The sequence below is a fragment of the Pseudomonas sp. SDO524_S393 genome, assembly GCF_054071875.1.
On sequence record NZ_JBSVVZ010000051.1, the window covers coordinates 1 to 48,823 of the forward strand.

Annotated in this window: 42 protein-coding genes; 31 read left to right on the forward strand and 11 right to left on the reverse strand. The window is 62.9% G+C overall.

Annotated elements, in window-relative coordinates:
* Positions 1-192: 192 nt before the first annotated feature.
* On the forward strand, positions 193-1,119 hold the full coding sequence (locus ACW9IB_RS20635) for an SdiA-regulated domain-containing protein (RefSeq protein ID WP_457415258.1): 927 nt from the start codon (positions 193-195) through the stop codon (positions 1,117-1,119).
* A gap of 121 nt (positions 1,120-1,240) precedes the next feature.
* The gene (locus ACW9IB_RS20640) at positions 1,241-2,167 is read left to right on the forward strand and encodes an SdiA-regulated domain-containing protein (protein WP_457415260.1); all 927 of its coding nucleotides are present in this window, start codon (positions 1,241-1,243) and stop codon (positions 2,165-2,167) included.
* 4 nt (positions 2,168-2,171) lie between these two features.
* Here ACW9IB_RS20640 and rpiA (ACW9IB_RS20645) read toward each other — a convergent pair whose 3' ends face one another.
* On the reverse strand, positions 2,172-2,843 hold the full coding sequence (gene rpiA / locus ACW9IB_RS20645; protein WP_457415263.1) for a ribose-5-phosphate isomerase RpiA: 672 nt from the start codon (positions 2,841-2,843) through the stop codon (positions 2,172-2,174).
* Positions 2,844-2,951: 108 nt separating this feature from the next.
* On the opposite strand from rpiA (ACW9IB_RS20645), the gene ilvA reads away from it, so the two are divergent.
* Positions 2,952-4,496, forward strand: coding sequence for a threonine ammonia-lyase, biosynthetic (gene ilvA, locus ACW9IB_RS20650; RefSeq protein ID WP_457368463.1), 1,545 nt, complete (start codon positions 2,952-2,954; stop codon positions 4,494-4,496).
* Positions 4,497-4,537: 41 nt separating this feature from the next.
* The gene (locus ACW9IB_RS20655) at positions 4,538-4,951 is read left to right on the forward strand and encodes a DUF2269 family protein (protein ID WP_457368459.1); all 414 of its coding nucleotides are present in this window, start codon (positions 4,538-4,540) and stop codon (positions 4,949-4,951) included.
* Positions 4,952-5,044: 93 nt separating this feature from the next.
* Here ACW9IB_RS20655 and ACW9IB_RS20660 read toward each other — a convergent pair whose 3' ends face one another.
* On the reverse strand, positions 5,045-5,701 hold the full coding sequence (locus ACW9IB_RS20660; protein ID WP_457415265.1) for a histidinol-phosphatase: 657 nt from the start codon (positions 5,699-5,701) through the stop codon (positions 5,045-5,047).
* Between the two features lie 143 nt (positions 5,702-5,844).
* Here ACW9IB_RS20660 and ACW9IB_RS20665 point away from each other — a divergent pair, with 143 nt between their 5' ends.
* Both ACW9IB_RS20665 and ptsP read left to right on the forward strand, forming a co-directional pair.
* Positions 5,845-6,324: an RNA pyrophosphohydrolase gene (locus ACW9IB_RS20665; RefSeq protein WP_003176750.1), complete on the forward strand. Its 480-nt coding sequence runs from the start codon at positions 5,845-5,847 to the stop codon at positions 6,322-6,324.
* A gap of 22 nt (positions 6,325-6,346) precedes the next feature.
* Positions 6,347-8,626, forward strand: a complete 2,280-nt coding sequence (ptsP, locus tag ACW9IB_RS20670) for a phosphoenolpyruvate--protein phosphotransferase (protein ID WP_457368457.1) — start codon at positions 6,347-6,349, stop codon at positions 8,624-8,626.
* A 156-nt stretch (positions 8,627-8,782) separates the two neighbouring features.
* Here ptsP and ACW9IB_RS20675 read toward each other — a convergent pair whose 3' ends face one another.
* Entirely contained in the window at positions 8,783-9,529 is a 747-nt protein-coding gene (locus ACW9IB_RS20675; RefSeq protein ID WP_457415267.1) for an NRDE family protein, read from the reverse strand.
* Positions 9,530-9,650: 121 nt separating this feature from the next.
* On the opposite strand from ACW9IB_RS20675, the gene ACW9IB_RS20680 reads away from it, so the two are divergent.
* The 3 genes from ACW9IB_RS20680 to ACW9IB_RS20690 all read left to right on the forward strand — a co-directional run bounded on the left by ACW9IB_RS20680 (position 9,651) and on the right by ACW9IB_RS20690 (position 12,210).
* Positions 9,651-10,433, forward strand: a complete 783-nt coding sequence (locus ACW9IB_RS20680; RefSeq protein ID WP_457368455.1) for a sulfite exporter TauE/SafE family protein — start codon at positions 9,651-9,653, stop codon at positions 10,431-10,433.
* Between the two features lie 64 nt (positions 10,434-10,497).
* A complete protein-coding gene (gene lgt / locus ACW9IB_RS20685) occupies positions 10,498-11,310 on the forward strand; it encodes a prolipoprotein diacylglyceryl transferase (RefSeq protein ID WP_457368454.1) in 813 nt (270 codons plus the stop codon).
* A gap of 66 nt (positions 11,311-11,376) precedes the next feature.
* Entirely contained in the window at positions 11,377-12,210 is an 834-nt protein-coding gene (locus tag ACW9IB_RS20690; protein ID WP_457368453.1) for a thymidylate synthase, read from the forward strand.
* A gap of 3 nt (positions 12,211-12,213) precedes the next feature.
* Here ACW9IB_RS20690 and ACW9IB_RS20695 read toward each other — a convergent pair whose 3' ends face one another.
* The 3 genes from ACW9IB_RS20695 to ACW9IB_RS20705 all read right to left on the reverse strand — a co-directional run bounded on the left by ACW9IB_RS20695 (position 12,214) and on the right by ACW9IB_RS20705 (position 15,490).
* Positions 12,214-12,975 carry an SDR family NAD(P)-dependent oxidoreductase gene (locus tag ACW9IB_RS20695; protein WP_457415270.1) on the reverse strand — a complete coding sequence of 254 codons (762 nt, stop codon included), beginning with the start codon at positions 12,973-12,975 and terminating at the stop codon, positions 12,214-12,216.
* 419 nt (positions 12,976-13,394) lie between these two features.
* Positions 13,395-14,351 carry a C-terminal binding protein gene (locus ACW9IB_RS20700; protein ID WP_457415272.1) on the reverse strand — a complete coding sequence of 319 codons (957 nt, stop codon included), beginning with the start codon at positions 14,349-14,351 and terminating at the stop codon, positions 13,395-13,397.
* The gene (locus ACW9IB_RS20705) at positions 14,348-15,490 is read right to left on the reverse strand and encodes a fumarylacetoacetate hydrolase family protein (protein WP_457368450.1); all 1,143 of its coding nucleotides are present in this window, start codon (positions 15,488-15,490) and stop codon (positions 14,348-14,350) included. Before ACW9IB_RS20705 ends, ACW9IB_RS20700 begins: the two co-directional genes overlap by 4 nt.
* 288 nt (positions 15,491-15,778) lie before the next feature.
* Here ACW9IB_RS20705 and ACW9IB_RS20710 point away from each other — a divergent pair, with 288 nt between their 5' ends.
* The 9 genes from ACW9IB_RS20710 (at position 15,779) to ACW9IB_RS20750 (ending at position 26,342) form a co-directional block, all read left to right on the forward strand.
* Complete coding sequence (locus ACW9IB_RS20710) at positions 15,779-17,263, forward strand: aldehyde dehydrogenase family protein (RefSeq protein ID WP_457415275.1); 1,485 nt, start codon at positions 15,779-15,781, stop codon at positions 17,261-17,263.
* Positions 17,264-17,266: 3 nt separating this feature from the next.
* A complete protein-coding gene (gene xylB, locus ACW9IB_RS20715; RefSeq protein ID WP_457415277.1) occupies positions 17,267-18,766 on the forward strand; it encodes a xylulokinase in 1,500 nt (499 codons plus the stop codon).
* 10 nt (positions 18,767-18,776) lie between these two features.
* Entirely contained in the window at positions 18,777-19,451 is a 675-nt protein-coding gene (locus ACW9IB_RS20720) for an HAD family hydrolase (protein ID WP_457415280.1), read from the forward strand.
* The gene (locus tag ACW9IB_RS20725; RefSeq protein ID WP_457415283.1) at positions 19,448-20,287 is read left to right on the forward strand and encodes a MurR/RpiR family transcriptional regulator; all 840 of its coding nucleotides are present in this window, start codon (positions 19,448-19,450) and stop codon (positions 20,285-20,287) included. The genes ACW9IB_RS20720 and ACW9IB_RS20725 overlap by 4 nt, the downstream gene beginning before the upstream one ends.
* 21 nt (positions 20,288-20,308) lie before the next feature.
* Positions 20,309-21,019: a ribose 5-phosphate isomerase A gene (gene rpiA, locus ACW9IB_RS20730; RefSeq protein WP_457415285.1), complete on the forward strand. Its 711-nt coding sequence runs from the start codon at positions 20,309-20,311 to the stop codon at positions 21,017-21,019.
* Positions 21,020-21,105: 86 nt separating this feature from the next.
* On the forward strand, positions 21,106-22,194 hold the full coding sequence (locus tag ACW9IB_RS20735; RefSeq protein ID WP_457368444.1) for a sugar ABC transporter substrate-binding protein: 1,089 nt from the start codon (positions 21,106-21,108) through the stop codon (positions 22,192-22,194).
* Positions 22,195-22,262: 68 nt separating this feature from the next.
* Positions 22,263-23,771 carry a sugar ABC transporter ATP-binding protein gene (locus ACW9IB_RS20740; RefSeq protein WP_457368443.1) on the forward strand — a complete coding sequence of 503 codons (1,509 nt, stop codon included), beginning with the start codon at positions 22,263-22,265 and terminating at the stop codon, positions 23,769-23,771.
* A 26-nt stretch (positions 23,772-23,797) separates the two neighbouring features.
* Complete coding sequence (locus tag ACW9IB_RS20745; protein WP_457368442.1) at positions 23,798-24,796, forward strand: ABC transporter permease; 999 nt, start codon at positions 23,798-23,800, stop codon at positions 24,794-24,796.
* A gap of 25 nt (positions 24,797-24,821) precedes the next feature.
* On the forward strand, positions 24,822-26,342 hold the full coding sequence (locus ACW9IB_RS20750) for an aldehyde dehydrogenase (NADP(+)) (protein ID WP_457415288.1): 1,521 nt from the start codon (positions 24,822-24,824) through the stop codon (positions 26,340-26,342).
* A gap of 183 nt (positions 26,343-26,525) precedes the next feature.
* Here the strand turns inward: ACW9IB_RS20750 and cadR are convergent, their stop codons facing one another.
* Positions 26,526-26,966 carry a Cd(II)/Pb(II)-responsive transcriptional regulator gene (cadR, locus tag ACW9IB_RS20755; protein WP_457368440.1) on the reverse strand — a complete coding sequence of 147 codons (441 nt, stop codon included), beginning with the start codon at positions 26,964-26,966 and terminating at the stop codon, positions 26,526-26,528.
* Between the two features lie 85 nt (positions 26,967-27,051).
* On the opposite strand from cadR, the gene ACW9IB_RS20760 reads away from it, so the two are divergent.
* Both ACW9IB_RS20760 and ACW9IB_RS20765 read left to right on the forward strand, forming a co-directional pair.
* Complete coding sequence (locus tag ACW9IB_RS20760) at positions 27,052-29,304, forward strand: heavy metal translocating P-type ATPase (RefSeq protein ID WP_457415291.1); 2,253 nt, start codon at positions 27,052-27,054, stop codon at positions 29,302-29,304.
* Positions 29,305-29,320: 16 nt separating this feature from the next.
* Entirely contained in the window at positions 29,321-30,184 is an 864-nt protein-coding gene (locus ACW9IB_RS20765) for a LysR family transcriptional regulator (RefSeq protein WP_457368438.1), read from the forward strand.
* 6 nt (positions 30,185-30,190) lie between these two features.
* Here the strand turns inward: ACW9IB_RS20765 and ACW9IB_RS20770 are convergent, their stop codons facing one another.
* Complete coding sequence (locus tag ACW9IB_RS20770; protein ID WP_457415294.1) at positions 30,191-31,609, reverse strand: MFS transporter; 1,419 nt, start codon at positions 31,607-31,609, stop codon at positions 30,191-30,193.
* Positions 31,610-31,727: 118 nt separating this feature from the next.
* Between ACW9IB_RS20770 and ACW9IB_RS20775 the strand changes: the two genes are divergently transcribed.
* From ACW9IB_RS20775 to ACW9IB_RS20800, 6 genes are all read left to right on the forward strand, one after another.
* Positions 31,728-32,603: a LysR family transcriptional regulator gene (locus tag ACW9IB_RS20775; protein WP_457415295.1), complete on the forward strand. Its 876-nt coding sequence runs from the start codon at positions 31,728-31,730 to the stop codon at positions 32,601-32,603.
* 110 nt (positions 32,604-32,713) lie between these two features.
* A complete protein-coding gene (locus ACW9IB_RS20780) occupies positions 32,714-33,778 on the forward strand; it encodes a putative 2-aminoethylphosphonate ABC transporter ATP-binding protein (protein ID WP_457368435.1) in 1,065 nt (354 codons plus the stop codon).
* 1 nt (position 33,779) lies between these two features.
* Entirely contained in the window at positions 33,780-35,486 is a 1,707-nt protein-coding gene (locus ACW9IB_RS20785) for a putative 2-aminoethylphosphonate ABC transporter permease subunit (RefSeq protein WP_457415296.1), read from the forward strand.
* 22 nt (positions 35,487-35,508) lie between these two features.
* A complete protein-coding gene (locus ACW9IB_RS20790) occupies positions 35,509-36,531 on the forward strand; it encodes a putative 2-aminoethylphosphonate ABC transporter substrate-binding protein (RefSeq protein WP_457368433.1) in 1,023 nt (340 codons plus the stop codon).
* 124 nt (positions 36,532-36,655) lie between these two features.
* Entirely contained in the window at positions 36,656-37,792 is a 1,137-nt protein-coding gene (locus ACW9IB_RS20795) for a TIGR03364 family FAD-dependent oxidoreductase (RefSeq protein WP_457415299.1), read from the forward strand.
* On the forward strand, positions 37,789-38,343 hold the full coding sequence (locus ACW9IB_RS20800; RefSeq protein WP_457368431.1) for a phosphonate degradation HD-domain oxygenase: 555 nt from the start codon (positions 37,789-37,791) through the stop codon (positions 38,341-38,343). The genes ACW9IB_RS20795 and ACW9IB_RS20800 overlap by 4 nt, the downstream gene beginning before the upstream one ends.
* Here the strand turns inward: ACW9IB_RS20800 and ACW9IB_RS20805 are convergent.
* The gene (locus tag ACW9IB_RS20805; RefSeq protein ID WP_457415301.1) at positions 38,340-39,707 is read right to left on the reverse strand and encodes a DUF3482 domain-containing protein; all 1,368 of its coding nucleotides are present in this window, start codon (positions 39,705-39,707) and stop codon (positions 38,340-38,342) included. The two genes, ACW9IB_RS20800 and ACW9IB_RS20805, sit on opposite strands and share 4 nt — an antisense overlap.
* Positions 39,700-41,079, reverse strand: a complete 1,380-nt coding sequence (locus ACW9IB_RS20810; RefSeq protein WP_457415303.1) for a DUF2868 domain-containing protein — start codon at positions 41,077-41,079, stop codon at positions 39,700-39,702. Before ACW9IB_RS20810 ends, ACW9IB_RS20805 begins: the two co-directional genes overlap by 8 nt.
* A gap of 69 nt (positions 41,080-41,148) precedes the next feature.
* Between ACW9IB_RS20810 and ACW9IB_RS20815 the strand changes: the two genes are divergently transcribed.
* Positions 41,149-41,661, forward strand: coding sequence for a dihydrofolate reductase (locus ACW9IB_RS20815; RefSeq protein WP_457415305.1), 513 nt, complete (start codon positions 41,149-41,151; stop codon positions 41,659-41,661).
* A gap of 41 nt (positions 41,662-41,702) precedes the next feature.
* Here the strand turns inward: ACW9IB_RS20815 and ACW9IB_RS20820 are convergent, their stop codons facing one another.
* A complete protein-coding gene (locus ACW9IB_RS20820; RefSeq protein WP_457415307.1) occupies positions 41,703-43,094 on the reverse strand; it encodes an L-cystine transporter in 1,392 nt (463 codons plus the stop codon).
* A 242-nt stretch (positions 43,095-43,336) separates the two neighbouring features.
* On the opposite strand from ACW9IB_RS20820, the gene ACW9IB_RS20825 reads away from it, so the two are divergent.
* The 4 genes from ACW9IB_RS20825 (at position 43,337) to ACW9IB_RS20840 (ending at position 48,657) form a co-directional block, all read left to right on the forward strand.
* Positions 43,337-44,395: a haloacid dehalogenase-like hydrolase gene (locus tag ACW9IB_RS20825; protein ID WP_457415310.1), complete on the forward strand. Its 1,059-nt coding sequence runs from the start codon at positions 43,337-43,339 to the stop codon at positions 44,393-44,395.
* Between the two features lie 205 nt (positions 44,396-44,600).
* The gene (locus tag ACW9IB_RS20830) at positions 44,601-45,134 is read left to right on the forward strand and encodes an RNA polymerase sigma factor (protein WP_457415312.1); all 534 of its coding nucleotides are present in this window, start codon (positions 44,601-44,603) and stop codon (positions 45,132-45,134) included.
* Complete coding sequence (locus tag ACW9IB_RS20835; RefSeq protein WP_457415315.1) at positions 45,131-46,078, forward strand: FecR family protein; 948 nt, start codon at positions 45,131-45,133, stop codon at positions 46,076-46,078. Before ACW9IB_RS20830 ends, ACW9IB_RS20835 begins: the two co-directional genes overlap by 4 nt.
* 131 nt (positions 46,079-46,209) lie before the next feature.
* Complete coding sequence (locus tag ACW9IB_RS20840; RefSeq protein ID WP_457415317.1) at positions 46,210-48,657, forward strand: TonB-dependent siderophore receptor; 2,448 nt, start codon at positions 46,210-46,212, stop codon at positions 48,655-48,657.
* The last annotated feature ends 166 nt before the right edge of the window (positions 48,658-48,823 follow it).

Genomic DNA, 48,823 nt, shown 5'->3' on the forward strand with positions numbered 1-48,823 from the left:
GCGTCGCCTCGGTGTGACTGATACACCGAGTCGTCCGCATCGCAGGCAAGCCAGCTCCCACATGGATTTGGGTACGCCTGAACATCGTCTTTGCATTTTTTTCACACGCCATCCGGATAATCGTCAGCCTTTAGCGCGCGGGCCCTGTGTTCCTGTGCTTTACCTAACGTGAACCCCCGGAAAAAGCGCCCAATGGCCGTGCCCCTGCCTACTATCACTCCCAAACCGCGATCCCGCTTTGCCCTGCGCTGGTACTCCTGGCTCCTGCTGGTCGGGGCGATTGTGTATGGCGTCGCCTGGGCCATGCACTGGGATGATCGTGGCGCGCTTTGGGTGCTGGAGCGTTTCGAGTCGCCGACCGAGCGCCAGGCCAGTGTCTGGCTGCCGGACTACCATGCCGTGATCGACGCCAAGTTGCTGCCGGGCATGGAGAAGGACGAAGCCTCGGACGTTGCCTACAACCCCCAAACCAAGACCCTGTTTTCCGTCATGGGCAAAAACCCGTTCCTGGTCGAGCTGAGCCTGCAAGGCGATGTGCTGCGCAAGATGCCGCTCAATGGCTGGAACAACCCGGAAGGCCTGACGGTACTGGAAAACGGCTTGATGGCCGTGGTCGATGAGCGCCAACACAGCCTGACCATCGTCAAGGTCGATGCCGCCACCACCCAGTTGAGCAAGGCTGACTTCCCCAGTTATGACCTGGGTCCATCCAAGGACCAGAACAAAGCGTTCGAAGCCATCACCTGGGACCCGCGCAACCAGCAGATCATCTTGGGTGAGGAGCGCCCTCCAGCGCTGTTCACCTGGAAAAGCGATGGCAGCCAGACCCTGAATGGCGACAAACAGAAGCTGGCCAGCACCGAGCTGGACATGCGCAACCTGTCGGCGCTGGCCATCGACCCACGTACCGGCCACTTGCTTGCATTGTCCGCCGATTCCCACCTGTTGCTGGAGCTGGATGAAAAGGGTGAACAGGTCAGCTTCATGACGCTGCTGGGCGGTTTCAACGGGCTGAAGAACACCATTCCCCGGGCCGAAGGGGTGACCATGGACGAAAACGGAACGCTGTACGTGCTTAGCGAGCCGAATCTGTTCTATCGTTTCGAGAAGCAGCGATAACACCCCGATTACGTCGGATAAGTCTCTATAAACGGCAGTCGCCAGACATCAAGGTGCGTTTAAGTTTAAATTCAGAGAAGCGTGATATTTATTCGCCACTTTTGACTTTGAGCCCGCCCCGATGCGCCGATTCGCCCGCCCCAAACCGATATTCCTGATGCTCGCGCTGATCGCCCTGATCGGCGCCGGGGCTGTTGCGCAGCACTTTCGCCTGTTCGAGCGCGTCTGGTTCAACTGGCAAGTGTGGCGCAAACCAGCGGATGAGCGCTCGATCGGTCTGGCGGATTACCGGGTGGCGCTGGAAGCCCAGGTGATCGACGGGCTCGACGACGATGTCTCGGCGCTGACCTTCGACCCGGTGCGCAAAAGCCTGTTTACCGTCACCAATAAAAACGCCGAACTGATCGAGCTGTCCCTTGAAGGCAAGATCCTGCGGCGCATTCCGCTGGTGGGTTTCGGCGATGCCGAGGCGGTGGAGTTCATCAGTGAGAACATTTATGTGATCAGCGATGAGCGTCAGCAGCGGCTGATCAAGGTGCACGTGGATGACGACACCCAGTTTCTCGATGCCGCCGACGCGGAACAGATGACCCTGGGCGTGCACGTCGGCGGCAACAAGGGGTTTGAAGGGCTGGCCTACGATTCGGTGGGCAAGCGCCTGTTTGTGGCGAAAGAGCGCGACCCGATGCTGATCTATGAAGTGCATGGTTTTCCCCACTTCAAGGCGGAAAAAACCTACTCGGTACACGTGATCAATAATCCCAGGCGCGACGCCGGGCTGTTCGTGCGGGACCTCTCGAGCCTGCAATACGACGAGCGCAGCGGCCATTTACTGGCACTGTCCGATGAGTCGTTTCTGGTGCTGGAGCTCGATATCGACGGTCGCCCCTTGAGCAGTCTGTCTCTGCTCAAGGGGCGCCATGGCCTGACAAAGCGGGTGCCGCAGGCCGAGGGGATCGCCATGGATGACGACGGTACGCTGTACCTCGTCAGCGAGCCGAACCTGTTCTATGTCTTCAAGAAAACCATCCCTGAAGTACCGAAGTAACGCATCAGGCCTTGAGGGTTTTGACGCCTTCGGAAGTGCCCAGCAGCAGAACGTCGGCAGGGCGCGCCGCGAACAGGCCATTGGTGACCACGCCAACGATCGCATTGATCTGGGTCTCAAGGGCGACCGGATCGGTGATCTGCAGGTTGAACACATCGAGGATGATGTTGCCGTTGTCGGTCAGCACGCCTTCGCGATACACCGGGTCGCCGCCCAGTTTCACCAGTTCGCGGGCCACGTGGCTGCGAGCCATCGGGATCACTTCCACCGGCAGTGGGAAGGCGCCGAGCACCGGCACCAGCTTGCTGGCGTCGGCGATGCAGATGAAGGTCTTGGCCACGGCGGCGACGATCTTCTCGCGGGTCAGCGCTGCGCCGCCGCCCTTGATCAGGTTCAGGCGGGCGTCGCTTTCATCGGCGCCGTCGACGTAGAACTCCAGGTCGCTCACGGTATTGAGCTCGTACACCGGAATGCCATGGCCCTTGAGACGGGCAGCGGTGGCTTCGGAACTGGCCACTGCGCCATCGAGCGCGCCTTTGTGCAGGGCCAGTGCATCGATAAAGCAGTTGGCGGTGGAGCCGGTGCCGACGCCGACGATGCTCTTGTCGTCGAGTTTGGGAAGGATTAAATCGACGGCGGCCTGGGCCACTGCCTGTTTGAGTTGATCCTGGGTCATGCGGGCTCCGGAACGGGCGGGGAGTTATCGAGGGCGGCGAGTATAACCCAACAAAACCTCGGGATTCGTGTGGTCGCCCGGCCAAAAGCCGGGTTAGACTCCTTGGCCCTGCCAAACCGTGAAAGTAGAAGCCCGCCGATGCTTGAACACTACGTCAAAAAGATCCTCACCTCGCGCGTCTATGACGTCGCCGTAGAAACCCCGCTGCAGAGCGCCCGTCAGCTCTCCGAGCGGCTGGGCAACCAGATCTGGCTCAAGCGTGAAGACTTGCAGCCGGTGTTCTCGTTCAAGATTCGCGGCGCCTACAACAAGCTCACCCAGTTGAGCGACGCCGAGCGTGCACGTGGCGTGGTGACGGCCTCGGCGGGCAACCATGCCCAGGGCCTGGCCCTGGCGGCCAAGGTGCTGGGGGTCAAGGCCACGATCGTGATGCCCAAGACCACCCCGGAGATCAAGGTCGAAGGCGTGCGCTCCCGTGGCGGCAAAGTAGTGCTGCACGGTGATTCGTTCCCGGAAGCCCTGGCCTATTCGTTGAAGCTGGTCGACGAAAAAGGCTACGTCTATATCCACCCCTACGATGATCCGCACACCATTGCCGGGCAGGGCACCGTGGCCATGGAAATCCTGCGCCAGCACCCGGGGCCGCTGGATGCGATCTTCGTACCGGTGGGCGGCGGCGGGCTGATCGCCGGTATTGCGGCGTACGTGAAATACCTGCGCCCGGAAATCAAGATCATCGGCGTCGAGCCGGACGACTCCAACTGCCTGCAAGCTGCGCTGGCCGCTGGCGAGCGCGTGGTGTTGCCGACCGTCGGGATCTTTGCCGATGGCGTGGCAGTGGCACAGATCGGCCAGCACACCTTCGATATCTGCAAGGAATATGTCGACGAAGTGATCACCGTGAGCACCGATGAAATCTGTGCCGCGATCAAGGATATCTACGACGACACCCGGTCCATCACCGAGCCGGCAGGCGCGCTGGGTGTGGCCGGGATCAAGAAGTACGTGGAAACCCGTGGCGTCAGCGGGCAGACCCTGGTGGCCATCGATTCCGGCGCCAACGTCAACTTCGACCGTCTGCGCCATGTGGCCGAGCGCGCCGAGCTGGGTGAGGGTCGCGAAGCCATCATCGCCGTGACCATCCCCGAAAAGCCCGGCAGCTTCAAGGCGTTTTGCGAGGCCGTGGGCAAGCGCCAGATCACCGAATTCAACTACCGCTACCACTCCGGCAGCGAAGCGCACATCTTCGTTGGCGTGCAGACTCACCCGGAAAACGATCCGCGCAGCGCGCTGATCGCCAGTCTGACTGACCAGGGGTTCCCGGTGCTGGACTTGACCGAGAACGAGTTGGCCAAGTTGCACATCCGCCATATGGTCGGCGGGCATGCGGCCCAGGTCAGCGATGAAGTGGTATTCCGTTTCGAATTCCCCGAGCGTCCGGGCGCCTTGTTCAACTTTCTTAACAAATTGGGCGGGCGCTGGAACATCTCGATGTTCCACTATCGCAACCACGGCGCAGCCGATGGCCGTGTGGTCGCGGGTCTGCAAGTACCGGCGAGCGAACGTCACCTGGTGCCGGCGGCCCTCGAAGCCATTGGCTACCCGTATTGGGATGAAAGCGATAACCCGGCCTACAAACTGTTCCTCGGTTGAGCGACTACGCTGATTGGGGCGACCTTTAAGGAATAGGACACATGGAAACCCTGACCACCCTGAAAGTGATCCACATCGCGGCCACCGCGTTGCTGTTGCTCAGCGGCCTGGGCCTGGCGCTGCTGGCCTGGCGCAAGCGCAGCGCCGGCCCGGCGGTGACCGTGCAGCGCCCGTGGGCGTTCGTATGGTTGTTGATGGGCATTTGCGTGGTGAGCATGCCGTTCACCGGTTGGTGGCTGGTGCACCTGATCGGCTGGCCGCTGGGGCAGACCTGGATCCTGGGCTCCAGCATCCTTTACACCGTGGCGGCGCTGGCCTGGTTCTGGCTGGTGGCTCGCCTCAATCGCCTGCGCAAGGGCGAGGGTGGCAGTCTGAATTTCACCTTGGTGCTGGCGGTGGTCAGCCTGGTGGGCTTCGTGGCGATTGCCGGGTTGATGGGCGCCAAGCCGGTTTAAGGCTTAAGGCCGAGTCGCCTTCATCGCAGGCAAGCCAGCTCCCACCTTGGGATGCGTTCCCCTGTGGGAGCTGGCTTGCCTGCGATAGCGCACTCAACTGCGCAGCGAAATCACCGGCCAGCCACGTTTCTCGGCTTCAGCCCGCAGATTCGGGTCCGGATCCACCGCCACCGCATGGGTCACTTGCTCCAACAGCGGCAGGTCATTCATCGAATCGCTATAGAAATAGCTGTCTTCCAGGCTATGCCCGGTCTCTTCCAGCCAACGGTTCAGGCGTGTCACCTTGCCTTCGCGAAAGCACGGCACGTCGGTGCTGCGCCCGGTATAACGGCCATTTTCCATCTCGCACTCGGTGGCGATCAGGGTTTCCACGCCCAGGCGCGTGGCAATCGGTGCAGTGACGAAACGGTTGGTGGCGGTGATGATCACCAGCTTGTCACCGGCGGCGCGGTGTTTGGCGAGCAATTCGGCGGCCTTGGGCAGCATCAGGGCGTCGATGCAGTCGCGCATGAAGTCGTTGTGCCACTCATCCAACTGGGCCATCTCGGTGCGGCCGAGGATTTCCAGGCTGAAGTTCAGGTAGGCGGCGTTGTCCAGCTTGCCGGCCAGGTAGTCCTGGTAGAACTCGTCGTTGCGAGCCTTGTAGGCCACCGGGTCGAGAATCCCCCGTTCACACAGGTAATCGCCCCACGCGTGATCGCTGTCACCGCCGAGAAGGGTGTTGTCCAAGTCGAATAAAGCCAGGCGCATTGCAGTTACTCGCTGAAAAGTCTGTAAAAAGGCGTCCAGAATACGGTCTTTTCACAAGAGTGCACATAAGGTAAGAAGCCTCGTTGCCGCTTGATCAACCTTTGTGGAACAATGCGGCGACATGCGTTTGCGAGGTTGTTGCCGTGATCGACCCCGATGGTTTCCGTCCTAATGTCGGGATTATTCTTACGAATGATGCCGGACAGGTGCTATGGGCTCGCCGAATCAACCAAGATGCCTGGCAGTTTCCCCAGGGTGGAATCAACCCCGACGAAACCCCTGAAGACGCCTTGTACCGTGAGTTGAACGAAGAAGTCGGCCTTGAGCGTGAAGATGTACAAATTCTGGCCTGTACCCGAGGTTGGTTGCGCTATCGTTTGCCGCAACGGCTGGTGCGTACCCACAGCCAACCGCTGTGCATCGGCCAAAAGCAGAAATGGTTTCTCCTGCGGCTGATCTCCAACGAGCAGCGGGTGCGGATGGACCTGACCGGTAAACCGGAATTCGATGGCTGGCGCTGGGTCAGCTATTGGTACCCGCTGGGCCAGGTGGTGACATTCAAGCGCGAGGTTTATCGTCGCGCTCTCAAAGAGCTTGCCCCGCGCCTTTTAGCGCGCGACTGACGACGGAGTTCGACCCCGAGCCATGCTCAATACGCTGCGCAAGATCGTCCAGGAAGTTAACTCCGCCAAGGATCTCAAGGCGGCGTTGGGGATTATTGTGTTGCGCGTCAAGGAAGCCATGGGCAGCCAGGTCTGCTCGGTTTACCTGCTGGACCCCGAGACCAACCGTTTTGTGCTGATGGCCACCGAGGGCTTGAACAAGCGCTCCATCGGCAAGGTCAGCATGGCGCCCAATGAAGGTCTGGTGGGCCTGGTGGGGACGCGTGAAGAACCCCTGAACCTTGAACACGCCGCCGATCACCCGCGTTATCGCTACTTTGCCGAAACCGGCGAAGAGCGTTACGCCTCGTTCCTCGGCGCGCCGATCATCCATCACCGTCGTGTCGTCGGTGTATTGGTCATCCAGCAAAAAGAACGCCGCCAGTTCGACGAAGGTGAAGAAGCCTTCCTCGTGACCATGAGCGCACAGCTCGCCGGCGTTATCGCCCACGCCGAAGCCACCGGCTCGATTCGCGGCCTGAATCGCCAGGGCAAGGGTATCCAGGAAGCCAAGTTCGTCGGTGTGCCGGGTTCGCCGGGTGCAGCGGTGGGTACCGCCGTGGTCATGCTGCCGCCGGCTGATCTGGACGTGGTGCCGGACAAGACCGTCGATGACATCGACGCTGAAATCAAACTGTTCAAGACCGCCCTGGAAGGGGTGCGCGCCGACATGCGCAACCTGTCGACCAAGCTGGCCACCCAGCTGCGCCCCGAAGAGCGTGCGTTGTTCGACGTGTACCAGATGATGCTCGACGACGCATCCCTGGGGAACGAAGTCAAAACCGTGATCAAGACCGGCCAGTGGGCTCAGGGCGCGCTGCGCCAAGTGGTCACCGATCACGTCAATCGCTTTGAAATGATGGATGACGATTACCTGCGCGAGCGGGCCTCGGACGTGCGCGACCTCGGTCGCCGGCTGTTGGCCTACCTGCAGGAAGATCGCACCACCAACATGGTTTTCCCCGACAACACCATTCTGGTCAGTGAAGAACTGACCGCCACCCAGCTCGGTGAAGTGCCGGAAGGCAAGCTGGTGGGCCTGGTGTCGGTACTCGGTTCGGGTAACTCCCACGTCGCGATCCTGGCCCGGGCCATGGGCATTCCGACGGTGATGGGTCTGGTGGACCTGCCGTATGCCAAGGTCGACGGCATCGACATGATCGTCGACGGCCATCGCGGTGAAGTCTTCACCAACCCCAGCGATGTACTGCGCAAGCAATACGGCGAGGTGGTGGAAGAAGAGAAACAACTGGCGCAGGGCCTCGATTCGTTGCGCGAACTGCCGTGTGTGACCACCGATGGCCATCGTGTGCCGCTGCTGGTCAACACCGGTCTTCTGGCCGACGTGGCCCGTGCGCAACAGCGCGGCGCCGAGGGCGTGGGGCTGTACCGTACCGAAGTGCCGTTCATGATCAACCAGCGCTTTCCGAGCGAGAAGGAGCAGTTGGCGATCTATCGCGAGCAACTGCAAGCCTTCCACCCGTTGCCGGTGACCATGCGCAGCCTGGACATCGGCGGTGACAAGTCGCTGTCGTATTTCCCGATCAAGGAAGACAACCCGTTCCTGGGCTGGCGCGGCATTCGCGTGACCCTCGACCACCCGGAAATCTTCCTGGTGCAGACTCGCGCCATGCTCAAGGCCAGCGAAGGGCTGAACAACCTGCGCATCCTGCTGCCGATGATCTCCGGCACCCACGAGCTGGAAGAAGCCTTGCACCTGATCCACCGCGCCTGGGGCGAAGTGCGTGACGAAGGCGCCGACGTGCCGATGCCGCCGATTGGCGTGATGATCGAAATTCCGGCGGCGGTGTACCAGGCCAAGGAACTGGCGCGGCAGGTGGACTTCCTGTCGGTGGGTTCCAACGACCTGACCCAGTACCTGCTGGCCGTGGATCGCAACAACCCACGGGTCGCCGACCTCTACGACTATCTGCACCCGGCGGTGCTGCAAGCCCTGCAACATGTGGTGCGCGAGGCCCATGCCGAAGGCAAGCCGGTGAGCATCTGCGGTGAAATGGCCGGCGATCCGGCAGCCGCGGTGCTGTTGATGGCGATGGGCTTTGACAGCCTGTCGATGAACGCCACCAACTTGCCTAAAGTGAAATGGATGCTGCGCCAGGTCGGACTGGGCATGGCCAAGGAGTTGCTGGAAGAGTTGATGACTATCGACAATCCGCAAGTTATCCACAGCTCGCTGCAACTGGCGCTGAAAAACCTGGGGCTGACGCGGATGATCAACCCGGCCTCTGCCAAAACCCTCTGACTTCAGAGGTGGGTGTAGTGAGCGGGCTTGCCCCGCGCTGGGCTGCGGAGCGGCCCTAATACAAGCGCCGCATGCTTTCAGACAGAGCCGGTTGGCGGGTTTTGGGGCGGCTTCGCCACCCAGCGCGGGGCAAGCCCGCTCACCACAAAATCGCTCCTATAGGGTGAGTTCTACTTCGCCGAGTCGTCCACCCTGCGGTCCGAAACTGCGCTCCACCATGCGCCGCGTCCCATCCGCATTCACAATCAGCACCGTGCTCGCCCTTGTCCCGTAACTCTGGCTGGCGATAAACACGCTCGACAGCAGGCTCTCCGTCGCCAACCCCACTCCGGTATCCGGCAGCTCTGCAAAGGGCGCCGTCTGCGGGTCACTCAATATCGCCAGCAACACTTCCGGCTGCGGGTCATTCAACACATCGCTCAATGCTGCGCGAGCCTTGAGCAGCTTCGGCCAGGGCGTGTCCAGCCCGGCATTGGACAACCCATAAATGCCCGCCGCCAACCGCGTCGGTTCTGTGTGATGCGCGTTGTAGTGCCACAGCTCATCCTGCGTGCCCACCAGCAGGTTAAACCCGGCATATTCGATCGAACGACCGTTAACGTCCGCCAAATATTGCTCAACAGGCTGCGAACCGCTGAGAAAGCGCGCGACCAGTTCACCCCGCGACTTGCGCGCCGGCGGCTGGTGCGGGTCGCGAATATTGGTCAGCGCTGCAAAGCGCCCCTCGGTATTGACCCCCAGCCAGGTGCCGCCGGCTTCCTGATCGCGCCCGGCGTATACCCCGGGCGCATCCTGCCACTGGGCCAGCGGCAGGCTGGGGCGAGCGTAGAATTCATCGCGGTTGGCCGCGACGATCAGCGGTTGGGCGTGGCCCGGCCGCCAGGCAAAGACAATCAGGCACATCAGGTGATTCCCGTTTGTGTTTTCGGCCACTCTACCCACACCGGTGCGCACGTTCCATCGTCTCCAGTTGGGTTGCATGCCTTCCATCCGTTAACATGCCGGTCTGTGTCTGGGGGCTCCCATGGAATTTGTGCTGTATTTGCTGCTGGGCGCCTGCGCGGGCGTGCTCGCCGGGCTGTTCGGCGTGGGCGGCGGGATCATCATCGTGCCGGTGCTGGTGTTCAGTTTCACCTTGCAAGGTTTCGACCCACAGGTCCTGACCCACCTGGCGGTCGGCACGTCCCTGGCGACGATCATTTTTACCTCGGTCAATGCCGTGCGTGAGCACCACCGACGCGGCGCGGTGCGTTGGCCGATCTTCGTGTGGATGACCGTGGGCATCCTGATCGGCGCCGGTTTTGGTGCGCTGACCGCCGAGGCGATTTCCGGCCCGCACCTGCAGAAGATCATTGGTGTGTTTGCGCTGCTGGTGGCCGTGCAACTGGCGCTGGAGGTCAAGCCCAAGGCCAGCCGGACCGTGCCGGGCAAGGCCGGGTTGACCCTGGCCGGCACGCTGATCGGCTGGGCCTCGGCGATTTTCGGGATTGGCGGCGGTTCGTTGACCGTGCCTTTCCTGACCTGGCGCAGCGTGCCGATGCAGCAGGCCGTGGCCACCTCATCGGCCTGTGGCCTGCCGATTGCGGTGGCCAGTGCATTAAGTTTCATGATTCTGGGCTGGCATGACCCGCTGTTGCCCGCTCATAGTCTAGGGTTCGTGTATTTGCCGGCCCTGGTGGGCATTGCCCTGACCAGCATGGTGTTCGCCCGTTTCGGCGCACGGCTGGCGCACCGGTTGTCACCGCGTTTGCTCAAGCGGCTGTTCGCCGGCCTGCTGTTCTGTGTCGGTTTGAATTTTCTGTTGTAACGAAGGCTTAATCGCGCCCGGGCATGGTCCGCTCGCCTAACGAATGATTTAACGAGGAGTCGCAATGCTGCCTTACCCGCAGATCGACCCGGTGGCCCTGGCCATCGGTCCGCTGAAAATCCACTGGTACGGGTTGATGTACCTGATCGGCATCGGCGGTGCCTGGCTGCTGGCTTCCCGGCGCCTGAACCGCTTCGATCCGACCTGGACCAAGGAGAAGCTCTCCGACATGGTGTTCTGGTTGTCGATGGGGGTGATTGTCGGCGGGCGCCTGGGGTATGTGCTGTTCTACGATCTGTCCGCGTATATCGCCAACCCGACGCTGATCTTCGAAGTGTGGAAAGGCGGCATGGCGTTCCACGGTGGTTTCATCGGCGTGATGATCGCCGCATGGTGGTTCGGGCGGCGCAATGGCAAGTCGTTCTTTCAACTGATGGACTTCGTCGCGCCGATGGTGCCGATCGGCCTGGGCGCCGGGCGCATCGGCAACTTCATCAACGCCGAGCTGTGGGGCAAACCGACCGACGTGCCGTGGGCCATGGTGTTCCCGCCGTTCAGCGACCCGGCGCAATTGCCGCGCCACCCGTCGCAGCTTTACCAATTCGCATTGGAAGGCGTTGCGCTGTTCCTTATCCTCTACATCTTCTCGCGCAAGCCACGCCCGACCATGGCCGTGTCCGGCATGTTCGCGCTGTTCTATGGCATCTTCCGTTTCATCGTCGAGTTCGTCCGCGTGCCGGATGCACAGCTGGGCTACCTGGCGTTCGGTTGGGTGACCATGGGTCAGATCCTCAGCCTGCCGATGATCCTGGGCGGCCTGGGCCTGCTGTGGTGGGCGTACAATCGCCCGCAGCCCTTGAAGAACGCCGCGCTTTAAATTCGAATGCCGGGGCTCTTCCTTGCAGGGATGAGCCTCCTTGGCTTCAACGATACGGGTACCCAAATGAAGCAATATCTCGAACTGCTGAACGACGTCGTGACCAATGGATTGACCAAGGGCGATCGCACCGGCACCGGCACCAAGGCCGTGTTCGCCCGTCAGTTTCGGCATAACCTGGCCGACGGCTTCCCGCTGCTGACCACCAAGAAGCTTCACTTCAAAAGTATCGCCAATGAACTGATCTGGATGTTGAGTGGCAACACCAATATCCAGTGGCTCAATGAGAACGGCGTGCGCATCTGGGATGAATGGGCCACCGAAGAAGGTGACCTGGGTCCGGTGTACGGCGAGCAGTGGACCGCCTGGCCGACCAAGGACGGCGGCAAGATCAACCAGATTGACTACATGGTCGAGACGTTGAAGACCAACCCCAACAGCCGGCGGATCCTGTTCCACGGTTGGAACGTCGAATACCTGCCGGACGAGACCAAGAGCCCCCAGCAGAACGCGCTCGACGGCAAGCAAGCGCTGCCGCCATGCCATTTGCTGTACCAGGCATTCGTGCATGACCGGCACCTGTCGATGCAGCTGTATATCCGCAGCTCCGACGTCTTCCTCGGCCTGCCGTACAACACCGCGGCGCTGGCCCTGTTGACCCACATGCTGGCGCAGCAGTGCGACCTGATCCCCCACGAGATCATCGTCACCACTGGCGACACCCACGCGTACAGCAACCACATGGAACAGATCCAGACCCAGCTGGCACGCACGCCGAAGAAACTGCCGGAACTGGTGATCAAGCGCAAACCCGCGTCGATCTACGACTACAGGTTCGAAGACTTCGAAATCGTCGGTTACGACGCCGACCCCAGCATCAAGGCCGACGTCGCCATCTGATCGCTAGACGCAGGTGTAGCCCGCATCCGCATTGATGATCGAGCCTGTCAGCAGGCTCGAGGCATCGGAGGCGAGGAACTGCACCAGCGACGCCACTTCATGGGGTTGCCCCATGCGCCCGGCGGGGGTCATGTCCAGCCAGCGCTGAATCAACCCCGGCTGGCTTTCCAGCCCATGCAGCAACGGCGTTTCGATATACGTCGGCGCCACCGCATTCACCCGCACCCCACGGGTGGCCCACTCCACCGCCAAAGACTTGGTCAGTTGATGCACCCCGGCTTTGGACGCGTTGTAGTGACATTGCGGCTGCGGCACATTCACCACCTGCCCGGACATCGACCCGATATTGATCACCGACCCGCGCCCGGCTTCCAGCATGCGCCGACCAAAACCCCGGCAAGTACGAAACACACCGGTCAGGTTGACGGTGACCACCTTGTCCCCTTCCTCGTCAGTCATCTCCTCGGCAGGCGTGTTGGTGACGATGCCGGCGTTGCATACCAGAATGTCCAGCGGCGGCAGCGACGTGGCCAATGCATTGATCGCGGTGCTGTTCGTTACATCCAACGCTTCTGCGCGCGCGACATAACCTTTCTCGACCAACTTCTGTGCAGTCGCCAAGGCTCGGGCATGCAAGATATCGGTGCAAATCACCTCAGCCCCGGTCGCCGCCAAAGCCTCGGCAATCGCCGCCCCAATACCCTGACCAGCCCCCGTCACCAGCGCCAGCTTGCCGTTCAGCGCCTGTTTTTCCGAATAATTCATCCCGCATCCCTCACACAAATGAAAGCCAGCCACGCACACGCTTTTGATCTGCTTTTGCTTTGCTTTTGATCTTGATTCTGGGCGCCCCGTCAACCACGCTGGCCGAAATTCGATATTGATTTGGGGGGTAAACCGGCAGGGATGCCGGTTTAGCCGCCCCGCGCCATGGATGGCGCGTGGCGGCGGCCCCCCAAATCAATGTCGGGTTACGGGCACACCGAGCCTAAGCGAGGTGCCGAGTGGTGGGGCAAGAGCGTTTTGGTTACTTTTGCGCTGTTCAAAAGTGACCCGCTGTAAGAGCGGAACCAATAGAGGCCGTTACCCCAATAACGGATATGTACCTAGACAAATCGCCATCGCAGGCAAGCCAGCTCCCACATTTCGAATGCGGTGAGCCAGGCAAATCCCGAACGCCCTCATCAAGTCAGTGCACAACGCAACGCTTCACCACGCAAGCCGCGCAACGCTTCCTCACTGGCCAACCGCTGCAACGCATCCACCGACGCATCGGAAAAAAACGCCGCATGGGGCGACACCCACAAATGCGGCGCACTGCGCAACGGCGAATCCCCCGGCAATGGCTCCTTCTCAAACACATCCAGTCCCGCGCCCGACAACTGCCCGTTGACCAACGCCTGGGCCAGCGCCGTTTCATCGATCAATCCGCCACGGGAACAGTTGATGAGGATCGCGCCCCTGGGCATCTTCGCGATGGCGTCCGCGTTGATCACGTGGCGCGTCTCGGGCGTCAGCGGTACATGCAGCGACAGCACATTGGCACAGGCAATCACCTCGGCCTGCGACATCGGCTCGATCCCCGACTCCCGCGCCTGCTGGTTGGTGACATACGGGTCATAACCCACCAGCGTGCAGCCGAACGCCGACATGCGCGCAGCAAACGCGCGGGCAATGCGCCCCAGGCCGATCAGGCCCACGGTGGTGTCACGCAGGGAGCGCACGCCGTCGACCATCTGCGCGATCTTCCACTCGCCGTTGCGAATGCCGCTACCGTAGTGATCGAGCTTGCGCGCCAGGGCCAGGGTCATCGCGGCGGCGTGATCGGCCACCTCTTCGACGCCATAGTCCGGCACGTTGCACACCCGAATTCCCAGCACTTTGGCGGCGGCCAGGTCGACGTTGTCCACACCGACGCCGTAACGCACCACCACCGCTCCCGGCGCCATGGCGGCCATCACGCGGTGGGTCATGGGCGCGAAATTATTGAGCACCGCATGGGCGCCGCGCACGGCGTCCAGGGTTTCGTCTTCGCTGCGGCACTGATGTTCAGAGAATTGCGCGCCGACCAATGCGGCGGCGGCCTGTTCATGGCGTGTGTTGCCGAACGCCTGGTCGGTCACGACGAACTTCTGGCTCATAGCAGCCCCCGTTTTGCCAGGTTGCGCATCAGCGCGCGGGTACCGTAGGTCCAAGGCGCGGCTTCGTCGGAGTACACGACGGTGTTGCGCAGGGTGCCCAGCAGCGGCGTGGAGATTTCCACCAGGTCGCCGGCCTTGTGGGTAAAGCCCGAGCCCTTTTTCTCGCGGTCCTGGGTCGGCGCGAACATGGTGCCGAGGAACAGCATGAACCCGTCCGGGTATTGGTGCGAAGCGTTGCGCGTCTGCTTGACCAGCTCAGCCGGTTTGCGGCTGATCTCGGCCATGTTCGAACCGCCGGACATCTCAAAACCGTCGAGGCCGCTGACGGACAGGGTCAGGGTCGCGTTCTCAATGTCGGCAAGGGTGAAGTGTTCATCGAACAGGCGAATGAACGGGCCGATGGAGCACGACGCATTGTTGTCCTTGGCCTTGCCCAGCAGCAGCGCGGAGCGGCCTTCCACATCGCGCAGGTTCACGTCGTTGCCGAGGGTGGCGCCGCGAATATTGCCGTGGCCGTCCACCGCCAGCACCACTTCGGGTTCCGGGTTGTTCCATTCGGAGATGCGATTGATGCCCACCTGCGCGCCGTAACCGACCGCCGCCATGGGCTGGGATTTGGTGAATACCTCGGCATCCGGGCCGATGCCCACTTCCAGGTATTGCGACCACAGGCCCTCGGCAATCAGCGCGGCCTTGATCTCGGCAGCCTTGGCCGAACCGGCCTGCACATTGGACAGGCTGTCGCCGATCAGAGAACCGATCAACGCGCGCAGTTCATTGGCGCGGCCAGGATCGCCGGCGGTGCGTTCGTCGATCACGCGCTCGACCATGCTTCTGGCAAAGGTCACGCCGCAGGCTTTCAGCGCCTGGAAGTCGCACGGCGCCAGCAGGCAAGGGCGGTCCGAGTGATAGCCCATCTCGGAGGGTTCAAGGATCAGGTCGGCCAGGTCGCCCACCCGTTCACCGGTCAGGGTGTCGAAGCGCTCGGCAGGGTTGTTGTCGAGAAAGTCGGCCATGGAGACCACGGACGGGGTCACGTCGATCAGCACGTTTTCCCGCAGGATCACCACGCTGGGACCCTTGCCGGGAAGCCAGACCCGGCCGACCAATTTGGCGTGCTTGAGTGAGATGGGCAGCATGAGGGTGGTCCTTTATTGTTTGATATCTAGTAATGCTACGTTTCGATTTTGAGCACGGTCAAGCGATCTCGCATGAAAGAAATCGTACTTTTCGCGATAAAAAGTGCTTTTTTAGACTATTTTGCTGAAAAATAAGGCGAAAAATAAGTGTTTCAACCGTCTGTGGACGTTTTTGGTGCAAAGCGTCTCAGCATGAAATTTCGCCAGGCTATTGCAAAAAGCTAGCAATACTATATTTTCGAATTAAGCGAGTGGTTCAACCGCCAAGACAGGTGACGGAGCAGTTCAATGCATAACAATAATTTGCCCTCCGATTCGATTGCCGCGCTGGAAGGCGCCTTGTTTATCAACGGTCAGTTCCGTCAGGGTGCCGGTGCACGGTTGCCGGTGGAGAACCCGGCGACGGGTGAAGTCCTGGGGCATATCGCCGCCGCCACCCCCGCAGAAATCAACGAAGCGGTGGCTGCCGCGCGCCGTGCGTTTCTGGTCTGGTCCCGTGAATTGCCCAAGACCCGCGCCACCGCCTTGCACCGCCTGGGCGATTTGATCGCCGCCGATGCGCAGAACATGGCGCACGTGATGACCGCCGAGCAGGGCAAGCCGGTCAATGAAGCGCGCGGCGAAGTACTCAAGCTCGCCGAGGCGTGCCACTTCTATGCCGAAGAAGCCACCCGCGTGCACGGCGAAATCGTGCCCAACGACCAGCCGGGTTTCCAGAGCCTGGTGGTGCGCGAACCGGTTGGCGTAGTGGCCGCGATCACGCCCTGGAACTACCCGGCGGAACTGGTGGGCTGGAAGCTCTGCGCGAGCCTGGCGTCCGGTTGCACCATCGTGATCAAACCCGCTGAACTGACCCCTTACACCGCCCTGGCCATCGCGCAGAAATGCCTGGAAGCCGGGATTCCTGCCGGGGTGGTCAACGTACTGACCGGCAAGGGGTCCCAGGTTGGCCAGGCGTTGGTGGAGCACCCCGATGTCAGCAAGGTTGCCTTCACCGGCTCCAGCGCCGTGGGCTTGCATATCCAGCGCAGTTGCCCGCAGGTCAAGCGCCTGTCCCTGGAACTGGGCGGCAACTGCCCGATGGTGGTGACCGCCAGCGCCGACGTGGCGGCAGCCGTCAAAGGCGCCACACGGCGCAGCTTTCGCAATTGCGGGCAGATCTGCATCGCGATCAACCGCATCTATGTGCACCGCTCGATCTACGACGAGTTCGTTACTCAACTGGGCGCCGCCGCCGACGCACTGACCGTGCGCAATGGCCTGGAAAACCCTGGCGCCGACCTGGGCGCGATGGCTTCCGCCGAGCCGCTGAATAAAACCCGTGATCACCTGGAAGATGCACTGGCCAAAGGCGCACGCCTGGTGGCCGGCGGCAAGGCACCGCAAGGTGAGGAATTTGCCCGTGGGCATTTCTTCCGGCCCACGGTGGTCGCCGATTGCACCCACCAGATGCTCGTGATGAGCGAAGAAACCTTCGGCCCGCTGGTCGGGGTCGCGCCTTTCGATACCCTGGCCGAAGCCGTGCAATTGGCCAACGACACGCCCTACGGCCTGGCCTCGTACGTGTATGCCCGCGACCTAGTGGATATCCACACCCTGTCGGCGCAGCTCGACTACGGCAACGTCGCCATCAACAACGTCGACGCCGGCATCATGAATGCGCCCTACGGTGGCCGCAAACAGAGTGGCGTGGGTTACGAACACGGGCGTGAAGGGTTGCTGGAGTACTTCAACTTCAAGCATGTGCGCTTGCACCATGGCGTCGGGAATTGAGCCATGCAGGCCCTTATTGGTATCGACATCGGCACCTCCGGGTGCAAGGCGTTGCTGCTCGACGTGCAAGGCGCGGTGATTGCCGCCGACACGGCGACCTATCCGCTGTCCCAACCCCGGCCCGGCTGGACCGAGCAAGACCCTGAACTGTGGATCGAAGGCGCGCGCCGTGCGATCGCCGGCGTACTGGCCAAGGCGCCGGGCGTGGAGTTGCTCGCCGTGGGCCTGTCCGGGCAGATGCACGGGCTGGTGCCGCTGGACGCCGCGCATAACGTGCTGCGCCCGGCGATCCTGTGGAACGACCAGCGCAACGCCGCCGAGTGCGAGTGGGCCACCCAGGCCGCCGGTGGCCTCGACGGTCTGCTGGCCGCCACCGACAACCGCCTGCTGGTGGGCTACACCGGCGGCAAGATCCTGTGGATGCAACGCCATGAACCGGCGCTGTTCGCCCGCCTGGCCACGGTACTCAACCCCAAGGATTACTTGCGCCTGCGCCTGACCGGCGAAGTCGCCAGCGAAGTCTCCGACGCGTCGGGCACCGGCCTGTTCAATGTGCGTTCGCGGCAATGGGCGACCGGGCTGATCGAGACCCTGGGCATTGACCCGGCGGTGTTGCCGCCGGTGTTCGAATCCCAGGTGATTTCCGGTCGCGTCAGCGCAAGCGGTGCCCATCTGTTCGGCTTGCCCCAAGGCACGCCGGTGGCGGGCGGCGGTGGAGATTCGGTGATCCAGACCATCGGCTCCGGCGTGATCGCGCCGGGCGAATTGCAGACCACCATCGGCACCGCCGGCATCCTCGCCGCCGCGCTGGACACGCCCCGGGACAACCCCGACGGTCGCCTGCAAGTGTTCTGCAACGTGGCGGCGGACAAATGGCATTGCATGGGCGTGTCGCTGAATGCCGGCGGTTCGATGAACTGGTTCCGCGACGCCCTGTGCGCGGGCGTGTCCTTCGACCAGATCGTCGCCGAAGCCGCCGACAGCCCGCCCGGTGCCCATGGGCTGTTGTTTCTGCCGTACCTCAACGGCGAGCGCTGCCCCTACCCGGACCCGGTCCTGCGTGCGGCCTTTATCGGCCTGAGCGGTCGCCATCAACGTGGCGACATGGCCCGCGCGGTCATGGAGGGCTCGGTGTATGCCCTGGCCGACATGTACGCTTTGATGCGCCCGCTGGGCATCACCGGCCAGGTGATCAAGGCGTCCGGTGGCGGTGCCCGTTCAGTGCTGTGGCGGCAATTGCAGGCGGATATTTTTGGCTGTGACGTGGTGACCACCGAAGGCGCGGCCGAGGGGGCCGCGTTCGGTGCGGCGCTGGTGGCCGGGTTGGCGGTGAATGTCTGGACTGACGCGGCCAGCGCGGCGGCCAGTTGCCGAGCCATCACCCGCCAGGCGCCCGATGGCGCCACCGCCGAGGTGCACACCCAGGCCCATCGCATTTATCGCTCTTTGTATCCGACGCTCCGGGACACCTTTGTCGAGCTCGGTGCCCCTCTTTTCGATTAGGAGTCTTTTCATGGCCGTCTACAACGCGCTGATTTTCGATCTCGACGGGACGCTCATCGACAGCGCTTCCGATATCGCGAAGGCCCTGAATGTCGGCTTCATGCTGAACGGCTGGCCCGAACTCGACCCGGATCATGTGGAGACCTTCCTTGGCAACGGGCCTCGGCGCCTGATCGTCGACATCCTCGAAGACCTCGGCATCGCCTATGACGAAGCCCAGGTGCAGCAGGCGTTCGAAGGTTATTTGCGCGCCTACATGGATGACCCGGCCGGGCGCACGCGGTTTTATCCCCATGTGCGCGAAGACCTGATGGCGCTGCGCGAGGCCGGGATTCGCCTGGGCATCTGCACCAACAAAAACCACGCGGTCACCGGCAAGGTGCTGGCGCAATTGGGGTTGGCGGACTTGTTCGATGCGGCCATCGGCGCCGACGCGGTGCCGGCCTGCAAGCCCGATCCCGGTCACTTGCTCGCGGTCGCCGAGGCCATGGCGCTGGCGGATGACACCTGGGCTTATGTGGGCGACACCCGCGTCGACCAGCAAACCGCACGCGCCGCCGGCGTGGCGTTTTTTGTGGTGCCGTGGGGCGGTGGCCCGCTGGTGGAGATTTCCCCGGAGCAGCGCTTGAACCGTTTGGCTGATCTGTTACAACGCAGCCCACCAATCGCCAAGGAGCGGATATGAGCGACAGTTTGCTGCAACGCATTATTGATGAAAGCAAGAACATGCACCGCGCCGAGCGCCGGGTGGCGAATTTCGTCTCCACCTCGCCTTCGAAAGTGCTGCAAATGAGCATGGCGAAACTCTCGGAAACCTGTTCGGTGAGCGATCCGACGGTGATGCGTTTTTGCCGGCGCTTCGGCTTCGAGAGTTACCAGGAATTGAAACTGCACCTGGTGCAGAGCCTGGTGCCGTCGGCGCCGTTTGCCTACGAGCAGATCATCCCCGATGACAGTATCGACAACATTGTGCGCAAGACCTGCCGCAATTCGTTGAATGCGATCCAGCGTTTGGAAGAAGACCTCAAGCCCGAAACCGTCGCCGAAGCCGCGCGGCTGTTGCAGGCCGCCAGCTGGGTGGGCATCTACGCCACCGGCATTTCGGTGGTCAACGCGCTGGACGCCGAGCACAAGTTCCAGCGCCTGGGCATGCGTTGCCAGGCCCTGCTCGGTGGCAAGCGCCAGGAGATGCACGCCGAAGGCGCGCGCAGCGATGAAGTGGCGCTGATCTTCTCGCAGTCGGGCCACACCCGGCAGATGGTCGACATGGCGATTGCCGCGCGCAAGGCCGGGGCCAAAGTGGTGTCCATCGCCGCCGATGACAGCCCGCTGGCCAAGGTCTCCGACGTGCTGATCGCGGTAAAGCCCTACGAACACACCGAGTTGATGACGCCATTGGCGTCACGGCTCAACCACCACCTGGTCACCAACATGCTGGTGGCGGCGATCGCCATCGCCAGCGGCAGTCAGTTCCCCGATCAACTGACCGCCCTCGATTCCTGGCGTACCGACAAAATTTAACCCCGATCCGTGGAGCAGGTAATGAGTAATCAACAGAACGAAGCCAAGAAGGTCGCCGCCCGCCGGGTGATCGAGGAGTTCGTGCGCGATGGCATGAAGCTGGGCCTGGGCTCCGGCACCACCTCGCATTTCTTCGTACGTGAGCTGGGCAAGCACGTGGCCAACGGCTTGAAACTGACCTGCACCACCACCTCGCGTTCCACCAACGATGTGGCGCGGGAAGTCGGCATCGAGATCACCGACCCCAACGAGATCGGGGAAATCGACCTGACCGTCGACGGCCCGGACGAGATCGACCACCACTTCAACATGATCAAGGGCGGTGGCGCTTGCCTGTTGTGGGAAAAGATCGTCGCCCACGCCTCCAAACGCATGATCTGCGTGACCGACGAAACCAAGATCGTCGACAGCCTTGGCGCCTTCCCGCTGCCGGTGGAAGTGGTGCAGTTCGGCTGGAAGCAGACCGAGCGCCAGGTGCGCCGCGTGCTGGGCGAACACGGCATCAACGACGCGCGGATCATCCGCCGCGAACGCAACGGCGAGACCGTGGTGACCGACAGCGGCAACTTCATTCTCGATTGCCATTGCGGCCCGGTGATCACCCACCCGGCGCCGCTGGAAATCGAACTCAACCGGATCCCCGGCGTGGTGGAAAACGGCCTGTTCACCCGCGAAGCGGCGGGCATGGTGGTGGGCTGTTTCGATGGGAGTTCCTACGTACGGATGCGCTGACGGCATCCGGGTTTCAAGCAAGGCTGGGTGCGTGAAAGAAGGCGAAAGGCGTATTAAACCTACAATAATAAGTCGGAGATACTTCCATGAAAAAAGTCGATCTATCCAACGTAAGCCGCCGTAGTGTGCTGGCGGGCGGTGTTGTCCTGGGACTGGGCGCGATGCTCGGGCGCAGCGCGTTTGCCGCGACACCCTTGTCCATTGCCTACTCCAACAAGAGTCTGGACTACTACTTCTTCGTGATTCAGGAAGAGTCGGTCAAGCGCGCCGTGCAGGCCCTGGCCGGCAAGTTCCAGGCGACCAACGCCAGCTTCGACACCACCACCCAGCTGGGCCAATGGCAAAGCCTGATGCTGTCCCAGCCGTCGGCGATCATCTCCGACCCCATCGACAGCCAGGCCATCGTTTCGGCCATCAAGCGCTATAACCAGCGCAAGATCCCGGTAGGCATCATCGACACCCCGGCGGACGGCGGCGACGTGGCGATCACCGTGAGCTTCGACAACTTCAAGGGCGGCGTGATGGCCGCTGAAGAAATCGTCAAACGCCTGGTGGCCAAATACGGCAGCCCCAAAGGCACCGTGCTCAACTGCTTCGGTGCCTTGGCCTCGGTGGCCTGGCGCCTGCGCAAAGAGGGCATGGACTCGGTGTTCGCCAAATACCCCGAGATCAAATACCTCGCGCGCCCCACCGAAGGCCAGTTGGACAAAATGCAGTCGGTCACCCTGTCGACCCTCTCGGAATTCCCTGACCTGGACGCCGTGCACGCGCCGTCGGACTCGCCTTCACGGGGCATCGCCGCCGCGCTGAAGCAGAAAGACCGCTGGAAGAAAGTCGGCGAGAAAGGCCACGTGATCTTTATCAACATCGACGGCGAGCCGGTGGCGCTGGACTGGATCAAGGAAGGCTACATGGACGGCTGCGTGTCCCAGGACCCGGTCGCCTACGGCCAGATCGCCGTGGAAATGATCACCAAACACGCCCTCAAGGGCGAAGCCGTGCCGCTGGGCACCTACCAGAACAAGGATTACTTCTGGGAAACCGGCGAGATCGTGCAGGGCAAGACCGGCCCGGCGCTGATCATTCCGGCGTTCATGATCACCCCCGAAAACGCCGACGACAAACGCCACTGGGGCTACGTCGCGGAGAAGGTGTGGGGTGTGCCCTCGAAGTGATGGTCCGTCGCGCAGCGTGACAGGCTGGCGCGATGTTTATCCGACTAGGTGATGGTGAGAACAATAAAATGACCTTACACCCAACGCCCGACGACACGATCCTGAGCATCGAGAACGTCGCCAAAAGCTACGGCCCGGTCCGCGCCCTGCGCGGTGTGTCCACGCAGATCCGCCGCGGCTCCATTCACGGGCTGCTGGGGGAAAACGGCGCGGGCAAATCCACGCTGGTGGGGATCATCTCCGGCCAGGTCATCCCGACCTCCGGGCAGATCCTGATGAACGGGCAACCGCTCAAGCAGGTGGACGTCAAGGCGATGGAGCAGGCCGGGGTGTTCCTGGTAACCCAGGAGCCGATGATCATCGGCAACCTGACCGCCGCCGAGAACCTGATGCTGGGTATCTGGCCGACCCGCAACGGCTTCGTCGACTGGAAGCAGTTGAACGCCGACGCGGCACGCATGCTCGACGGTTCCGGCATCGACCCCACGGCCCTGGCCGGGCAGTTGGACGCCGTGGCGCGGCGCAAGCTGAACATCCTGCGGGCGATGTTTTCCGGGGGCAAGGTCATCATTCTGGACGAGCCGACGGCTTCGCTGACCGTGGTGGATCGCCGGCAGTTGTTCGACTTCATGCTGCGCCTGAAAGGCGAGGGCGTGACCTTCATTTTCATCTCCCACTACAACGACGAGATCCTCGAAATCTGCGACGCCGTCACGGTGCTGCGCGACGGCAGCCTGGCAGGCACGCGCTCGGATATCACCGGGCTGACTTCCGAACAACTCACCGAACTGGTGATCGGCCATGGCGTGGAGCTGTTCCAGCGCGAGCGCCGCGATCACAGCGGCAAGGCGCCGGCGATTTCCCTGCGCGGTGTGCGCGGCAAGTGGCTGGCGCTGGACAGCCTGGATATCGCGCCGGGTGAGGTGGTGGGTTTTACCGGCCTGCCGGGCGCCGGGGCGAAAGAGATGGCGCGGGCGATCTTCGGCCTGCACCCGGCGTTGGGCACCCTGTCCATCGGCGGCGAAGGCATGCGGCCTTTGCCGCGCTCGCCCAATGCGGCGTTCGAGGCCGGTATTGCGTACCTCTCCGACGACCGGCGCAAGGACGGCGCGGTGGGGCAAATGTCGATCGGCAGCAATATCGCCATGTCATCCCTGGGCGTGCGTACCCGGTTGGGTTTTATCGACAGCGAGGCCGAAGCCTCGGTGATCGACCACTATTTTGCGGCCATGGGCGTCAAGTCGCCCAACCCGGATTACGCGGTGAACACCCTCAGCGGCGGCAATCAGCAAAAAGTCTGCCTGGGCCGGGTGCTGGCCACCCAGCCGCGCCTGTTGATGGTGGACGAGCCGACCCGGGGCATCGACATGGGCGTCAAGCAGGACGTCTTGCGCATCATCGACGAACTCAGCGATGCCGGCGTGGCCGTGATCATCGTGTCCAGCGACACCGATGAACTGGTGCGCGCGGTGGACCGGGTGTGCATTTTCGACCAGGGCGCGATCAAGGAAACATTGACGGGGGCGGACATCTCCGTCGAGCGCATCCGCGCATCGGTACAAGGATCCAGCAGTTGAATAAGAAAAAGAGTGGAGACACGGGTATGAGTACGTTAGTGAAGCCCGGTAACGGGGCGTCGCCTGCCGCGAGCAGAATCAACGGCCCGGCAGTGCTGGGTTGGGTGCTGCACAACGTGGTGTGGATCTGGTTGATCGCACTGGTGGCGCTGTTCGGCACCTTCAACGAGTTTTTCTTCACCCTGTTCAACCTGCAGAACGTGATGGTGCAGGCCACGGTGCTGGGCACCCTGGGGTTGGCGGTGGCGTTGCCGCTGCTGGTGGCGGAGATCGACCTGTCGATTCCAGCCAATGCCGGGTTCTCGTCGGCGGTCGGCGTGCTGGCCTATTCCGACTGGGGCCTGCCTTGGTACCTGGCGGTGATCATCGGCTTGCTGGTGGGCACTTTGATCGGCTTCTTCAACGGGCTGTGCATCACGCGTCTGAAGATGGTGTCGCTGATCGAAACCCTGGCGATGATGATCATCCTGCAAGGCGCGCTGCTGGCGCTGACCCAGGGCACCACGCTGACCAACATGTCTGACGGCTACATCTGGATCGGCCAGGTGACGCTGGGCGGTTGGCCACTGATGCCGGTGGTGTTCCTGATCGCCCTGGTGGTGATGGGCGTGGTGCTGCGGCGCACGGTGCTGGGGCGTTCGATCTACGCGGTGGGCGGCAACCCGATTGCGTCGAACTCGGCGGGTATCCGCGTGGACCGGGTGAAGATCATCACCTACACCATTTCCGGTTTTCTCGCGGCGCTGGCCGGTTTTCTGCTGGCCTCCTGGCAGATGGCGATCACCTCGAGCCAGGGTTCCAGTTACCTGCTGTACGCGATTGCCGCGCCGATCATCGGTGGCGTCAGCGTGTTTGGCGGACGCGGCAACGTGAAAGGCGTGCTGGGCGGTGTCCTGTTGCTGACCGTGATTCAGGTCGGCCTGGCAATCGTGAATGTGCCGTCGTTTTATGTCGGCATGATCGGCGGCGTGATGATCTTCATCGCGGTGGCCATCGACGCCATCCGCGTGCGTTATTTCGGTTAATCCACTTCAACTTCGGGAACTGCCCATGTCTTTCACTCCCCACGGCAAACACCTTATTGCAGGCGAATGGGTCGCTGGCGACAGCAGCTTTTCCAATGCGCCGACCCAGGGCCCGGCCCAATGGTTTTCGGCGGGCAGCGTCGAACTGGTCAACCGCGCCTGCGAGGCCGCCGAAGCGGCGTTCTGGAGTTTCGGTTATTCGAACCGGGAAGCGCGGGCTGCGTTATTGAACGCTATCGCCGATGAAATCGAAGCGCGGGCGGCGATCATCACCACCGTCGGCGCGCTGGAAACCGGCCTGCCGGAGGGGCGCTTGCAAGGTGAGCGTGGGCGCACGGTGGGGCAGTTGCGCTTGTTCGCCTCGCATATCCTGGCGGGCGATTACCTGGACCGTCGCCACGACGTGCCGCTGCCGGACCGCCAGCCGTTGCCGCGTCCGGACATTCGCCTGATCCAGCGCCCCATCGGGCCGGTGGCGGTGTTTGGCGCGTCGAACTTTCCGCTGGCGTTTTCCACGGCGGGCGGCGACGTGGCCTCGGCCCTGGCCGCCGGTTGCCCGGTGGTGGTGAAGGGGCACGAAGCGCATCCGGGCACCAGCGAGATTGTGGCCGAAGCGATTCATGCGGCCATCCAGACGTGCGACGTGCACCCTGGCGTCTTCAGTCTGGTGCATGGCGGCTCGCGGGCAGTGGGGCAGCGGTTGGTGCAACACCCGTTGATCAAGGCGGTGGGCTTTACCGGTTCGCTCGGCGCGGGCAGGGCGCTGTTCGATCTGTGCGCCAAGCGCTTCGAGCCGATTCCGTTTTTTGGCGAGCTGGGCTCGGTGAACCCGATGTTCCTGATGCCCCACGCCGTGGCGGCGCGGGGTCAGGAGATCGCCAAGGGCTGGGCCGGTTCGCTGACCCTGGGCGCGGGACAGTTCTGCACCAACCCTGGGGTGGCCGTGCTGGTTGAGGGTGAGGCCGCCAATGGGTTTATCGAGGCATCGGTGAGCGCGCTGGAACCGGTCGGCGCCCAGGTGATGCTGACCGATGGCATTGCCGCTGCCTACCGTGACGGGCGTGACCGCGTGGCGAATGCCGTGGGCGTGCGCGAAGTGCTGTCCAACACCTGTGAGCTGCGCCAGGCGAAGCCGTATCTGTTTGCCACCACGGGCCGTGAATGGCTGGCCAATGCATCGCTGGGTCACGAAGTCTTTGGCCCGCTGGGCCTGGTGGTGACGGTGAAGGATGGCGACGAGCTGCTGGAAGTCGCGCGTTCGCTGGAAGGTCAACTGACCTGCACGATTCATCTGGATGCCGCTGACAGCGCCGAGGTCAGCCGCTTGTTGCCGATCCTGGAGCGCAAGGCCGGGCGCATCCTCGCCAATGGTTTCCCGACCGGTGTGGAAGTGAGCGAAGCCATGGTGCACGGCGGACCCTACCCGGCGTCGACCAACTTCGGCGCCACCTCGGTGGGCACCCTGGCGATCCGCCGGTTCCTGCGGCCAGTGAGTTACCAGAACATCCCCGAGGCCCTGTTACCCGAGGACCTGCAACAACAGTAAATGACTGTGGGAGCTGGCTTGCCTGCGATAGCAGTGGGCCAGGCAATTTTTTATCGACTCTGCCGCCGTCTTCGCAGGCAAGCCAGCTCCCACAGGGGATCTTCGTCGCTGCCAATCCCCTGTGGGAGCTGTCGAGCTTCAGCGAGGCTGCGAAGGCGGCCTGTAAGGCGCCATCCATCTGGCCTAGTGCCCGTGGCTGCGGCCCACATGGGAGTGCTCGGCCTCGCTGGCGACCACGCTGCCACTGACTTCCAGTCGCTGCAGAATCCCGCACTCCGGCCCGCCACCACAGCGCTGGCGCAGGTCCAGCAATTGGTCTTGCAGGGCCAATAGCCCATCGATCCGCGCCTTTACATGGTGGATATGTTCGTCGATCAGCGCATTCACGCTTTCACACTGATCCTGGGGGCTGTCGCGCAGGCTGAGCAGGCTGCGGATTTCTTCCAGGGTCATGTCCAGGCTGCGGCAGTTGCGGATGAAGATCAGTCGTTCGGTGTGCGCCTGGGTGTACACGCGGTAGTTGGCGTCCGTGCGCGCGGGGGGCGGCAACAGGCCTTCCTTTTCGTAGTAACGGATGGTTTCCACCTGACAGTCGGTCAGTTTCGCCAATTCGCCGATCTTCATTGCAGCAATCTCCAAATGGATGCTTGACCCTATAGTGGCTACAGGGTCTTTACTTGGCAACAGGCACCTTTACGGACGCGACAGAATGAGCGATTCCCTGCACACCCCGCACAAGCATGATCATGACCACGATCATGGCCCCAAAAAACTCACCCCCGTGCACGCCCATGCCCACGGCGGTTCCTGCTGCTCCGGCACGCCAGCGCCTGCATGGGTACAACTGAGCGAAGCCCCGACCGCCGGATCCCGGCTGAGCACCTTTCGCATCGAAGCCATGGACTGCCCCACCGAGCAGACGCTGATCCAGAACAAACTCGGCAAGCTCGCCGGTGTGCAGCAGCTGGAATTCAATCTGATCAACCGCATCCTCGGTGTCACCCATGACTTGCCGAGCACCGCGCCGATCATCGACGCGATCAAATCCTTGGGGATGCAGGCCGACCCTATCGAAGAAGGCGCGCCCGCCGCCGCACCGACGCCAAAGAAACACTGGTGGCCGCTGGCGGTGTCCGGCGTTGGCGCCCTGGGTGCCGAAGTACTGCACTTCACCAACGCCGCACCCACTTGGGTGATTGCGCTGGTGGCATTGGTATCGATCCTCAGCGGCGGCCTCGCCACCTATAAAAAGGGCTGGATCGCCCTGAAAAACCTCAACCTGAACATCAACGCGCTGATGAGCATCGCCGTGACCGGCGCGGTGTTGATCGGCCAATGGCCAGAAGCGGCGATGGTGATGTTTCTGTTCACCGTGGCCGAACTGATCGAAGCCAAGTCCCTGGACCGTGCGCGCAATGCCATCAGCGGTTTGATGCAGATGACGCCGGAGCAGGCCACCGTGCAGCAGGCCGACGGATCCTGGATTGAACAGGGCGTCAAAAACATCGAAATGGGTGCCATCGTGCGGGTAAAGCCCGGTGAGCGTATCGGCCTGGACGGTGAGGTCACTGCCGGCCAATCCACGATCGATCAGGCGCCGATCACCGGTGAGAGCCTGCCGGTCGAAAAGACCGTGGGCGATAAAGTCTTCGCGGGCACCATCAATCAGGCCGGCTCCCTGGAATTCAAGGTCACGGCGGCGGCCAACAATTCGACCCTGGCGCGGATCATTCACGCGGTGGAGCAGGCCCAGGGCGCGCGGGCGCCGACCCAGCGCTTCGTCGACAGTTTCTCGAAGGTCTACACCCCGGCGGTATTCCTGTTCGCCCTGGGCGTGGCGTTGGTTCCACCACTGTTCATGGCTGGCGCCTGGTTCGACTGGATCTACCGCGCGCTGGTGCTGCTGGTGGTGGCATGCCCCTGCGCGCTGGTGATTTCCACCCCGGTGACCATTGTCAGCGGGCTGGCGGCGGCGGCGCGCAAAGGCATCCTGATCAAGGGCGGTGTGTACCTGGAAGGCGGGTACAAACTCGACTATCTGGCGCTCGACAAGACCGGCACCATCACCCATGGCAAGCCGGTGCAAACCGACTACCTGGCGCTGTTTCCGAATCTCGAAGACAGTGCGCCGGCCCTGGCCGCCAGCCTGGCCGGGCGCTCCGATCACCCGGTGTCGCTGGCCATCGCCGCTGCTGCTGTGGATAAAAACCTGCCGACCCACATTGTGGATAACTTCGCGGCCCTGGCCGGGCGTGGCGTGCGCGGCGATATCAACGGCGAAACCTACCACTTGGGCAACCATCGCCTGGTGGAAGACCTGGGCCTGTGCTCGCCAGCCCTGGAAGAAAAACTTTTCGCCCTGGAAAAACAAGGCAAGTCCGTGGTGTTGCTGCTCGACAAGTCCGGCCCGCTGGCGCTGTTCGCCGTGGCCGACACGGTCAAGGACAGCAGCCGTGAAGCCATCCAGCAGTTGCACGCGCTGGGCATCAAGACCTTGATGCTGACCGGTGACAATACCCACACCGCCCAGGCCATTGCGGCCCAGGTCGGTATCGACCAGGCCCAAGGCGACCTGTTGCCCACCGACAAGCTGCAAGCCATCGAAACCCTCTACGGGCAAGGGCGCCGCGTGGGCATGGTCGGCGACGGCATCAACGACGCCCCGGCCCTGGCCCGCGCCGAGATCGGTTTTGCCATGGCGGCAGCCGGCACCGACACCGCCATCGAGACCGCCGATGTGGCGCTGATGGACGACGATTTGCGCAAGATTCCGGCTTTCATTCGGTTGTCGCGGCAAACGTCGAGTATCCTCAAGCAGAACATCACCTTGGCGCTGGTGATCAAGGCGATCTTCCTGGTGGTGACGTTCCTGGGCATGGCCACCATGTGGATGGCGGTGTTCGCCGACATGGGCGTGGCCCTGCTGGTGGTATTCAATGGCCTGCGCCTGTTGCGCAAATAGTCGATGAGAGGGTGATGTGCTGAGTGCCGAACTGAAGGCGTTTTACAGGGTCGCCCGCCTGGGCAGCATTACCCAGGCGGCGAAAAAACTCGGCCTCAGCCAGCCCACGGTCACCACTCAGATTCGCAACCTGGAAAGCCAGTACGGCGTCGAATTGTTCTACCGGGGCGGCCGCCGCCTCACCGTCAGCGACGACGGCGCGCGCCTGCTGCCGATGGTCAAGGCGCTGTTGCAGCAAGAAGCGGACATCGAGTTTTTCCTGCGCAACACCGGCCAGGTCCAGGGCGCATTGAGGATTGCCGCGACGGCGCCGTACTACATCCTCGATCTGGTCAAAGCCTTTCGCGAGCGTCTGCCGCAGGTGGAGGTGTCGGTGGAAATCGGCAACTCCCAGCAGGTGCTGGAGGCGTTGGACGACTACCGTGTCGACGTCGCTGCATCGTCCCAGTTGCTCGAAGATCCGCGCCTGATCCGCCGCGTGCTGGGCACCGACCCGCTGGTGCTGGCGGTACACCGCAACCATCCCCTGGCCACACTCGAGCATGTGCCGTTGACCGCGCTCGCCGGCCACACGCTGTTGATGCGCGAGGCCGGCTCCACCACGCGACGGCTGACCGAAGCATTGCTGCAAGGCGCCGGCGTGAGCCACGGCCCGCTGCTGGAAATCGGCAGCCGGGAGTCGATTCGCGAGGCGGTGCTGCGCAACATCGGCATCAGCATCATTGCCCGCCAGGAAGTGCCCCATGACCCGCAATTGCGCGTGCTGACCATCGAAAATGCGCCGCAGATTCCGGAATACCTCTACTGCCTCAAGGAGCGCAAAGGCGCGCGCTTGCCGGCGGCGTTCCTGGGGTTGGCCCAGGAAATGTCGCCGCTCTGAACCCGATCAGGTGCGCCGGGCCAGGCTGAAACTCAACAGCGCGCCCACCGTCAGAAAGCCCGCGATGCACAAGCACGAGACGATGAACGCGTGGCTGATGGCCGCCGGCTCCGTACTCCCGCCCACCAGCGTGTAGAACACGCCGCCGATCACCGCGACGCTGAGCGAGGTGCTGATTTGCAGCGCGGAGCTGGCGATGCCTGCGATCATGCCGGAAAACGCCGGGGCGACGCGGCCCGTGATCATGCGCATCACGGTCGGCAGCGCCAGGCCCTGGCCGAAACCGACGGTGAACAGCACCGCGCCCAGTGCCACCGGGTGCAGGTGCGCGCCGGTCGGTGTGCCTGCGATCAACCAGGCCAGGATGACCAGCCCGAGGACTTCCAGGCACATGCCGATGCCATTCACGTATTCGCCCAGCAGGCGCAAAGCCACGGGTGTCGACAGCGGCCCGAGCAAGAAACCCGCACCAAACGGCAGGAACACCAGCCCGGCATCCAGGGCGCTGACGTGCAGGGCGCCTTGCAGGTAAATCGAGAACAGCAAAAAGAACACGCCAATGGCGTACAGCGTCAGCGCCACCAGCAGCGCGCGGCCCAGCCCCGGGGCGCGCAGTGCGGCGGGATCCAGCAGCGGTGCGCCGCCGGTCCGGGCCAATCGCGATTCATATCGCCAGAACCCGCGCAGCAGCAGCGGCACCGCGATCAGCGACAGCCAGGACCACCAGGGCCAACCGGCCTCGCGCCCCTCGATCAACGGCACGATCAACGCGCCCAGGGTCAGCATCGACAGGGCCATGCCGCCCAGGTCCAGCTTGTTGGCGTGTTGTACGCGCAGGTCTTTGAGCAGGGGAACCCCCAGCAATAGCACCAGCAGCGCCACCGGCAGGTTGACCAGAAAGATCGCACGCCAGCCCAGCCCGAGAACGTCCTGTGAAATCAGGATGCCCCCCAGCGCCTGGCCGACCACCGCCGCCAGGCCGAATACCGCGCCGTACAGGCTGAGTGCGAAGGGCTTTTGTGTGTCGTGAAACAGCACATGCACCGCGGCGAGTGCCTGCGGCGCCATCACCGCAGCCGTGATGCCTTGCAGCGCGCGCCCAGCCACCAGTGCCCAGGGCGACCAGGCCAGGCCGCACAGCGTGGAGGCGGCGGCAAAACCGATCAGCCCGGCGAGAAACACTCGGCCACGACCGAACAGATCCCCGAGCCGACCACCGGTGATCAGCGTCACCGCATACAGCGCGGCATACGCGGAAATCACCAGTTGCTCGGCCGAGGACGAGGCGCCCAGGTCCGTCTGGATCGAGGGCAGGGCCACGTTGACGATGAAGAAGTCCAGCGGCGGCAGAAAGGCGCCCACCAGCAGCACGGCAAACATCGCCCAGCGGCGTGTGTCGGTTGAAGCGACAGCGACTTGAAGCATGGGTTGTCTCCAAAGGGAACCGAAGGGTTCCGAATGCGAACCTATTCTGAGGACCCCGGGCTTGCGACGGGACTGCCATTGCTGCATCTTCGCTGTTCATATTTGTACGGGCATCGGCATGGAATGGAATGACTTGCGCGTGTTTCTGGCGATCGCCCGCAGTGGTTCGCTGGGCGCGGCGGCCAAGCAACTGGGAGTGAGCCATCCCACCGTCGGGCGGCGTTTGCAGGCGCTGGAGCAGCTCAATGGGCAGGTGTTTTTCCGGCGTACCAGCCAAGGGCTTGTGCTGACGGCGGCGGGTGAGAGCATTCTGTTCCTGGCGCAGGAAATGGAACGCAGCGCCCTGGCCATCGAGCGGCGTATCGCCGGCGGTGGCCATCAGCCCGAAGGCTTGTTGCGGATCTCGTCGGCGGATTGGTTCGCCGGTTATGTCCTGGCGCCGGTGTTGGGCGAGTTGCTGCGCCGTTATCCGCTGATCGTCCCGGAAGTGATCGCCGCGCACCGGCTGTTCGACCTGGCGCGGCGCGACGCCGACATTGCCTTCAGGATCGTGCCGTTCACCGAGCCTGACATTGTGCAGCGTCGATTGACGACCATGCCCTACGGGCTTTATGTCGCGGCTCACGCGGATTTTTCCCCGGGCCCGGAGGGTGAGGGGCTGGGGCTGATCCTGATGAACACCGCGCAGTCCCATTACCCCGATGTGCTGTGGCTGCAAAAACGCTACCCCCGCGCAAAAACCCGCTTCACCAGCAGCAGCCGTACCGCACAGGCGCGGATGTGTGCGCTGGGGCTGGGCGTGGCGGTGTTGCCGCGAGCGTTGGGCGACCAGTCGCCTTTGCTGCGGCGCCTGGACGTGGGTGAAGCGCCGCCGGGGCGTGATATCTGGATGGGCTATCACCAGGACATGCGCCAGATGGACCGGCTGCGGGCCCTGGCCGACCTGGCCGCCGAGATGATTGGTGGCGACGGCGCCGACGCGCCGGCGGGATAAACCCTACCCAAATTCACCAATACCACTATCACTCCCTTTTGCCTTTCTGCCACAAGGGGGACGCATTGCCTGCCTAGCATGGCCTTCATCCGTTCGATGAGGTGCCTTGCATGAACACAGCCCTGAGCCAACCCGGCGCACCGATGAAGGTGCGCGGTATCCAGAAACGCTTCGGCGCCTTTACCGCGCTGGACAACGTGTCCCTGGACGTCGCCGCCGGTGAGCTGGTGTGTCTGCTGGGGCCGTCCGGCTGTGGCAAGACCACCTTGTTGCGTTGCATCGCCGGCCTTGAGCGCCAGGACAGCGGCGAGCTTTACCTGGGCAGCCGGGATGTTTCCCGACTGGCACCGCAGGCGCGGGACTACGGCATTCTGTTCCAGTCCTACGCGCTGTTTCCCAACCTCACCGTTGAAGCGAATATCGGCTACGGCCTCACCGGCAGCGGACGTGATGAAGTGCGCCAGCGCGTTGGCCAGATGCTCGAACTGGTGGGCCTGGTCGGCAGTGAAAAGAAATACCCCGGCCAGCTTTCCGGCGGTCAGCAGCAACGCGTGGCCCTTGCCCGGGCGCTGGCGCCGGCACCCTCGCTGTTACTGTTGGACGAGCCGATGTCGGCCCTCGATGCCCGCGTGCGCGAGCATCTGTGCACCGAGTTGCGTCAACTGCAACGGCGCCTGGGCATCACCACGCTGATGGTCACCCACAACCAGGACGAAGCCATGTTGATGGCCGACCGCATCGCCGTGATGAACAACGGCAAGGTCGAGCAATACGCCACCCCCCAAGAGATTTACGACCGCCCGGCCACACCGTTCGTGGCCGAGTTCGTCGGCCAGGGCAACTGGCTGCCGTTCAGCCGCAACAGTGCCAGCCACGCCCAGGTCGGCGGGATGAACATGCGCCTGGCCGACGATGCCGGCCAGGCCGCGTCCGGGCGTCTGTTCTGCCGCCCGGAGGCGATCAGCGTCAACCCGCCGGTGCATGAAGAAAACCTGTTCCCGGCCAAAATCCGCGAGATCACTTTCCTTGGCAACCGTTGCCGCATGAGTTTCGAGCTGGCACAACTGCCTGGTCATCCGCTGCTGGCCGAACTGGCGCCCGAAGCCATGCCGCGCCTGGGCGCCCAGGATATCTGGGTGGCCCTGCCGCCGCGCAGCCTGCAGGTGTTTGCCTGAGATGGCGGCGGTCATGACTTTGCCGCGTCAGGTGTCCCGTGCCGAAGTCGGCGACCGTCTGTTCGTCGTCGGCGGCAAGCTTGTGTGGTTGGTGCTGTTGGGTGTGGCGGTGTTGCTGCCGTTGCTGGCGATCTTCTGGCGCGGCTTCAGCAGTGAGGCCGGACAGGGCGGTGGTCTTGTCGCCGCGCGGGAACTGATCGCGAGCGACAATTTCCACTGGCTGCTGGGTAACAGCCTGAAGGTTTCCCTCAGCGTGGCGGCCATCGTCGTACCCCTGGCCTACCTGTTTGCCTACGCCCTGCAACGTACGCTGATCCCCGGCAAGGCGATCTGGCGTGGCCTGTCATTGCTGCCGCTGATGGCGCCGTCGATGTTGCCGGGTATCGCGCTGGTGTACCTGTTCGGCAATCAGGGCCTGTTGCGTGGCCTGCTCTCGGAGAATATCTACGGCTTCTGGGGCATTGTGCTCGGTGAGGTGATCTACACCTTCCCACACGCCTTGATGATTTTGCTGTCGGCGCTGTCCCTGGCCGATGCGCGGTTGTTCGATGCAGCCTCCAGCATGGGCGCAAGCCCGGCCCGGGCGTTTCGCAGCATCACCTGGCCGGCCACGCGCCAGGCGGTGTTCGCCGCGTTTTGCCTGGTGTTTACCCTGACCATCACTGACTTTGGCGTGCCCGTGGTGGTCGGCGGCGATTACCAGGTGCTGGCGCTGGAAGCCTACAAAGCCGTGGTCGGCCAGCAGCAGTTCGGGCGCGGCGCATTGATCGGCATGGTGTTGCTGCTGCCGGCGCTGTTCAGCTTCGGCATGGATGCGTGGCTGCGTCGTCGTCACGGTGATTCGATGAGCGGGCGCGTCCAGGTTTTCCAGCCGACGCCGTCGCGCACCCGAGACGCCTGCTATCTGGCGCTGGTGCTGTTGATCTGCGCCGCGTTGCTGCTGGTGTTCGGCATGGCGGTGTATTCGTCGCTGGTCAAATTCTGGCCGTACAACCTGTCGCTGTCGCTCAACCACTACCAGTTCGAAGACACCGCCGGCGGTGGCTGGCTGGCCTATCGCAACAGCCTGACCCTGGCGCTGTGCACGGCATTGATCGGCAGCGTGCTGATCTTCACCGGCGCCTACCTGATGGAAAAGACCCGCGATCAGAAGGGCCTGAACCTGGCGTTGCGCTTGCTCAGCTTCGTGCCGATGGCCGTGCCCGGCCTGGTGCTGGGCTTGGGCTACGTGTTCTTTTTCAACCTGTCGGGCAACCCGCTGCATGTGTTCTACGGGACCATGGCTCTGTTGGTGGTGTGCACCATTGCGCACTACCTGACCACTGCGCAGATGACGGCCACCACGGCGTTGCGCCAGCTGGACGCCGAATTCGAAGCCGCCGCGCTGTCCCTCAAGGCGCCGCTGTACCGCCATTACCTGCGCGTGACCGTGCCGATTTGCCTGCCGGCGTTGCTGGACATCGTGCGCTACCTGTTCGTGTCGGCGATGACCACCGTGTCGGCCGCGATCTTTCTCTACAGCCCCGACACCATCCTCGCCGCCGTCGCCGTGCTGAACATGGACGACGCCGGCAACGTGGGCGGCGCGGCGGCCATGTCGACCTTGATTCTGTTCACCTCAGTCGGCGTCTCGCTGCTGCTGGCGTGGGCCTCACGTGGCGCGTTGCGCCGCTCTCAAGCCTGGCGCCAGACCGCGCCCGGCCACTAAACATCCCTGAAGGAGGTGCTTCATGTTCAAGCCCCTGGCGCTGGTCGCTGCCGTACTCACCGCATTCAGCCTGAATGCCTTCGCCAAGACCGAACTGACCGTGTACACGGCCCTCGAAGCCGAGCAGTTGAAGAGCTACAAAAAAGCCTTCGAGCAGGCCAACCCGGAGATCGAGATCAAGTGGGTGCGCGACTCCACGGGCATCATTACCGCCAAGCTGCTGGCCGAGAAAGACCGCCCGCAAGCTGACGTGGTCTGGGGCCTGGCGGCTTCCAGCCTGGCGATCCTCGACCAGCAGGGCATGCTCGACAACTACGCGCCCAAAGACCTGGACAAGATCGGCAAAAACTACCGCGACACCGCCAACCCGCCGGCCTGGGTCGGCATGGACGTGTGGGCCGCGACCATTTGCTTCAACACCGTCGAAGCGGAGAAACAGGGCCTGACCAAACCGGTGAGCTGGCAAGACCTGACCAAGCCTGAGTACAAGGGCAAGATCGTGATGCCCAACCCGGCGTCGTCCGGTACTGGCTTCCTGGACGTCAGCGCCTGGTTGCAGACCTTTGGCGAGAAACAGGGCTGGCAGTACATGGACGACCTGCACCAGAACATCGGTCAGTACGTTCACTCCGGTTCCAAACCGTGCAAGCTGGCCGCGTCGGGCGAGTTCCCGATCGGAATCTCCTTCGAATACCCGGCCGTGCAGTTGAAGCGCCAGGGCGCGCCGCTGGACATCATCCTGCCCAAAGAAGGCCTGGGCTGGGACATCGAAGCCACTGCTGTGATGAAAGGTACGAGCCACGCCGATGCGGCGAAAAAACTGGCTGACTTCTCGGCCAGCACTGCGGCCATGGACCTGTACAAAGACAACTTCGCCGTCCTCGCCCAACCGGGCATCGCCAAGCCGCAGACCGAACTGCCGGCGGACTATGAACAGCGCTTGATCAAGAACGACTTTGCCTGGGCGTCGAAGAACCGCGACAGCATCCTGGCCGAGTGGCGCAAGCGTTATGACGGCAAGTCGGAGAAGGTGGCCGGTCAGTAAGTTTTCGTAAGGGCTGACGGCCTCTTCGCGGGCAAGCCCGCTCCCACATTTGAATGTGTTCACAAATCAAAATGTGGGAGCTGGCTTGCCTGCGAAGGCGGCTTCGAATTCAGGACATCTCTCCATGACACAACACAATGACCTACTGATCGTCGGCGCCGGCATCCTCGGCCTGTCCCACGCCTACGCCGCCGCCAGGCGCGGCCTCAAGGTCAAGGTCTTCGAACGCAGTGCCACGCCGCTGGGTGCTTCGGTACGCAACTTCGGCCAGGCCCTGGTCACCGGCCAACCGCCGGGGCCGATGCTCGACCTGGCGCGGGAAAGCCGTGACATCTGGGCGCACTGGGCACAAGTCGCGGGTCTGCAACTCAAGCGCAACGGCGCGTACCTGTTCGCCCGCACCGAAGCCGAAGAGCATCTGCTGGAAGCCTTCTGCGCTGGTCGCGCTCAACGGCACGGCTACAACGTCGAACTGCTGCAAGGTTCGGCGATGAAAGACCTGTACGGCGGCCAGTTCCGTCATCACCGCGCGGCGCTGCACGGCAAGGACGATCAACAGCTGTATTCCCGCGAGGCAATCCCGGCGCTGATTCACTACCTGAGCCAGACGCTGGGTGTGGAGTTTCACTTTTCGACGCTGGTACGCGATGTCGAGCCCGGCCAACTGCACAGCACCGCGGGCAGCTTTCGGGGGACGCAGATCATTGTCTGCGCCGGTCACGATTACCAGACCTTGCTGGCCGAGGCCCTGGCCGAACTCAACCCGAGTCTCTGCCGCCTGCAAATGCTGCGCGCACGGCCGGCGGTGAACCTGAACTTGCAACACGCACTGCTGACCGGCCTGAGCTGCGTGCACTACGGCGCGTTCGCCGACCTGCCGGAGGCGGCACCGGTGCAGGCACAGATCCTGCGCGATGCGCCGCACCTGCATGAGCATGGGATTCACTTGCTGATCAGCCCGACGCCCCATGGCGAGCTGATTATCGGCGACTCCCACGACTACGGCAGCGATGCCTCGCCGTTCAATGCCGAGCAGGTCGATGACTGGATGATCGAACTGGCCGAGCAGACCCTGGGCTGCAAGGTTCAGGTGGTGGAGCGTTGGCAGGGGGTGTACGGCTCGCGCGGGCCGGGACCGTTTTCGTTCCTGCAGGTGGCGCCGGGCGTGAGTGCGGCCTTGATGCACACCGGCGTGGGCATGAGTGTGGGGCCGGCGATGGCCGAGCGAAATATCACGGCAATGTGGGGAGAGGCGACATGAACCGGGAACAGACGATTGCCGAGGTCTTCGGCTTGTATGAACAGCACGGCACGGCGGATTACATCGGCGAGCCGGTGTCGCAGATCGAGCATATGTCCCAGGCTGCGCAGCTCGCGTTGGCGGAAGGGTATGACGATGAAGTGGTGCTGGCGGCGTTTTTCCATGATATCGGCCATCTCTGTGGTCAGGGCGGCGAGAACATGGGCGGCTACGGTGTGGTCAGCCATGAGCGGCTGGGGGCGGATTACCTGCGCCGCGCCGGGTTCAGCGAGCGCATGGCAAAGCTGGTGGAATACCACGTGCAAGCCAAGCGCTACCTGACGTTCAGCCAGCCGGACTATTACGCGCGCTTGAGCGAAGCCAGCCGCCGTACCCTGGGGTATCAGGGCGGCGTGATGAGCGCCGAGGAAGCGCACGCGTTCGAACAGGACCCGCTGTGCGCCGTCAGCCTGCGCATGCGCCACTGGGACGAACAGGCCAAGGAAATGCACGTGCCGGTGCTGGACCTTGAACTGCTCAAGGCCAAGGCCCGGCAACTGCTGGCGGCTTAGGTTTCGTCCAGGCGCCGGGCCAGGGCTTCGACCTGTTCCTGGCGTTCGGCCTGGCTGAGTCTGGCGTGGGGATTGAGGGACGACCATTGCGGGTGGGCTCGCGCCTTGTGCAGGGCGTCCGGCAACTTGCCTTCGCGCCAGGTTTTGTCCTGGGGCGTGTCGACCTTGATGCTGTGCAGTGCCGCGTGCCCGCGCAGGTTCAGCGCCTTGAGCAACTGGCGCTGGCGCAGGGCGAGCAGGCGCAGCACGCTGTCGTCCACGGTCAGCTCGCGCTGGCCCTTGAGCTTGCCCAACAGACGGCCACCGTAGCTGCGCGCGGTTTGCAGCGCGCCACCGGCAATCGCACCGGCGATGGCGGCGGCGCCGAGGGTCAGGCCGCCGACCAGCAGGTCCACACCCGCTCCGGCAGCCGCGCCGGCAGCGATGCCACCACCGACGCGCACGCCGAGTTGCTTGAGGGTTTCAGGGTTGAACAGGTCGTCACCCCAGCGGCCATCCAGCAGCGGCAAGTCGCTGGCGGCGGCATCCTGCGGGCGAAAGCCGTACAGCTTGAGCAGGGCCTCCACGCATTTCTGCTCGCGCTGGCGCACGACTTGGCGCAGATCGCCGATGGCCTGTTGCTCATTTTCGATCACCACGCTGCGACGGCAGGCGGCGCAGTCCAGCAGCAACTCGGCAATCAGCCGCGCGGCACTCTGCTGGCGGGCCAGGCGTTGGGCTTCCTGGTCGAGAATCAGGCGCTCCAGTTGTGGCCGGGCGTTTTCCAGCAGCAGGGCGAGGCTTTCATACAGGCGCCGTTCGCCGTCTTCCGGTGGCGCCACACTGTCGAATCGCACCAGGGCATGCAGGCCGAGGCGCGCGAGGGCTTCACGCCAGTCCGGTTCGCGGTGTTCGTTGCTGCTGACGAAATTGAGCACCGGCAGCAATGGCTTGCCACAACTGGCCAGCACTTGCAGCTCATCACGGTATTTGGCCAGCACCGGTTCGCGGGCGTCGATCACATACAGGCCGGCGTCCGACGCCAGCAACTGGCGCAGTACCTTGGCTTCCTGTTCGAACCGTTGGCGCGCTTCGCTGCCCTCCAGAAAGCGCGCCAGGCGGGCCGGGCCGTCGAGGCGTTCACCCGGGCGGTCCTGGCGTTCGAGGTAGTCGAGCAGGGCGATGGCGTCTTCCAGGCCGGGCGTGTCGTACAGCTCCAGCAAGGCTTCGCCGTCCACCGACAGGCGCGCGCCTTCCACATGCCGCGTGGTGCTGGGACGATGGGAGACTTCGCCGAAGCCCACGTCACGGGTCAGCGTGCGCAGCAGCGAGGTCTTGCCGACGTTGGTGTGGCCGACCACGGCGAGTTTCAACGGTTTAGTCATGACCGGTCTCCAGCCAGTTCAGCGGCGCACAGTCGGCGAACGGCAGTTCAAGCTGTTGCAACGCGGCGTGCCAGTCGCCCAGTCGTTCGGCGTCCAGTGCCTGGCCGGCGGGCGCTTGCAGCAGCCACACGCGGGTGGCCGTGGCGCTACGGGCCAGTTCGCCGATCAACGCCAGGCTGCCGCGGTCCGGCGAACGGCGCGGGTCGCAGGCAATGGCCAGGCGCGCAGGCGGGAAGCGCGTGAGCTGTTCCAGCAGTGTGTGGCGTGATTCGCGGCTGTCGAGGATGCCGGCGTTCTTCACACCGGCGGGCAGTTTGGGTGGCCAGGGATGTTGGTCGTCCAGTTCGATGGCCACCAGCAGGGCGCCGCTGCTCTCCAATTCACTGACGCCGCCGCTGACGGGGTGCAATTGTTCCGGCGCGGCGTCGTTGATCCCAAGGCGTTCGCTGCTCGGCATCAAGCGTTCGCGCAAGTGGCTGTAGCCGGGCAGGTTCAGGTCCAGGCGCAGGACCGCGCGCCCGCGCTTCCAACGCCACAGGCAGAGCAGGGCGAGGATCAGGCGCGGCAGCAAACCGTAGACCAGCAGCACGCCGACCAGCCAGGCCGCCCAGGCCTGGCGGGCGCTTTCGATATTCAGCGCGGCATCGCCGCTGGCGCGGACCATCTCGACGGTCGGCACGTTGAAGCCCAGCCAGGCCGGCAGTGTGCCGAGCGCCTGGGTGACGGCGACGAAGGTGTCGGCACCGAGAATGGTGGTTTCCCACACAAAGCCGTAGCGTCGGGTGGCGAGCAGTGTCAGAAGAATCACCAGGGCGCTGAGCAACGCCAGCAGCCACAGGCTGTTGACCAGTACGCCAACGGCCCAACGATTGAGTTTCTGCCGTTGCAGCAACAGTAAAAGCGCCGGCGCCAGTTGCGCGGCCTTGGCGTCGCGGGCGAGCTTTTCGCTGAGCCAAAGCCACAACCGCCCAAGGCTGGCGCTGTGTTCTCCGGCGAACAGCAAACCCAGTGCCCAGCTGACCAGCAGGATCAGGTTCAGGCCCAGCAGGCTGCCCAATGCCCAGAACACATTCACCGGGGTCAGACCGTCACCCAGCGCAGCGAAGGCCAGGCCGGCGCCGCTGATCACAGCGACAATCGCCAGCAGCACCAGCGCCAGGCGCGCCCCTTGCAGCCAGCGGGTGAGGGCGGCGGTCAGGCCATCGCGCTCGGCCAGGTGCAAGGCACGCTGTTGGATGCGTGTCGGCAGGTCGCCTCCGGCCGCGCGGGCCAGGCGGTTGGCTTCCAGGTCATCCAGGTTGCCCGCGTGTTCTTCGCGCAGGCGCACGGTTTCGGTCAGCCAGAGTTTGTGCAGCGGATTCAGTGCAGTCACGCGCCTTCCTGTTGAGCCAGTGAGGTCTGAGCATAACCGCTGGCTTGCACCTCTGGTATTCTCGTCGCCATGAAAAAAACTCTCCCTTTAAGCCTGATCGCAGCCCTCGGTGAAAACCGTGTGATCGGCGTCGACAACAGCATGCCCTGGCATTTGCCGGGGGATTTCAAATATTTCAAGGCCACCACCCTGGGCAAGCCGATCATCATGGGGCGCAAGACCTGGGATTCCCTGGGCCGACCGCTGCCAGGGCGCTTGAACCTTGTGGTCAGCCGTCAGACCGATCTTGAGCTTGAAGGTGCGGAAGTTTTTCCGTCACTGGAGGCTGCCATCGAGCGTGCCGAGGCCTGGGCGCTGGAGCAGGGCGCGGACGAACTGATGCTGATCGGCGGCGCGCAATTGTATGCGCAAGGCCTGGCGCAGGCGGATCGGCTTTATCTGACGCGGGTGGCGTTGAGTCCGGAGGGCGATGCCTGGTTTCCGGCGTTTGATTTGAACCGGTGGAAGCGGGTGTCGAATCTGGAGAACCCGGCGGAAGGCGACAAGCCAGCGTACAACTTCGAAGTCTGGGAAAAACGCTGATTGTAGTGAGCGGGCTTGCCCCGCTCACTACAAGGTCGCCGTCAGGCTTGGGCCAGTTCGGCATGCTCATCGGCATTGAGCAACGCTTTATCTGTCTGCCCCATGATCTGGCTGGTAATCGCCCCTGCCGTCATCGAACCATTCACGTTCAACGCTGTGCGGCCCATGTCGATCAGCGGCTCCACGGAAATCAGCAGCGCCACCAGTGACACCGGCAAGCCCATGGCCGGCAATACGATCAGCGCGGCAAAGGTCGCACCGCCGCCTACGCCCGCCACGCCGGCCGAGCTCAAGGTCACAATCGCCACCAGGGTTGCGATCCACAGCGGGTCCAACGGGTTGATACCCACGGTTGGCGCGACCATCACCGCCAGCATGGCCGGGTAAAGGCCGGCGCAACCGTTCTGGCCGATGGTGGCGCCGAACGAGGCGGCAAAACTGGCGATGGATTGCGGAATGCCGACACGGCGCGTCTGCGCTTCAATGCTCAGCGGGATCGCCGCCGCGCTGGAGCGGCTGGTGAAGGCGAAGGTCAGCACCGGCCACACCTTGCGCAAGAAGCGCAGCGGGTTGATCCCGGCCACGGCCAGCAGCAGGCCGTGCACCCCGAACATCAGGCCGAGGGCCAGGTACGAGACCACCACAAAACTGCCGAGCTTGATGATGTCCTGCAGGTTGGAGCCGGCCACCACTTTGGTCATCAGTGCCAATACGCCGTAGGGCGTGAGCTTCATCACCAGGCGCACCAGTCGCATCACCCAGGCTTGCAGGGTGTCGATGGCGTTGAGCACTTTCCGGCCTTTTTCCACGTCGTCCTTGAGCAGTTGCAGCGCGGCGACGCCCAGGAACGCGGCGAAAATCACCACGCTGATGATCGACGTCGGTTTAGCCCGCGCCAGGTCGGCGAATGGGTTCGACGGCACAAACGACAGCAGCAATTGCGGGATATTCAGGTCGGCGACCTTGCCGGCGTAATCACTCTGGATGACTTGCAGGCGGGCCATTTCCTGGGTGCCGGCCACCAGGCCCTCGGCGGTGAGGCCGAACAGGTTGGTCAGGCCAATGCCGATCAGCGCCGCAATCGCGGTAGTGAACAGCAGGGTGCCGATGGTCAGGAAGCTGATCTTGCCCAGGGAAGCAGCGTTGTGCAGGCGCGCCACGGCGCTGAGGATCGAGGCAAACACCAGCGGGATCACGATCATCTGCAGCAGTTGCACATAACCGTTGCCAACCAGGTCGAACCAGCCGATGGAGGCCTTGAGCACTGGGTTGCCATCGCCGTAAATCGCGTGCAGGACGGTGCCGAACACCACGCCGAGCACCAGCGCGAGCAACACTTTTTTGGCCAGGCTCCAAGTGGTGCGGCGGGTTTGTGCCAGGCCCAGCAGCAGGGCCACGAACACCAATACGTTGAGGATCAGGGGCAGATTCATTGAAGCTCCATGTGAGAGTGCAGCCAATCGCGTGAACCTGCGATTGCGAACCGAAAATGCTAACAGCTTGAAATATATGAATTTAATACCGATATGGAATGGCCACTGTCGCTTTTGGAATAAGCCCGTGGCGCTCTCGCACATGGCGGTGGCGCAATCACGACGCAAGCGGTCGCGCTCGGGCGGTGACTGTCATATGGATTTGTTAGCGTCGATGTCTTTAACTCAGGGAGAAAACGCCGATGAAGCTCGCACCGAGACTGTTTGCCGCTGCGCTGTGCCTGGGCCTCGCCAGCCAGGTGATGGCCGCCACCGAGTTGAAACACTGGCCGGCGCCCGCCGCCAAGCAACTGAATGAAATGATCGCCGCCAACGCCAACAAGGGTAACTTCGCGGTGTTCGACATGGATAACACCAGCTACCGCTACGACCTCGAAGAGTCCCTGCTGCCCTATCTGGAAAACAAGGGCCTGATCACCCGCGACACCATGGATCCGTCGCTCAAGCTTATCCCCTTCAAGGACACGGCCGACCATAAGGAAAGTCTGTTCAGCTACTACTACCGTCTCTGCGAAGTCGACGACATGGTCTGCTATCCCTGGGTGGCGCAGATCTTTTCCGGCTTCACCCTCAAGGAACTCAAGGGCTACGTGGATGAGCTGATGGCCTCGGGCAAGCCGGTGCCGGTCACCTATTACGAAGGTGACGTGGTGAAAACCTCCGAAGTACAGCCGCCGAAAGTCTTCACCGGCCAGGCCGAGCTGTACAACAAGCTGATGGAAAACGGCATCGAGGTGTATGTGATGACCGCCGCCGCCGAAGAGCTGGTGCGCATGGTCGCCGCCGACCCGAAGTACGGCTACAACGTCAAACCCGAGAACGTGATCGGCGTGACCACCCTGCTCAAGGACCGCAAGACCGGCGAACTGACCACCGCCCGCAAACAGATCGCCGCCGGCAAATATGACGAGAAGGCCAACCTCGACCTGGAACTCACCCCGTACCTGTGGACCCCGGCGACCTGGATGGCCGGCAAGCACGCAGCGATCCTCACTTACATCGATGAATGGAAAAAGCCGGTGATCGTGGGTGGCGACACCCCGACCAGTGACGGCTACATGCTGTTCCACGATGTGGACGTGGCCAAGGGCGGCATCCACCTGTGGATCAACCGCAAGGACAAGTACATGACCCAGCTCAACGGCATGATGGCCAAGCACGCGGCGGCGCAGGCCAAGGAAGGGTTGCCGGTGACGGCGGACAAGAACTGGGTGATCGTCAAGCCTGACGAGATCCAGTAACACCGGGTCGTCTGCATCGCAGGCAAGCCAGCTCCCACACTTGATCGGGTTCACACGGTCAAAATGTGGGAGCTGGCTTGCCTGCGATGGCTCCCTAAAGAACACTCCAAAACCCACAGTAAAAAATAGATATCAATTGCGAACCAATCTCATCTTCTGCTAGCGTGCGCACTTCCTGAACCCCCGTTCTTCTCAAGGTAGTGCTGTGCCCTCCTGGAATTCGCAGATCGCGCGTCTGTTCGCGGAGCAGAAGAAAGCCCTCGAAGCGTTCGTCACGCGCCGCACCGGCAGCGCACAGGTGGCTGCGGACCTGACCCAGGAATCGTTCCTGCGCCTGGCGCGTCTCGACTCCGGCGAGAAGATCGACAACCTCCCGGCCTTCCTCTTCACCATTGCCAGCAACCTGGTGCGTGATCACCAGCGTCAGGCGATTCGCCGCGAGCGTCTGGACGCCGGCGAACCCAGTGAAGAATTGCCTTGCACCACCCCAGGCATCGACGAGCAACTGGCCGTCTATCAGCAGGAGCAACTGATGCAGGACGCAATCCTGGCGTTGCCCGAAGCGACTCGGCGGATCTTCCTGCTTTATCATGTCGACGAACTTTCCTATCGCGAGATTGGCGAGCGCCTGTCGATCACTCCGCGCAGTGTGGAATACCAACTGCGTCGTGCCCTGATTGAATGCCGCGCCTACATCAAGACGCGACTCGCCAGCGACACACAAGGACGTCGGTCATGACCGCTGCACACACTGCCGACGCGCTGTTCGAACAAGCCTGCGGTTGGTATTTCCGCCTCCAGGCCGAGGATGTCACGCCGGCCGAAATGGAGGCCTTTGCGGCTTGGCTCGGACAGGGCCAGGCTCAGGATGATGCCTGGCAGGAAGTGCGGGCGATGCTGGGTGGTCTGCGTGAACCGGCGCGGGTGATCCGTCGCACCGAACAGGCCGCCTGGCGCAAGCCGCTACGACGCTGGGCCTGTGCCGCCGCCGTGTTGCTGACGGTGGGGCTGACTGTGCAGAACACCCCCTGGCTGGACCGCCTGCGCGCGGATTACGCCACCACGACCGGTGAGTCGCGCACGGTCGACCTGGCTGACGGCTCTCGGTTGCAGCTCAACACCGACAGTGCGGTGCAAGTGCGTATGAACGGCGGTGAACGCCAGATTCGCCTGCTGCGCGGTGAAGGTTTTTTCAGTGTGACCAAAGATCCCGCGCGGCCTTTCGTGGTGCAGTCCGGTGAGGGCTGGGTGAAGGTGGTGGGCACCCAGTTCAGCGTGGCGCGGCGGGATGCGCAGACGCGGGTTCAAGTGGCGCAGGGCAAGGTACAGGTCAGTGCGGGCAACGGTGAGCCGGTTTACCTGGAACCGGGGCGGGCGGTTGAGTATCAGGGCCAGCGTCTCGCCGCCATCCACGGGTTCGACCCGGCCAGCGGCTTCGCCTGGCGCCAACGCCAACTGGTGTTCCGCCAACAACCGCTGTCGGAAGTGGTCAGCGAGCTGAACCGCTACTGGCCTGGCAAAACCCTGGTGCTGGGCGAAGCGCTGCGCAATCGCGTGGTGTCTGGCGTGTTTGAAATCGACAAGCCCGACGCCGTGATCAAGGCGTTGGAGTACACCCTCAATCTGCATGCCGAACACTACACCCCGTATTTGCTGGTGTTTCGTGAAGGCAAAGCGTCCTGACGGCAACTTTCTCAAAATATTTTCAGGGTTTCCCGGAACGCCATCGTCCTTGATCACTGAGGCGCAAATAGTAAGCACTCTCAAGTAGTGCGGCGCCGATCACTGACTTTTTGCACTGGGGAGCACCATCCATGGCACACCGATACGCCGCACGGCCTTTGCTGGCACTGGCCATTTCCATGGCCTGCGGTACTGCGCCGCTGTACTTGCAGGCCGCCGAGACCACTCAGGCTCAAACCTATCGTTTCGATATTCCAGGGCAGAGCCTGGATGGTGCGCTGGCGGCATTTTCGGCGGTGACGCGGGTTCAGGTGCTGGTGTCGGGTGAATTGACCCAAGGTGTGGTTTCGCCCGGAGTGCATGGCAATCTCGGGCAGCGCGAAGCCTTGGGCAAACTGCTGGCGGGCACCGAACTGAGCGCGGCGTTCATCAACGCGGACACGGTTACTCTGGAGAAACGCGTGGACACAGGCGGTGCCCTTGAAGTGGGCGCCACCACCATCAGCGCCGAACGCCTGGGTACCACGACCGAAGGTACCGGCTCCTATACCACGGGGGCCGTGACCCTGGGCAAGGGTGAGCAGAAACTCAAGGATATTCCGCAGTCGGTCAGCGTCATGACGCGCAAGCAGATGGATGACCAGAACACCACCAAACTGTCCGAAGTGGTCAAGCGCACGCCGGGCCTGACGGCGACCAAATCCCCCGGTCCCGGCCTGTTCATCTTCTCCCGTGGCTTCGAGGTCGGCACGCTGCAATACGACGGCGTGGGCATCCCGCGTAATACCTACACACTGGGCAGCTATCTCACCGAGAACATGGCGATCTACGACCGTGTCGAGACGCTGCGTGGCCCGGCCGCCTTGCTGCAAGGCGCCAACAGCCCCGGCGGCACCATGAACCTGGTGCGCAAGCGCGGCCAGCAAGCGCCCACCGTGACCGTCACGGCCAAGGCCGGCTCCTGGGACCATTACGGCACCCAAGTGGACGCCGGTGGCCCGCTCAATGCCGAAGGCACCTTGCGTGGCCGGTTCGTGGCGGATTACGACACCACCCAATCGTTCGTCGACTACGCGGGCGGCTGGAACCAGACGGTCTATGGCGCCGTCGACTATGACTTCACCCCGGACACGACGGTCGGCGTAGGCATCAGCAACCAGAAGGGCCATTCACGCCCCAACTTCATGTCGTTGCCCCGTTATGCCGACGGCAGCGACATTGGCCTGTCGCGCTCGACCTTTGTCGGCGCCAGCTGGAACCGCGCCGTCAATAACCAGACCCAGGTGTTCGCTGACCTGGAGCATCGCTTCAATGACGATTGGAAAGTGAAGGCCGCGCTGGTCGCCATGGATGAGCACAACGACGCGACTTACCAGGCAACGTGGGACACCGTCCCCAACCCCGGCGACACGGGGGACGTGCGCTACATCGACTGGGTAACCGACTTCAATACCAAAAGTCGCGGTGCGGATGTGTACGTCAACGGCAAGTTCGACGGGCTGGGCTTCCAGCAGGAAGTGGTCCTGGGCGCGAACTATTCCAAACTGACCACCAACGATCAGTGGGCGCGGGCGGCAACGGCGGGGGCGGATATTTTCAACATCGACCACAATCGCCCGCAGCGCGATAAATACCAGTTGTTCCAGGCGGGAAACGCGTCGAAGAGCTGGTACGACATTCGCCAGAAAGGCCTCTACGGCACCTGGCGCGTCAAGGTGCTGGACCCGCTGACCCTGATCCTCGGGGCGCGCAGCAGTTGGTATGAGTACTCCTACATTGGCCAGAGCGGTCGCCAGGGTGTGTATAACGCGCCGGAAGAAAGCACCACGCAAACCTCCGGCAAAGTCACGCCGTATGCCGGCCTGGTATACGCCCTGAACGATGAGTGGTCGGCCTACGCCAGCTACGCCGACGCGTTCGAACCGCAAACCAACCTGACCACCTCCGGTTCGCTGCTCAAGCCTATCGAGGGCAAGAACTACGAGCTGGGTATCAAGGGGGAATTGGCCGATGGTCGGCTCAACACCTCGTTCGCCATCTTCCGCTACGATCAGGAAAACCGTGCTGTCCAGGATCTGCAAGGGCCGATGAACTGCAATGGCTGGTACTGCTCGGTGGCCTCGGGCAAGGTGCGTAGCCAGGGCTTCGAAGCCACCTTGGGCGGTGAAGTGTTGCCGGGGTTGCAGCTGGTTTCCAGCTACACCTACAACACCACCAAATTCCTCAAGGACGACACCTACGAAGGCAAAGTCTTCAGCACCTGGACGCCCAAGCATTTGCTCAAGGTCTGGGGTGACTACCAACTGCCGGGGGATTGGCACAAATTCAGTGTCGGGGCAGGGGTGACAGCGCAAAGCAGTACCGTGGCGTATGACCGTACGTTCGATGTGCCGGGCAATGCCCTGTGGGATTCGCGGGTGGCTTACAAGATCAACCAGGAATTCACCGTTGCGGCGAACCTGAACAACCTGTTCGACAAGAAGTACTACATCCCGGCGTACAACGCGAACTGGGGCAGTAACTACTATGGTGATCCGCGTAACGTGATGTTCACGATGACCTACACCCCGCAGTTCTAAGCCTTATACATAACCCTTGTGGGAGCGGGCTTGCTCGCGAATGCGGTACTTCAGTCATGCATGTGTTGACTGACACTCCGCCTTCGCGAGCAAGCCCGCTCCCAAATTTTGATCCTCAGCACCCTGAAGGTTTCTTCAGGCAAAAAAATGCCCCGCACCTGGCGGG

Bases quoted from the DNA above. Each gene is read 5' to 3' on its own strand.
- ACW9IB_RS20800 (WP_457368431.1), top strand. From the start codon at position 37,789: ATGAACCGGGAACAGACGATTGCCGAGGTCTTCGGCTTGTATGAACAG.
- ACW9IB_RS20760 (WP_457415291.1), top strand. From the start codon at position 27,052: ATGAGCGATTCCCTGCACACCCCGCACAAGCATGATCATGACCACGAT.
- ACW9IB_RS20690 (WP_457368453.1), top strand. From the start codon at position 11,377: ATGAAGCAATATCTCGAACTGCTGAACGACGTCGTGACCAATGGATTG.
- ACW9IB_RS20740 (WP_457368443.1), top strand. From the start codon at position 22,263: ATGACCTTACACCCAACGCCCGACGACACGATCCTGAGCATCGAGAAC.
- ACW9IB_RS20795 (WP_457415299.1), top strand. From the start codon at position 36,656: ATGACACAACACAATGACCTACTGATCGTCGGCGCCGGCATCCTCGGC.
- ACW9IB_RS20640 (WP_457415260.1), top strand. From the start codon at position 1,241: ATGCGCCGATTCGCCCGCCCCAAACCGATATTCCTGATGCTCGCGCTG.
- ACW9IB_RS20705 (WP_457368450.1), bottom strand. From the start codon at position 15,490: ATGCTGCCCATCTCACTCAAGCACGCCAAATTGGTCGGCCGGGTCTGG.
- rpiA (WP_457415263.1), bottom strand. From the start codon at position 2,843: ATGACCCAGGATCAACTCAAACAGGCAGTGGCCCAGGCCGCCGTCGAT.
- ptsP (WP_457368457.1), top strand. From the start codon at position 6,347: ATGCTCAATACGCTGCGCAAGATCGTCCAGGAAGTTAACTCCGCCAAG.
- ACW9IB_RS20695 (WP_457415270.1), bottom strand. From the start codon at position 12,975: ATGAATTATTCGGAAAAACAGGCGCTGAACGGCAAGCTGGCGCTGGTG.
- xylB (WP_457415277.1), top strand. From the start codon at position 17,267: ATGCAGGCCCTTATTGGTATCGACATCGGCACCTCCGGGTGCAAGGCG.
- rpiA (WP_457415285.1), top strand. From the start codon at position 20,309: ATGAGTAATCAACAGAACGAAGCCAAGAAGGTCGCCGCCCGCCGGGTG.
- ACW9IB_RS20710 (WP_457415275.1), top strand. From the start codon at position 15,779: ATGCATAACAATAATTTGCCCTCCGATTCGATTGCCGCGCTGGAAGGC.
- ACW9IB_RS20790 (WP_457368433.1), top strand. From the start codon at position 35,509: ATGTTCAAGCCCCTGGCGCTGGTCGCTGCCGTACTCACCGCATTCAGC.
- ACW9IB_RS20700 (WP_457415272.1), bottom strand. From the start codon at position 14,351: ATGAGCCAGAAGTTCGTCGTGACCGACCAGGCGTTCGGCAACACACGC.
- ACW9IB_RS20655 (WP_457368459.1), top strand. From the start codon at position 4,538: ATGGAAACCCTGACCACCCTGAAAGTGATCCACATCGCGGCCACCGCG.
- ACW9IB_RS20745 (WP_457368442.1), top strand. From the start codon at position 23,798: ATGAGTACGTTAGTGAAGCCCGGTAACGGGGCGTCGCCTGCCGCGAGC.
- cadR (WP_457368440.1), bottom strand. From the start codon at position 26,966: ATGAAGATCGGCGAATTGGCGAAACTGACCGACTGTCAGGTGGAAACC.
- ACW9IB_RS20820 (WP_457415307.1), bottom strand. From the start codon at position 43,094: ATGAATCTGCCCCTGATCCTCAACGTATTGGTGTTCGTGGCCCTGCTG.
- ACW9IB_RS20785 (WP_457415296.1), top strand. From the start codon at position 33,780: ATGGCGGCGGTCATGACTTTGCCGCGTCAGGTGTCCCGTGCCGAAGTC.
- ACW9IB_RS20815 (WP_457415305.1), top strand. From the start codon at position 41,149: ATGAAAAAAACTCTCCCTTTAAGCCTGATCGCAGCCCTCGGTGAAAAC.
- ACW9IB_RS20680 (WP_457368455.1), top strand. From the start codon at position 9,651: ATGGAATTTGTGCTGTATTTGCTGCTGGGCGCCTGCGCGGGCGTGCTC.
- ACW9IB_RS20775 (WP_457415295.1), top strand. From the start codon at position 31,728: ATGGAATGGAATGACTTGCGCGTGTTTCTGGCGATCGCCCGCAGTGGT.
- ACW9IB_RS20835 (WP_457415315.1), top strand. From the start codon at position 45,131: ATGACCGCTGCACACACTGCCGACGCGCTGTTCGAACAAGCCTGCGGT.
- ACW9IB_RS20770 (WP_457415294.1), bottom strand. From the start codon at position 31,609: ATGCTTCAAGTCGCTGTCGCTTCAACCGACACACGCCGCTGGGCGATG.
- lgt (WP_457368454.1), top strand. From the start codon at position 10,498: ATGCTGCCTTACCCGCAGATCGACCCGGTGGCCCTGGCCATCGGTCCG.
- ACW9IB_RS20660 (WP_457415265.1), bottom strand. From the start codon at position 5,701: ATGCGCCTGGCTTTATTCGACTTGGACAACACCCTTCTCGGCGGTGAC.
- ACW9IB_RS20675 (WP_457415267.1), bottom strand. From the start codon at position 9,529: ATGTGCCTGATTGTCTTTGCCTGGCGGCCGGGCCACGCCCAACCGCTG.
- ACW9IB_RS20805 (WP_457415301.1), bottom strand. From the start codon at position 39,707: ATGACTAAACCGTTGAAACTCGCCGTGGTCGGCCACACCAACGTCGGC.
- ACW9IB_RS20735 (WP_457368444.1), top strand. From the start codon at position 21,106: ATGAAAAAAGTCGATCTATCCAACGTAAGCCGCCGTAGTGTGCTGGCG.
- ACW9IB_RS20720 (WP_457415280.1), top strand. From the start codon at position 18,777: ATGGCCGTCTACAACGCGCTGATTTTCGATCTCGACGGGACGCTCATC.
- ACW9IB_RS20840 (WP_457415317.1), top strand. From the start codon at position 46,210: ATGGCACACCGATACGCCGCACGGCCTTTGCTGGCACTGGCCATTTCC.
- ACW9IB_RS20780 (WP_457368435.1), top strand. From the start codon at position 32,714: ATGAACACAGCCCTGAGCCAACCCGGCGCACCGATGAAGGTGCGCGGT.
- ACW9IB_RS20825 (WP_457415310.1), top strand. From the start codon at position 43,337: ATGAAGCTCGCACCGAGACTGTTTGCCGCTGCGCTGTGCCTGGGCCTC.
- ACW9IB_RS20750 (WP_457415288.1), top strand. From the start codon at position 24,822: ATGTCTTTCACTCCCCACGGCAAACACCTTATTGCAGGCGAATGGGTC.
- ACW9IB_RS20635 (WP_457415258.1), top strand. From the start codon at position 193: ATGGCCGTGCCCCTGCCTACTATCACTCCCAAACCGCGATCCCGCTTT.
- ACW9IB_RS20725 (WP_457415283.1), top strand. From the start codon at position 19,448: ATGAGCGACAGTTTGCTGCAACGCATTATTGATGAAAGCAAGAACATG.